The organism is Streptomyces sp. CRN 30 (assembly GCF_034105845.1).
In genome coordinates, this window is sequence record NZ_JAVRHI010000401.1 from 1 (window position 1) to 57191 (window position 57191).

49 protein-coding genes, 1 tRNA gene and 1 pseudogene (1 of these 51 running past the window's edge) are annotated in these 57191 nt (G+C 72.2%); 25 read left to right on the forward strand and 26 right to left on the reverse strand.

Annotation, left to right across the window (positions count from 1 at the left end; all coding sequences use genetic code 11):
* A partial coding sequence (locus UW392_RS44205; RefSeq protein ID WP_320780975.1) for a DNA-3-methyladenine glycosylase 2 family protein occupies positions 1–759 on the forward strand: 759 nt, incomplete at its 5' end.
* Positions 760–859: 100 nt separating this feature from the next.
* Here the strand turns inward: UW392_RS44205 and UW392_RS44210 are convergent.
* The gene (locus tag UW392_RS44210) at positions 860–1942 is read right to left on the reverse strand and encodes an NDP-sugar synthase (protein WP_320780976.1); all 1083 of its coding nucleotides are present in this window, start codon (positions 1940–1942) and stop codon (positions 860–862) included.
* A 182-nt stretch (positions 1943–2124) separates the two neighbouring features.
* Entirely contained in the window at positions 2125–3513 is a 1389-nt protein-coding gene (locus UW392_RS44215) for a peptidoglycan recognition protein (protein ID WP_320780977.1), read from the reverse strand.
* 138 nt (positions 3514–3651) lie between these two features.
* Between UW392_RS44215 and UW392_RS44220 the strand changes: the two genes are divergently transcribed.
* From UW392_RS44220 to UW392_RS44230, 3 genes are all read left to right on the forward strand, one after another.
* Positions 3652–4404 (forward strand): TIGR03089 family protein, encoded by a 753-nt coding sequence (locus UW392_RS44220; protein ID WP_320780978.1) that lies wholly within the window; start codon positions 3652–3654, stop codon positions 4402–4404.
* A gap of 474 nt (positions 4405–4878) precedes the next feature.
* The gene (locus UW392_RS44225; protein WP_320780979.1) at positions 4879–6654 is read left to right on the forward strand and encodes an LCP family protein; all 1776 of its coding nucleotides are present in this window, start codon (positions 4879–4881) and stop codon (positions 6652–6654) included.
* A 235-nt stretch (positions 6655–6889) separates the two neighbouring features.
* Positions 6890–8770 carry an LCP family protein gene (locus tag UW392_RS44230; RefSeq protein WP_414497301.1) on the forward strand — a complete coding sequence of 627 codons (1881 nt, stop codon included), beginning with the start codon at positions 6890–6892 and terminating at the stop codon, positions 8768–8770.
* A 30-nt stretch (positions 8771–8800) separates the two neighbouring features.
* Here the strand turns inward: UW392_RS44230 and UW392_RS44235 are convergent, their stop codons facing one another.
* Positions 8801–10084, reverse strand: a complete 1284-nt coding sequence (locus UW392_RS44235; RefSeq protein WP_320780980.1) for an LCP family protein — start codon at positions 10082–10084, stop codon at positions 8801–8803.
* Between the two features lie 121 nt (positions 10085–10205).
* Between UW392_RS44235 and UW392_RS44240 the strand changes: the two genes are divergently transcribed.
* The gene (locus UW392_RS44240; RefSeq protein WP_320780981.1) at positions 10206–10754 is read left to right on the forward strand and encodes an acyl-CoA thioesterase; all 549 of its coding nucleotides are present in this window, start codon (positions 10206–10208) and stop codon (positions 10752–10754) included.
* A gap of 39 nt (positions 10755–10793) precedes the next feature.
* On the opposite strand, the gene UW392_RS44245 is transcribed toward UW392_RS44240, so the two are convergent.
* Positions 10794–12281, reverse strand: coding sequence for an LCP family protein (locus UW392_RS44245; protein WP_320780982.1), 1488 nt, complete (start codon positions 12279–12281; stop codon positions 10794–10796).
* Positions 12282–12410: 129 nt separating this feature from the next.
* Between UW392_RS44245 and UW392_RS44250 the strand changes: the two genes are divergently transcribed.
* Positions 12411–13439, forward strand: a complete 1029-nt coding sequence (locus tag UW392_RS44250) for a glycosyltransferase family 2 protein (RefSeq protein WP_320780983.1) — start codon at positions 12411–12413, stop codon at positions 13437–13439.
* Between the two features lie 61 nt (positions 13440–13500).
* Here the strand turns inward: UW392_RS44250 and UW392_RS44255 are convergent, their stop codons facing one another.
* Complete coding sequence (locus tag UW392_RS44255) at positions 13501–14658, reverse strand: acyl-CoA dehydrogenase (RefSeq protein WP_320780984.1); 1158 nt, start codon at positions 14656–14658, stop codon at positions 13501–13503.
* Positions 14659–14860: 202 nt separating this feature from the next.
* Here UW392_RS44255 and UW392_RS44260 point away from each other — a divergent pair, with 202 nt between their 5' ends.
* Positions 14861–16204 carry a UDP-glucose/GDP-mannose dehydrogenase family protein gene (locus UW392_RS44260; RefSeq protein WP_320780985.1) on the forward strand — a complete coding sequence of 448 codons (1344 nt, stop codon included), beginning with the start codon at positions 14861–14863 and terminating at the stop codon, positions 16202–16204.
* 130 nt (positions 16205–16334) lie between these two features.
* On the opposite strand, the gene UW392_RS44265 is transcribed toward UW392_RS44260, so the two are convergent.
* Positions 16335–16835 (reverse strand): CGNR zinc finger domain-containing protein, encoded by a 501-nt coding sequence (locus UW392_RS44265; RefSeq protein ID WP_320780986.1) that lies wholly within the window; start codon positions 16833–16835, stop codon positions 16335–16337.
* Positions 16836–16930: 95 nt separating this feature from the next.
* Here UW392_RS44265 and UW392_RS44270 point away from each other — a divergent pair, with 95 nt between their 5' ends.
* Both UW392_RS44270 and UW392_RS44275 read left to right on the forward strand, forming a co-directional pair.
* Entirely contained in the window at positions 16931–17299 is a 369-nt protein-coding gene (locus tag UW392_RS44270) for a VOC family protein (RefSeq protein WP_320780987.1), read from the forward strand.
* Positions 17300–17312: 13 nt separating this feature from the next.
* Positions 17313–17705: a VOC family protein gene (locus tag UW392_RS44275; protein ID WP_320780988.1), complete on the forward strand. Its 393-nt coding sequence runs from the start codon at positions 17313–17315 to the stop codon at positions 17703–17705.
* Between the two features lie 52 nt (positions 17706–17757).
* Here UW392_RS44275 and UW392_RS44280 read toward each other — a convergent pair whose 3' ends face one another.
* From UW392_RS44280 to UW392_RS44290, 3 genes are read right to left on the reverse strand one after another with little or no spacing between them, the layout of a single operon-like run.
* Entirely contained in the window at positions 17758–18963 is a 1206-nt protein-coding gene (locus UW392_RS44280) for a dipeptidase (protein ID WP_320780989.1), read from the reverse strand.
* Positions 18964–18970: 7 nt separating this feature from the next.
* Positions 18971–19507, reverse strand: coding sequence for a 5-(carboxyamino)imidazole ribonucleotide mutase (purE, locus tag UW392_RS44285; protein WP_320780990.1), 537 nt, complete (start codon positions 19505–19507; stop codon positions 18971–18973).
* The gene (locus UW392_RS44290) at positions 19504–20667 is read right to left on the reverse strand and encodes a 5-(carboxyamino)imidazole ribonucleotide synthase (protein ID WP_320780991.1); all 1164 of its coding nucleotides are present in this window, start codon (positions 20665–20667) and stop codon (positions 19504–19506) included. The genes purE and UW392_RS44290 overlap by 4 nt, the downstream gene beginning before the upstream one ends.
* A 285-nt stretch (positions 20668–20952) precedes the next feature.
* On the opposite strand from UW392_RS44290, the gene UW392_RS44295 reads away from it, so the two are divergent.
* On the forward strand, positions 20953–21537 hold the full coding sequence (locus tag UW392_RS44295; RefSeq protein WP_320780992.1) for a GtrA family protein: 585 nt from the start codon (positions 20953–20955) through the stop codon (positions 21535–21537).
* 13 nt (positions 21538–21550) lie between these two features.
* Here the strand turns inward: UW392_RS44295 and UW392_RS44300 are convergent, their stop codons facing one another.
* Together UW392_RS44300 and UW392_RS44305 are read right to left on the reverse strand one after the other, a co-directional pair.
* A complete protein-coding gene (locus UW392_RS44300) occupies positions 21551–22828 on the reverse strand; it encodes an ATP-binding protein (RefSeq protein WP_320780993.1) in 1278 nt (425 codons plus the stop codon).
* A 139-nt stretch (positions 22829–22967) separates the two neighbouring features.
* A complete protein-coding gene (locus tag UW392_RS44305; RefSeq protein WP_053760328.1) occupies positions 22968–23645 on the reverse strand; it encodes a response regulator transcription factor in 678 nt (225 codons plus the stop codon).
* A gap of 645 nt (positions 23646–24290) precedes the next feature.
* Here UW392_RS44305 and UW392_RS44310 point away from each other — a divergent pair.
* Complete coding sequence (locus UW392_RS44310; protein WP_320780994.1) at positions 24291–25790, forward strand: oligopeptide:H+ symporter; 1500 nt, start codon at positions 24291–24293, stop codon at positions 25788–25790.
* Positions 25791–25892: 102 nt separating this feature from the next.
* Here UW392_RS44310 and UW392_RS44315 read toward each other — a convergent pair whose 3' ends face one another.
* Together UW392_RS44315 and UW392_RS44320 are read right to left on the reverse strand one after the other, a co-directional pair.
* Entirely contained in the window at positions 25893–26621 is a 729-nt protein-coding gene (locus tag UW392_RS44315) for an ATP-binding protein (protein WP_414497309.1), read from the reverse strand.
* 275 nt (positions 26622–26896) lie between these two features.
* The gene (locus UW392_RS44320) at positions 26897–27265 is read right to left on the reverse strand and encodes an STAS domain-containing protein (protein WP_320780996.1); all 369 of its coding nucleotides are present in this window, start codon (positions 27263–27265) and stop codon (positions 26897–26899) included.
* A 258-nt stretch (positions 27266–27523) separates the two neighbouring features.
* On the opposite strand from UW392_RS44320, the gene UW392_RS44325 reads away from it, so the two are divergent.
* A complete protein-coding gene (locus UW392_RS44325; RefSeq protein ID WP_320780997.1) occupies positions 27524–28429 on the forward strand; it encodes an RNA polymerase sigma factor SigF in 906 nt (301 codons plus the stop codon).
* A gap of 91 nt (positions 28430–28520) precedes the next feature.
* Here UW392_RS44325 and hutI read toward each other — a convergent pair whose 3' ends face one another.
* The 4 genes from hutI to hutU form a co-directional block, all read right to left on the reverse strand.
* Positions 28521–29735 carry an imidazolonepropionase gene (gene hutI / locus UW392_RS44330; RefSeq protein WP_320780998.1) on the reverse strand — a complete coding sequence of 405 codons (1215 nt, stop codon included), beginning with the start codon at positions 29733–29735 and terminating at the stop codon, positions 28521–28523.
* A 92-nt stretch (positions 29736–29827) separates the two neighbouring features.
* A complete protein-coding gene (locus UW392_RS44335; protein WP_320780999.1) occupies positions 29828–31198 on the reverse strand; it encodes a formimidoylglutamate deiminase in 1371 nt (456 codons plus the stop codon).
* Complete coding sequence (locus tag UW392_RS44340; protein ID WP_320781022.1) at positions 31195–32400, reverse strand: allantoate amidohydrolase; 1206 nt, start codon at positions 32398–32400, stop codon at positions 31195–31197. The genes UW392_RS44335 and UW392_RS44340 overlap by 4 nt, the downstream gene beginning before the upstream one ends.
* A 107-nt stretch (positions 32401–32507) precedes the next feature.
* The gene (gene hutU / locus UW392_RS44345; RefSeq protein WP_320781000.1) at positions 32508–34172 is read right to left on the reverse strand and encodes a urocanate hydratase; all 1665 of its coding nucleotides are present in this window, start codon (positions 34170–34172) and stop codon (positions 32508–32510) included.
* Positions 34173–34458: 286 nt separating this feature from the next.
* Between hutU and UW392_RS44350 the strand changes: the two genes are divergently transcribed.
* The 6 genes and pseudogenes from UW392_RS44350 to UW392_RS44375 all read left to right on the forward strand — a co-directional run bounded on the left by UW392_RS44350 (position 34459) and on the right by UW392_RS44375 (position 40160).
* On the forward strand, positions 34459–35826 hold the full coding sequence (locus tag UW392_RS44350) for a diaminopimelate decarboxylase (protein WP_320781023.1): 1368 nt from the start codon (positions 34459–34461) through the stop codon (positions 35824–35826).
* A gap of 351 nt (positions 35827–36177) precedes the next feature.
* Complete coding sequence (locus tag UW392_RS44355; RefSeq protein WP_320781001.1) at positions 36178–36576, forward strand: hypothetical protein; 399 nt, start codon at positions 36178–36180, stop codon at positions 36574–36576.
* Positions 36573–37466 carry a hypothetical protein gene (locus UW392_RS44360; RefSeq protein ID WP_320781002.1) on the forward strand — a complete coding sequence of 298 codons (894 nt, stop codon included), beginning with the start codon at positions 36573–36575 and terminating at the stop codon, positions 37464–37466. The genes UW392_RS44355 and UW392_RS44360 overlap by 4 nt, the downstream gene beginning before the upstream one ends.
* A gap of 38 nt (positions 37467–37504) precedes the next feature.
* A pseudogene (locus UW392_RS44365) lies at positions 37505–37874 on the forward strand (roadblock/LC7 domain-containing protein); the annotation flags it as partial.
* A gap of 366 nt (positions 37875–38240) precedes the next feature.
* Entirely contained in the window at positions 38241–38615 is a 375-nt protein-coding gene (locus UW392_RS44370; RefSeq protein WP_320781003.1) for a hypothetical protein, read from the forward strand.
* A 177-nt stretch (positions 38616–38792) separates the two neighbouring features.
* Positions 38793–40160 carry an APC family permease gene (locus UW392_RS44375; RefSeq protein WP_320781004.1) on the forward strand — a complete coding sequence of 456 codons (1368 nt, stop codon included), beginning with the start codon at positions 38793–38795 and terminating at the stop codon, positions 40158–40160.
* 30 nt (positions 40161–40190) lie between these two features.
* Here UW392_RS44375 and UW392_RS44380 read toward each other — a convergent pair whose 3' ends face one another.
* Positions 40191–40775: a hypothetical protein gene (locus tag UW392_RS44380; protein ID WP_320781005.1), complete on the reverse strand. Its 585-nt coding sequence runs from the start codon at positions 40773–40775 to the stop codon at positions 40191–40193.
* A 137-nt stretch (positions 40776–40912) separates the two neighbouring features.
* Positions 40913–41755, reverse strand: a complete 843-nt coding sequence (locus UW392_RS44385) for a MurR/RpiR family transcriptional regulator (RefSeq protein ID WP_320781006.1) — start codon at positions 41753–41755, stop codon at positions 40913–40915.
* 171 nt (positions 41756–41926) lie between these two features.
* Between UW392_RS44385 and UW392_RS44390 the strand changes: the two genes are divergently transcribed.
* A complete protein-coding gene (locus UW392_RS44390; RefSeq protein ID WP_320781007.1) occupies positions 41927–42361 on the forward strand; it encodes a hypothetical protein in 435 nt (144 codons plus the stop codon).
* A gap of 437 nt (positions 42362–42798) precedes the next feature.
* Here the strand turns inward: UW392_RS44390 and UW392_RS44395 are convergent, their stop codons facing one another.
* A complete protein-coding gene (locus UW392_RS44395; RefSeq protein WP_320781008.1) occupies positions 42799–44193 on the reverse strand; it encodes a cystathionine beta-synthase in 1395 nt (464 codons plus the stop codon).
* A gap of 144 nt (positions 44194–44337) precedes the next feature.
* Here UW392_RS44395 and UW392_RS44400 point away from each other — a divergent pair, with 144 nt between their 5' ends.
* From UW392_RS44400 to UW392_RS44410, 3 genes are all read left to right on the forward strand, one after another.
* A complete protein-coding gene (locus UW392_RS44400) occupies positions 44338–45372 on the forward strand; it encodes an SGNH/GDSL hydrolase family protein (RefSeq protein ID WP_320781009.1) in 1035 nt (344 codons plus the stop codon).
* Between the two features lie 186 nt (positions 45373–45558).
* Positions 45559–46779 carry an acetyl-CoA C-acetyltransferase gene (locus tag UW392_RS44405; protein ID WP_320781010.1) on the forward strand — a complete coding sequence of 407 codons (1221 nt, stop codon included), beginning with the start codon at positions 45559–45561 and terminating at the stop codon, positions 46777–46779.
* Positions 46780–47059: 280 nt separating this feature from the next.
* Complete coding sequence (locus tag UW392_RS44410) at positions 47060–47848, forward strand: hypothetical protein (RefSeq protein ID WP_320781011.1); 789 nt, start codon at positions 47060–47062, stop codon at positions 47846–47848.
* A gap of 33 nt (positions 47849–47881) precedes the next feature.
* Here UW392_RS44410 and UW392_RS44415 read toward each other — a convergent pair whose 3' ends face one another.
* Entirely contained in the window at positions 47882–48193 is a 312-nt protein-coding gene (locus UW392_RS44415; RefSeq protein ID WP_320781012.1) for a hypothetical protein, read from the reverse strand.
* Positions 48194–48294: 101 nt separating this feature from the next.
* Here UW392_RS44415 and UW392_RS44420 point away from each other — a divergent pair, with 101 nt between their 5' ends.
* Positions 48295–48525 (forward strand): DUF4287 domain-containing protein, encoded by a 231-nt coding sequence (locus UW392_RS44420; protein WP_320781013.1) that lies wholly within the window; start codon positions 48295–48297, stop codon positions 48523–48525.
* 112 nt (positions 48526–48637) lie between these two features.
* Here UW392_RS44420 and UW392_RS44425 read toward each other — a convergent pair whose 3' ends face one another.
* Positions 48638–49519 carry a Bax inhibitor-1/YccA family protein gene (locus tag UW392_RS44425; protein ID WP_320781014.1) on the reverse strand — a complete coding sequence of 294 codons (882 nt, stop codon included), beginning with the start codon at positions 49517–49519 and terminating at the stop codon, positions 48638–48640.
* A gap of 322 nt (positions 49520–49841) precedes the next feature.
* A tRNA-Leu gene (locus tag UW392_RS44430) sits at positions 49842–49924 on the reverse strand.
* 431 nt (positions 49925–50355) lie between these two features.
* Between UW392_RS44430 and UW392_RS44435 the strand changes: the two genes are divergently transcribed.
* Both UW392_RS44435 and UW392_RS44440 read left to right on the forward strand, forming a co-directional pair.
* On the forward strand, positions 50356–51126 hold the full coding sequence (locus UW392_RS44435; protein WP_320781015.1) for an ABC transporter ATP-binding protein: 771 nt from the start codon (positions 50356–50358) through the stop codon (positions 51124–51126).
* A gap of 62 nt (positions 51127–51188) precedes the next feature.
* Positions 51189–53708 carry an ABC transporter permease gene (locus tag UW392_RS44440; protein WP_320781016.1) on the forward strand — a complete coding sequence of 840 codons (2520 nt, stop codon included), beginning with the start codon at positions 51189–51191 and terminating at the stop codon, positions 53706–53708.
* 84 nt (positions 53709–53792) lie between these two features.
* On the opposite strand, the gene UW392_RS44445 is transcribed toward UW392_RS44440, so the two are convergent.
* The 3 genes from UW392_RS44445 to UW392_RS44455 form a co-directional block, all read right to left on the reverse strand.
* Positions 53793–55085: a cyclopropane-fatty-acyl-phospholipid synthase family protein gene (locus UW392_RS44445; RefSeq protein ID WP_320781017.1), complete on the reverse strand. Its 1293-nt coding sequence runs from the start codon at positions 55083–55085 to the stop codon at positions 53793–53795.
* Positions 55086–55323: 238 nt separating this feature from the next.
* Complete coding sequence (locus tag UW392_RS44450; protein WP_320781018.1) at positions 55324–56706, reverse strand: NAD(P)/FAD-dependent oxidoreductase; 1383 nt, start codon at positions 56704–56706, stop codon at positions 55324–55326.
* Positions 56707–57149: 443 nt separating this feature from the next.
* Positions 57150–57191, reverse strand: partial view of a Ppx/GppA phosphatase family protein gene (locus UW392_RS44455; protein WP_320781019.1) — the 3' end only. The gene runs 900 nt beyond the window's last position; 42 of the gene's 942 nt are visible here — the last part of the coding sequence; the start codon falls outside the window, past its right edge — the gene reads right to left on this strand; it ends in the stop codon at positions 57150–57152.

A 57191-nucleotide genomic window follows, 5' to 3' on the forward strand; every position in this document is an offset into this window, starting at 1 on the left:
CTGCGGGTCGCCCTGCGCGACGGCACGGCGGAGGCCGAGGCGTGGGGGCCGGGGGCCGGCTGGCTGCTGGAGCGGCTGCCCGCGCTGCTCGGGGCCCACGACGACCCGTCCCGCTTCGAGCCGCGGCACCGGCTGCTCGCCCACACCCGGCAACGGCGGCCGGGGCTGCGGCTGACCCGCACCGGCCTGGTGCTGGAGTCGCTGATCCCGTCGGTCCTGGAGCAGAAGGTCACGTCGCTGGAGGCGTACAGGTCCTGGCGGCTGCTCGTACAGAAATTCGGGGAGCCGGCGCCGGGGCCCGTGCCGGAGCCGATGCACGTGATGCCGGACGCCCGGACCTGGGCGCTGGTCCCGTCGTGGGAGTGGCACCGGGCCGGCGTCGACGCCAAACGGGCCTCGACGATCCTGCGGGCCGTGCGGGTCGCCGCGCGGCTCGAGGAGGCCGTGGGGATGACGCCGTCCGAGGCGCGGGCGCGGCTGGAGGTCGTGCCGGGCATCGGGCCGTGGACGTCGGCGGAGACCGTGCAGCGCAGCCACGGTGCGGCGGACGAGGTGACGACCGGTGACCTGCACCTGCCGGGCATCGTGGGCCACGCGCTGGCCGGGGACCGGGACGCCGACGACGAGGCGATGCTGGCGCTGCTCGAACCGTACGCGGGGCAGCGGCACCGGGCCGCCCGGCTGATCCTGCTGTCCGGCCGGACGCCGCCGCGGCGCGGGCCGCGGATGTCGGTCGGCACCATCTGGCAGCACACGTAGGCACGCGCGGGGCGCGGGGCGCGGGGCGCGAGGCGGCCGACCGGCCGGAGCGGCCGGTCAGCCGCGCCCGGTGGTCACCCGCGCCCGGTGGTCCCGCCGTTCACTGGTCAGAGGAGAACCGCACCGCCGCCGTCGGGATGCGTGCGTCGCACCACACCCGTACGCCGTCCCGGAGTTCGTTGTCCGCCCCGACGACCGCGCCGTCGCCGACGACGGCGCCGGTGAGGACCGAACGCCGGCCGATGCGGGCCCGGGCGCCGATCAGGGAGTCGGTGATGACCGCGCCCGGTTCGACGACCGCGCCCGCCAGGACCGTGCTGCCCGCCAGCCGGGCGCCCTCGCCGACGAACGCGCCCTCGCCGACCACCGTGCCCCCGGTCAGCTTGGCGTCGCCCGCGACCATGGCCGTGGGCAGGACCAGGCGGTCGCCGCAGCGGCCGGGCACCGCGGGCGACGGGGCGCGGCCGAGGACGAGGTCCGCGGAGCCCCGGACGAACGCCGCCGGGGTGCCGAGGTCGAGCCAGTAGGTGGAGTCGACCATGCCCTGGAGGTGGGCGCCGGCCGCCAGCAGGTCCGGGAAGGTCTCCCGTTCGACCGAGACGGGACGGCCCGCCGGGATCGTGTCGATCACCGAGCGGCGGAACACGTACGCGCCCGCGTTGATCTGGTCGGTGACGATCTCCTCGGGGGTCTGCGGCTTCTCCAGGAAGGCCGTGACCCTGCCGGTCCCGTCCGTGGGGACCAGGCCGTACGCGCGCGGGTCGGTGACCTTCGTCAGGTGCAGGGAGACGTCCGCGCCCGACGACCGGTGGGTCGCCACGAGGGCCTCGATGTCCAGGCCCGTGAGGATGTCGCCGTTGAAGATGAGGACCGGGTCGTCGGGGCCCGAGTGCAGACGCGACGCGACGTTGCGGATGGCGCCGCCGGTGCCGAGGGGCTCCTCCTCCGTGACGTACTCCAGATGGAGGCCCAGCGCGGAGCCGTCGCCGAAGTGCGGCTCGAAGACCTCGGCCAGGTAGGACGTGGCGAGCACGATGTGATCGACGCCCGCCGCCTTGGCCCGCGCCAGCTGGTGCGTGAGGAAGGGGACCCCGGCCGCCGGGACCATGGGCTTCGGCGTGTGCACCGTGAGCGGGCGCAGCCGGGTGCCTTTGCCGCCGACCAGGAGGATCGCTTCTGTCACCTGTCGTCTCTGCTTCCTGCCGGGACCGGCCGAGGTGTGTCTCGGCCGGCCAGTGTATGCAGACCGTTCGATGGGCCTTCGAAGGCAGTGCGGGGGCGGTCCGTCGATGGCTTGGTGCGGTGTGCAGTTGTCCGTGGCACGTGGAACGGGTCGCGGGTACGTCTGTCCGGTCGTACGCCGTTCTACCGGCCCTGCAGGTGCGCCGCCGTGGAGCGGGTCGTGCCGAGCTTTCCGTACAGGCGGCGACCGGGGCACTCGGTGGCGAAGCCGTCCCTATGACCGGAGATGACGTTCAGTCGTACCTTCTTACCTTTTCGGTAGAGATTGCCACCCCCGGACGTCAGATATGTCTTGCCACGCGGGTTCGCCCCGTACAGGCCGAGCTTCCAGGCGGTGAGCCTCGCGATCGCGCGGACGGCCCGGGCGGGCGGCTTGGAGCTGTCGTAACTGCCGAGCACGGCGATGCCCATGCTGTTCACGTTGAAGCCGAGCGTGTGGGCACCCATGACCGCCCTGGCCACGCCGCCCGCGCGGCCCTCGTAGATGTTCCCGCACTTGTCGACGAGGAAGTTGTAGCCGATGTCCCGCCAGCCGCTGCTCACCACGTGGTACCGGTAGATACTGCGGATGAGCGAAGGCACCTGCGAGCACCGGTACTTGTTGCCGGACGCGGTGTGGTGCACGAAGGCCGCCCGGACCCGCTTGGTGTAGCGGAAACCGCTCTCGCGCAGCTGTTCGTCCGCGCCCCAGCCGCGGCGCGTGATGATACGGGGGCGCGGGCCGATGTACGGCTTCGCTCCGGGCCGCGCGCCGACCAGCTGCTCCCTGGTCTCCTCGCGGGACAGCGGCGGGATCTCGGTGGCGCCCAGCGGCACCAGCTCGGTGTTGACCCCGGACGCGGCGGCCTCGGGCCCGAGCGCGCCGAGGCGCGAGGTGTCCTCGGACAGGGCACCCCCGGGCGGCGGCTCGGCACCGGGGGCGACGAGCTCCAGGCGCAGGCCCGCGGGGAGCGCCTCCCCGCTGCCGCCGGGAGCCGCCCCGTCACCGGCCTGCACCTGACCCCCGCGGAGCGCCCGGTCGCCGGTGGCGCCCGGGTGGCGCCGGTCCTCCGCGCGGACCCGTACCTCCACGCCGTCCGAGCGGCCCACCCAGAGCGGGGCCGTCGAGCCGCGCACCCGGCCGGAGGCGCGCTCGGCGCTGTCCGGGTCGGCCGCGTGCTCGCGGTGGTGCGTCTCGACGGCCTGCCAGCCGGACCACCGGGGCGTACCGGCGTCACGGGTACGGACCTGGACATCGCCGTGGAGTTCGGCGTCCGGGTCGTCCCAGACGACGCCGACCATCGAGAACGGCCGGACGGCCCGGCGCCGCAGGCCCTGGTCGGCGTCGGCGGGCCCGGCCGCGCGGTCGCTGCCGGGCGGGGCGAGCGGCGCGAGCGGGATCGACTGGGTGGTTCCGGGCACGGGCCCCTCGGCCACGGGGGCCCGGGGCGCGGCCGAGGCGGTGAGGACCAGCGGCAGGGACAGGGCCGCCGCGCACGTGACGCCGATCGAGGATGCCAGAAGTCGTCGCATGCCCCTGATCTTGGACATAATCGGACTTTCATGTCCATTTGGGGTCTGATGGCTCATCGGGCGGGTTCGGCCGAACCGGTGGTCACGCCGCTCCGCCCGCACCGCGCGCCGAGGACCGCCCGGCGTACCCTTGCGCGCGTGAACGCCACCGACCGCACCCCTGCCGACCTGCTGCGATCCGCGCTCGCCGCGGACCCCGCACGCCCCCTGGTGACCTTCTACGACGACGCCACGGGCGAACGCGTCGAACTGTCCGTGGCCACCTTCGCCAATTGGGTGGCCAAGACCGCGAACCTGCTCCAGGACGGGCTGTCCGCGGAGCCCGGCGACCGGGTCGCCCTGCTCCTGCCGGCGCACTGGCAGACCGCGGTGTGGCTGCTGGCGTGTTCGTCGGTGGGCGCCCTCGCGGACGTCGCGGGCGATCCCGCCGCGGCCGACATCGTGGTCAGCGGACCCGACACGCTGGACGCGGCCCGCGCCTGCTCCGGCGAGCGGGTCGCACTGGCGCTGCGCCCGCTCGGCGGCCGCTTCCCGCAGCCGCCCGAGGGGTTCGCCGACTACGCGGTCGAGGTGCCGGGCCAGGGCGACCGCTTCGTGCCGTACGCCCCGGTCGACCCCGAGGAGCCCGCGCTGATCGTCGCCGGGCGGAGGTTCAGCGGCGCCGAGGTGGTGGAGCGGGCCCGCGCCGAGGCACCGTCGCTCGGACTGGCGGGGCCCGGGTCCCGGCTGCTGTCGGGGCTGCCGTACGACACGTGGGAGGGCCTGAACGCCGGGCTCTACGCCCCGCTCGCCACCGGCGGGTCGGTGGTGCTCTGCCGCCACCTCGACCGGCTGGACGAGGACGCGCTGGCACGGCGGATCGAGACCGAGCGGGTGTGCGCGACGCGCTAGGCGGTGGATTCCGGGATGCGCGGCCGGTTCCCGGCCGCGCATCCGGCATGTACGGGCCACACACGGAATCCTCACGGAACGTGCGCAATTCCTCACCGCGCGCTGCACCCGTGCGCAGTTGTGCGAACACTTTCTCGATGAATCCGGAGTGCGGATCCGTCCCGCGGACCCGCAGAGAGGAAGAGGAAGGGGAACGAGAATGCGATCACGGCGGGTACCCCGGAACACGGTCGCCACGCACCCCCGCAGGTAAATCCCACGTCAACAGACGGAAGAAAAGCACCAAGAAATGGGCGGATTGCCCAGTTGTAGGGACGTGTAATTCGTCACCGGCGTCGCTTGCGGCCTAATCGGGCGGATAGTGTGAGCGATCCGGTGTGTCAGGCCTTCCGGTCGCGCACCACTTGCACGAGACCCGAGCGCCTTTTGGAGGGGAAAGGCGCCGCGTGGCCCCGACGGAGGAATCGGACAACCGTGGACGCGCAAGGCCGTGGGCGGGCGGACGACATCGATCCCGCAGACCAGTGGGTGCTCAACCCGGACACCGGCGAATACGAATTGCGACTGGCCCCTTCCGCTCCGCAATCGGCAGTGCCGAGACCGCGGAAAGCGGGCGGGCCCGACGCCGGGGCACGCTCCGGAGCACGACAGCCCGGGGGGGCACAGGCCGGCGGAACCCGTACCCGCTCCGCGACGGCCGCGCCGGACACCCGCGAGGCTCCCGACACGGTGCCGGGCCCCCGGCGCCGCCGGGGCGCACCCGCGGAGCCGCCACCGGGGCGCCGCCGCACCAAGCCGAAGAAGTCCAAGGGCAAGAAGGTCCTGGTCTGGACGGGTGGAACGCTGGCCTTCCTGCTGGTCGGCGGGAGCACCGCGGGCTACCTGTACTACCAGCACCTCAACGGCAACATCACGTCCGTCTCCGACGACGGCGCGGGCACCGGCGGCTTCAGCAAGGACCGCGCGATCAACGTCCTGGTGATCGGCACCGACAAGCGCACCGGCGAGGGCAACGACGGCTACGGCGACTCCGACAGCGTCGGACACGCGGACACCACGATCCTGCTGCACGTCTCCAAGGACCGCTCCAACGCGACCGCGATGAGCATCCCGCGGGACATGATCGTGGACATCCCGGACTGTCCGACCACCCAGGAGGACGGCACCACGGTGACCATCCCGGGCACGGCGCAGACCCGCTTCAACAACAGCCTCGGCCAGGACAACCGCACCCCGAGCTGCACGATGCGGACCATCACGGAGCTGACCGGGATCGAGGTCGACCACTTCATGGTGGCGGACTTCAACGCGGTCAAGACGCTGTCGACGGCCGTCGGCGGGGTGACGGTGTGCCTGGAGAAGGACATCGACGACAAGAAGTCCAAGCTCAAGCTGGCCGCGGGCGAACACTCGATCCAGGGCGAGGACGCCCTCGCGTTCGTGCGTACCCGGTACTCGGTGGGCTTCGGCAGCGACCTGAGCCGGATCGGTCTGCAGCAGCAGTTCCTCAGCTCGCTGATGCGCCAGGTGAAGTCGGACGACACGCTCACCAACCCGAAGAAGCTGCTCGCGCTCGCGGAGGCGGGCACCAAGGCGCTGACCGTCGACTCGAAGATCGGCGACATCCAGAAGCTGGCCGGGCTCGCGCAGGAGATCGGCAAGGTCAACACCAAGAACCTCACCTTCACGACCGTGCCGGTGTACGACAACCCCGACGACAAGAACACCGTGCTGATGACCGAGGGCAAGGCGCAGCAGCTGTTCCGGACCGTCCGCGGTGACGTCTCACTGACCGAGGTGAAGAAGAAGGAGGCCGAGGCGGCCAAGAAGAAGGAGGCCGCGAAGCTCGAGGGCGCGCGTGCCGACGCCGCCGACGTCCGGGTCGACATCTACAACGGCGGCGCCGAGAGCGGGGCCGCGCAGGAGACCCTCCTCTGGCTGCAGACCGAGCAGGGCGTCACCAAGTCCAGCCAGCTCGGCAACGCGTCCGCGGACGTGGCGAGGACGACCCTCGCGTACGACCCCGACCAGGCCGACCAGGCGCGCAAGCTGGCCGACCTCATGGGCCTGTCCGCGTCGGCGCTGAAGCCCGCCGAGGGCGCCAGCGAGACCAACTCCCAGGGCCTGCCCGCGATGGTGCTGACCCTGGGCAAGGACTTCGCGGGGGCCGGGGTCCCGCTCGACGGGTCCGCGGCGGCGGACCTGGACGTCGAGAAGAACACCGCGGACCAGCAGGTCTGCGCCGCCTGACGACCTCGCGGCCCCCTCGGAGCCTGTGGGCGGAGGTGTCCGGACCGGGCACGGTGGTACCCCCAGGGTGTACACGCGTGCCCGGTCCGTGCACGTGGCGCGCGTGTGCGCGCGGCGGGTCCCGAAACGTGTTCAACGTTCAACGGGGCAGGAGTACATCCCAGTCGGGGTCTCGGCCGTCCAACAGGGAGCGGGGGCGCTCCCGTTCGGCAGGCAGGGTGGGAAGGGCAGCTAGATGGTGCGCAGCGGGGTACGGGGGGACCGGAGACGGCCGGGGGTACTGGAGGCGGACGAGCCGGGACGGCACGACGACCGGGACCGCCAGGGCAGCCAGGACGACGAGGACGGCGCATCCGGCCCGGACACGCGGGACGCCACGGACACGCGGGACGCCACGGACACGGACGCAGGCGCAGGGACAAAGGCAGAAGCAGAAGAAGGAACAGAAGAAGAGACAGAGACAGCGCCAGAGACGAAGACGGGAACCGGGACAAAGAGGAAGGACGACTCCGGCACGGCGGACGACGCACCGGCTCCCGCTGCGCGGAAGGCGTCCGGCACGTCCGGCGGGGGCGGAGAGGGCGACGACGCACCCGACGGAGGCAACGGCCGTCCCCGTCGCAGACGTCGCTTCCTGCGCTGGTCCGCGATGGTTCTGGCGGTCCTGGTACTCGGCACCGCGGGTGCCGGATACCTCTACTACCAGCACCTCAACGGCAACATCCGCAAGGACGACCTGAACCTCGGCGAGCACGAGATCGCCAGGGCGACGCCGAACGCGGCCGGCCAGACCCCGCTGAACATCCTGATCATCGGCTCGGACGCGCGGGACAGCGAGGAGAACCAGAAGCTCGGCGGGGCGCGGGAGACCTTCGGCGGCACCCCCCTCGCGGACGTGCAGATGCTGCTGCACCTGTCCGCGGACCGCACCAACATGTCGGTGATCAGCATGCCCCGCGACACCCTCGTCGAGATCCCCAAGTGCACGGACCCCGACGACGGGCAGGTCTACCCGGCCTCCGACGGCCGCGTGATGACCAATCAGTCGCTCGGCCGCGGCGGGCCCGGCTGCACGGTCGCCACCTGGCAGGAGCTGACCGGCATCCGCATCGACCACTTCATGATGGTCGACTTCGCGGGCGTGGTGTCGATGGCCGACGCGATCGGCGGGGTGCCGGTGTGCGTGGACGCCAACATCCACTCCAAGGACGGCCAGGGCCACGGCTCGGGGCTGAAGCTGGAGAAGGGCACCACGTACGTCCAGGGCGAGCAGGCCCTGCAGTGGCTGCGGACGCGGTACGGCTTCGCGGACGGCAGCGACATAGCCCGCGCCAAGGCGCAGCACCAGTACATGAACGCGATGGTGCGCGAACTGCGCAGGAACGCCACCGTCACCAACCCGAACGCGCTGCGCAGACTGGCCGAGCAGGCGACCCGGGCGCTCACCGTCGACCGGGGGCTCGGCACCGTGAAGGCGCTCTACGACCTCAGCACCGAGCTGCGGAAGGTCGAGCCGGCGCGGATCACGATGACGACGATGCCCTACACCTACCTGGGCGCGCGGGTCGTCCCCAAGGAGGGCGACGCCGAGCAGCTGTTCCGGCTGGTGCGGGAGGACATCGCACTGGACGGCAAGGACGAGAAGGAGGAGGGGACGGACGGGGCGCGGGAGGCGGCGGAGAGGCTCTCCGAGGACCCGGCCGCTCCGAACGACCGGATCGGTGTGCTGGTGCGCGACGGCTCCGGCACCCCGGCGTCGGACCAGGCCGGCGGGCGGGCCGCCGTGGTGAGCGAAGCGCTGGTCGAGGAGGGCTTCACCCAGGCCACGGCCGACCGGTCGACCGTGGCGTCCGAGGCGAGGACCGTGGTGCGCTTCCCCAGCGCCGAACTGGAGGGTGACGCCCGGGCGGTCGCCCGGGCGCTCGGCATCCCGTCGAGCGCGGTGGAGCGGTCCACTGACGTCAGCGGGGTGACGCTGGTGGTGGGCGCCGACTGGCGCGAGGGGACGGCGTACGAGGTGCGGGAGAAGGACGACACCACGCCGGAGTCCGCGGACGCGCTGAACGGCGCGGACGACGGCGCCTGCATGGAGGTGGACCCGAACTTCTCGTGGTGACCGGCGGCCGTACGGGCGCCACCGCTCGGCTCAGTTCCCCGAGACCGTCACCTTCTCGTCGTTCTTGAGCTGCTCCACCAGCTGCTTCACCTTCTCGGTGTCCCACTGGAGGTTGCCGTTCGCGGTGTTGCCCGAGATCGGCATGTTCATCGAGGTGCCCTCGCCGCCGGTGACGCCCTTCATGGCCCAGAACATGCTCGCCAGGTCGAACGGGGACATGTCCTTGTCCACGATCAGGGTGTCGAGGCCCGCGCCCAGCGTCGGGTACAGCTTGAAGGGGTTCAGCACCGTGCCGGGGGTGGCCGCCTGGTTGGCCAGGGCCGCGAGGAACTTCTGCTGGTTCTTCGTACGGTCCAGGTCGCTGCCCGCGAGGGCGTACCGGGTGCGGACGAAGGCGAGGGCCTGCTCGCCGTTGAGCGTCTGCGTGCCCTCTTCGAAGTCGGCGCCGGACTTCTTGTCCTTCATGCCGCCCTCGGGGATGTCGAGCTCCACGCCGCCGACCGCGTCCACGATGTTCGCGAAGCCGGCGAAGCCGATCTCGACGTAGTGGTCGATGTGCAGGCCCGTGTTGGCCTCGACGGTGCGGACCAGCAGTTCGGGGCCGTCCTCCGCGTACGCCGCGTTCAGCTTCACCTGGCGGCCGGTGCCCTCGTAGCGCTTGCCGGACTCGGAGCCCACGAACGACGGGATGGTGACGTTGGAGTCGCGGGGCAGCGAGACGAGGGTCGGGCCCTCGGAGCCGGTGTGCAGGATCATCATCGAGTCCGTGCGCTTGCCCTCGGCGGACCCGGTGCGCAGTCTCTTCTTGTCCTCGTCGGACATGCCCGCGCGGCTGTCGGAGCCGACGATCAGGTAGTTCGTGCCCTCGCCGGCCTCCGGCCGGTCGATCACCTTGGACAGGTCGACCTCGTCGTTGAGCTTGGAGTTCGCCCAGAAGTACGTGCCGACGACCGTGACGAGCCCCACGGTCACCAGCGTGATCGCCGTCAGCTTGACGCGGCGGCGCCAGTCGGGCGCGGGACGGCCGCCGCCACCGCCGGGACCGTACCCGCCGGGGCCGCCGGGTGCTCCGGGGCCGCCCGGCGAGCCGTACACCTGACCGGTGTTGTAGCCGCTGTCGTACGGCTGCTGCGGGGCGCCGTACCCCTGGTCGTACCCCTGCTGCGGCGGCACCTGGCCCCGAGGGGGAGCCCCCGCCGGGTCGCGCCGTACCTGTCGCATCACGCGCGCGCCCTCGGGCTGTGCGTTCGCGCTGCCGCGCCCGTACCCGCCGCCGCGGTTGCTGCCGTTCCGTCCCTCGGGCCACTCGTTCATGCGGAACAGTGTGCAGGGCGCCGCTGTGTCCCGTACACGGGTCGCGGTCATTCCGGAGCGTGGCTGTTGCGAAGCTGATGCACAGCCTGGCCCCGCAGCTCCCGGGCATAAAGTGGACCGTATGACAGACCAGGCCCCAGCTCCGGAATCCGATATTCCGGGCAATCCGACCTCCGCGTCCCGTACCACCCTCAGCCACATCATGAGCCACCACGACACCAACCTCCTGGGGACGGTGCACGGCGGTGTGATCATGAAACTCGTCGACGACGCGGCCGCCGCGGTGGCCGGCCGGCACTCCGGCGGGCCTGCCGTCACCGCCTCCATGGACGAGATGGCCTTCCTGGAGCCCGTCCGGGTGGGTGACCTGGTGCATGTGAAGGCGCAGGTGAACTGGACCGGGCGGACGTCGATGGAGGTGGGCGTGCGCGTCCTGGCCGAGCGCTGGAACGAGTCGACGCCGCCCCAGCAGGTCGGTTCGGCCTACCTCGTCTTCGCCGCGGTGGACGCCGACGGCAAGCCACGCCGGGTGCCCCCGGTGATACCCGAGACCGACCGGGACCGGCGGCGCCACCAGGAGGCCCAGATCCGCCGCACCCACCGGCTGGCCCGACGACGCGCGATCATGGAGCTGCGCGAGCAGCGGGCCGCCGAGGGGTACGCGGACTGAGAGCCCGTGCGCTTGCGGAGACCGGCCGCGCGGCCCCGCCTACTGGCAGGCCACCTCGTCGCCCCGCACCACCCCGGGCTCCGGAGGCGATCCCGCGGCCCGTACCTCGCGCACCTTCCGCGCTCGCTCGAAGTCCCCGCCGGTGATCACCTTCAGCGTCGGGCCCTGGTTCGGCACGGCCCGCAGCTCGCTGCCCGGCAGGGCCGCCGCCAGCGACCGGGCCGACCGGTCCCAGCGCGGGTCGTACGCGACGACCGTGCGCGCCACCTTCCGCTCCACCGAGTTGACGGGCGACCGCGTCGTACGGAACCCGGTGGCCGCGAGCGCGGCGTCGATCCGCCGGCCGAGCCCGCTGACGGTGGTGCCGTTCTCCACCTGGACCCGGATGTGCTGCGGGGCCACCGCGACCCGCACCGGCCCGCCCCCGCGGCGCACCCTGTGCGGGGCGAGCGGCCGGTCGGCGCGCAGGGCCGCGAAGAGACCGGCCGACCTCCTCCCGTCCCACTTCAGCGTCGAGCCGATGCCCTTCACCGCGTAGCCCATCTGCCCGATGGGGACCGTGGTGAACTCGGAGGAGGCCGGCGAGAAGGTACGCATCGCCCGCCCCAGGCCCAGCAGTTCGTCCGTGCCGAACTGCTTGTCCGCGCGCACCGACCCCAGCACCGCCTGGATGACGTCCCTGAACCTCATCGGGTTCAGCAGCACCCCGGAGGACGTGGCCTGGGCGATCAGCGAGGCCATGAACCGCTGCTGGCGCCGCATCCGGCCCAGGTCGGAGGAGCCGTCCGCCTGCCGCGAGCGCACGTACTGCAACGCCTGCCCGCCGTCCAGCCGGTGCGCGCCCGCGGCCAGGTCGAGGCCGGTGACCGGGTCCCTCAGGGGCCGCGCGGTACAGATCTCCACACCCCCGAGCACGTCCACGGTCCGCATGAAGCTGATGAAGTCGATCTCCAGATAGTGGTCGATCTTGACCTTGGTCATGTGCTCGACCGTGCGCACGGTCAGCTCGGGACCGCCCTCCGCGTACGCGGCGTTCAGCTTCACCGGGTGCGCGCGGTGCCGCCGGCCGGTGGTGCCGTCGGTGTGCGGGGGCACCTCCGCGTAGGAGTCGCGCGGCAGGCTCACGACGCTGGCGCGCTCCCGGTCCGCCGAGATGTGCACGATCATCATCGTGTCCGTGCAGCGGCAGGGCGCGCCGCCGAGCCGGTACTTCTCCCGCTCCGCGGCGCCGACCCTGTCACGGCCGTCCGTGCCGACGACCAGGACGTTCATGCCGTGGCCGGCCTCGGGACGGTTCTTCATGTCGCGGAAGGGGTCGACCCGGGCGATGTCGTTGTCGAGACCGGTGAGCACCGCGTGCCCGATGCCCGCGGAGGCGAGCACCACCACCGACAGCGCGGTCACCGTCCGCATGGCCCAGCCGGTCCGGCGCCGTCCGGGCGACCGCCGGACGCCGTCGGCGCCCTTGCGGCGGGGCGCGTCATGGGGAGGCCGCGGGCGGACGGGACGGCGGGGCGGTGCGGGCACGGGGGGACACCTCCGCGGGGACGGGGCCGTGGGATCCGTGAGCACCGTAGGCCCATAGGATCTGCGGCTGATGTTCCCGGCCGGGCGGCGCGCGCCCGTGTCCCCCGTTCGCGGTAACGTGAGCGTCCTATGAACGCCATGCCCGACGTGCAGCTTCCCGCCGTGTCCGTCATCATGCCCGTCCTCAACGAGGAACGGCACCTGCGCGGCGCCGTCCGAGCGATCCTCGCCCAGAGTTACGCCGGCGAGATGGAGGTCGTGATCGCCCTCGGTCCCTCCACGGACCGTACGGACGAGATCGCCGCCGAACTGGTCCGCGAAGACCCGCGCGTGCACACGGTGCCGAACCCGACCGGCCGCACCCCCGCCGCGCTGAACGCCGCGATCAAGGCGTCCCGCCACCCCGTCGTCGTCCGCGTCGACGGCCACGGCATCCTCTCGCCGGACTACATCTCCACGGCCGTACGGCTGCTGGCGGAGACCGGCGCGCAGAACGTGGGCGGCATCATGCACGCCGAGGGTGAGAACGACTGGGAGCACGCGGTCGCCGCCGCCATGACCTCGAAGATCGGCGTGGGCAACGCGGCCTTCCACACGGGCGGTGCGGCGGGCGAGGCCGAGACGGTGTACCTGGGCGTGTTCCGGCGCGAGGCCCTGGAGCAACAGGGCGGCTACAACGAGGAGTTCATCCGCGCCCAGGACTGGGAGCTGAACTTCCGCATCCGCGAGGCGGGCGGCCTCATCTGGTTCTCGCCCGAGCTGCGCGTGTCGTACCGCCCGCGGCCGAGCGTGAAGGCACTGGCCAAGCAGTACAAGGACTACGGCCGCTGGCGCCACGTGGTCGCCCGCTACCACTCCGGCTCCATCAACCTGCGCTACCTCGCCCCGCCGACCGCGGTGTGCGCGATCGCGGCGGGCGTCGTGGTGGGCGCGGTCCTCACCCCCTGGGGCTTCGTCGTCCCCGGCGGCTACCTCGCGGCGATCGCGGCGGGCTCGCTCCCCGCGGGCAGGGGCCTCCCCCTCAAGGCCCGCCTCCAGATCCCCGTCGCCCTCGCCACCATGCACATGTCCTGGGGTTTCGGCTTCCTGACCAGCCCGAAGTCGCTGGCGAAGAGGGTCATCGCGTCGCGGCGGCCGACGGTGCAGACCCCGGCCTGAGCGTCACGCGCGTGGGGGCCCCTTCCGAGAGCGGAAGGGGCCCCCACGCGTACCGGCGTCCTTACGGCAGGTTCCGCGCCATCACGATGCGCTGGACCTGGTTCGTGCCCTCGTAGATCTGTGTGATCTTCGCATCGCGCATCATCCGCTCCACCGGATAGTCCCGCGTGTAGCCGTACCCCCCGAGGAGCTGCACCGCGTCCGTGGTGACCTCCATCGCGACGTCCGAGGCGAAGCACTTGGCGGCGGCGCCCTGGTAGGTGAGGTCGGCGTCGCCGCGTTCGGAGGCGGCGGCGGCCTGGTAGGTCAGGGCGCGGGCCGCGGAGGTCTTCATCGCCATGTCGGCGAGCATGAACTGGATGCCCTGGAAGTCGGCGATCGGCTTGCCGAACTGCTTGCGCTCCTTGACGTAGCCCTTGGCGTAGTCGAGGGCGCCCTGGGCGATGCCGAGGGCCTGCGCGGCGATCGTGATGCGGGTGTGGTCGAGGGTCTTCATGGCCGTCGCGAAGCCCGTGCCCTCGTCACCGATCATGCGGTCGGCCGGGATGCGGACGTTGTCGAGGTAGACCTCGCGGGTCGGGGAGCCCTTGATGCCGAGCTTCTTCTCGGGGGCGCCGAAGGACACGCCCTCGTCGCCCTTCTCGACGACGAAGGCGCTGATGCCCTTGGAGCGCTTGTCGGGGTCCGTCACGGCCATGACCGTGTAGTACTCGCTGACGCCCGCGTTGGTGATCCAGCGCTTCACGCCGTTGAGGACGTAGTGGTCGCCGTCGCGGACCGCCTTCGTCTTCATGCCGGCCGCGTCGGAGCCCGCGTCCGGCTCGGAGAGGCAGTACGAGAACATCGCGTCGCCCTTGGCGAGCGGGCCCAGGTACCGCTTCTTCAGCTCCTCGGAGCCGGAGAGGAGCACCGGGAGGGAGCCCAGTTTGTTCACCGCGGGGATGAGGGAGGAGGAGGCGCAGGCGCGCGCGACCTCCTCGATCACGATCACGGTGGCGAGCGCGTCCGCGCCGGCGCCGCCGTACTCCTCGGGCACGTGGACCGCGTGCAGGTCGTTCGCGACCAGTGCGTCCAGCGCCTCCTGCGGGAAGCGGGCCTCCTCGTCGACGGCCGCCGCGTACGGCGCGATCTTCGCCTCGGCGAGGGAACGGATCGCGTCGCGGAGCATGTCGTGCTCCTCGGACGGGCGGTACAGGTCGAAATCAGCCGATCCGGCCAAGGTCTCTCACACTCCCAGGACGCTGTGACACTGACGCGAGCCAAAGCTAACTACCGTTAAGTAACCCGCATCCTAGAGGGCCACCCGGACGACAGGTACGTGACTTTGGTGACAGGGTGGAATCTGCCCCATGAGGGACGTGGGCACGCCCCGGTTATGCTCAGGCACCGCACGTGCAAGCCGTTTCTCCCAGGAGCACCCCATGGCCCTCAGGATCACTGTGATCGGTACCGGCTACCTCGGCGCCACGCACGCCGCGGCCATGGCCGACCTCGGTTTCGAGGTGCTCGGGCTCGACGTCGTGCCGGAGAAGATCGAGATGCTCCGGCGGGGCGAGGTCCCCATGTACGAACCGGGCCTCGAGGAGCTGCTGCGCAAGCACGTGGCCGGGATCGAGGGGTCCACCGGACGGCTGCGGTTCACCACCGACTACGCCGAGGTGGCGGAGTTCGGCGACGTCCACTTCGTCTGCGTCAACACCCCGCAGCGGCGCGGCGAGTACGCCTGCGACATGAGCTACGTGGACGCCGCGATCAGCGCCCTCGCGCCCCGCCTGACCCGTCCCGCCCTGGTCGTCGGCAAGTCCACGGTGCCCGTCGGCTCGGCGGAGCGGCTGGCCGCCTACCTCGCCGAGCACGCGCCCGCGGGGGCCGACGCCGAGCTGGCCTGGAACCCGGAGTTCCTGCGCGAGGGCTTCGCCGTCCAGGACACGCTGCACCCGGACCGGATCGTGGTCGGCGTGCGGAGCGAGGGCGCGGAGAAGCTGCTGCGCGAGGTGTACGCGACGCCGGTCGGCGAGGGCTCGCCGTTCGTGGTGACCGACTTCCCCACCGCCGAACTGGTGAAGACCGCGGCGAACTCGTTCCTCGCCACGAAGATCTCCTTCATCAACGCCATGGCGGAGGTGTGCGAGGCCGCGGGCGGCGACGTCGCCAAACTGGCGGAGGCGATCGGGTACGACGACCGGATCGGCGCCAAGTTCCTGCGGGCCGGCATCGGCTTCGGCGGCGGCTGCCTGCCCAAGGACATCCGGGCGTTCATGGCGCGCGCCGGCGAGCTGGGCGCCGACCAGGCGCTGACCTTTCTGCGGGAGATCGACTCCATCAACATGCGCCAGCGCGGCCAGATGGTCGAACTGGCCCGGCGGGCGCTCGGCGGCGGATCGTTCCTGGGCAAGCGGGTGGCGGTGCTCGGCGCCACCTTCAAGCCCGACTCCGACGACGTACGGGACTCGCCGGCGCTCAACGTGGCCGGGCAGATCCACCTCCAGGGCGGCCAGGTCACCGTGTACGACCCGAAGGGCATGGAGAACGCCCGGCGGCTCTTCCCGACGCTCGGGTACGCCGAGTCCGCGCTGGAGGCGGTACGGGGCGCCGACATCGTGCTGCACCTGACGGAGTGGCAGGAGTTCCGCGCGCTGGATCCGGAGGAGCTGGGCGAGGTGGCGGAGCAGCGCCTGGTCCTCGACGGCCGCAACGCCCTCGACCCGGAGCTGTGGCGCCGCGCTGGGTGGACGTACCGGGCGATGGGGCGGCCGACGGCCTGAGGGCCCGTGCACCGGATCCGAGGCGGACGACGGCGCCGGTTCGGCCGAGGCTCAGTCGGCCGAACCGGCGCCGTCCTGCATTCTGCCCCACGCGGACCGTCGCGGAGGCCCGTTCGTCCTCTTCGCCCCGCTACCTGGCCCGGTACCGGCGCATCTTCGCGCGGGCCCCGCACACCTGCATAGAGCACCAGCGGCCGCGTCCGGCCGGGGAGCGGTCGTAGTACGCCCAGAGGCAGTCCGCGGCCTCGCAGGCCTTGAGCCGCAGCCAGGTGCCGGCGACGAGCGCCTCGGCGACGGCCGCGGCGACCCGGGAGGGCAGGGGCTGTCCGTCGGCGGGGGCGAGGGCCGCCGTGCCGTCCGCCTCGCCGACCGTGACCAGCAGCGGCGCCCCGGCCAGCAGCTCGCCCAGCGGGGTCACCGCGCGGTGCGGCGGGTGGCCGGCGTGGGCGAGCAGGACCGCGCGCAGCGACTCGCGCAGTTCGCGGGCGCCCGCCAGGTCGTCCGCCGTCAGCCCGAAGCGCGCCCGCCCCTCCGCCGTGTCGAGCGAGTCGGCACCCGTCTCGATGTCCAGCGTGTTCACCAGGGACTGGACCAGGGCCAGTCCTCCCGGCGCGGGCGCTCGCTCACTCATGCTTGCGACGTTACCCCTTCTACGGGAGCATGCAGTAACCGTTACTGGTTACCCGTGCCTTCAGGTAACCGTTCGCAGACGTCGAGGAGGATGTCATGGCTGTCGCCGAACTGGGTGTGGTCGTCCTGGACTGTCCCGACCCCATCGCGCTGAGCCGGTTCTACCGGGCGGTGCTGGGCGGAACGATCGAGAGGGACGACGAGGGCACCGACTGGGTCGACCTGGAGCTGCCCGGCGGGCAGGCGCTGGCGTTCCAGTCGGCGCCGGGGTATGTACCGCCCGAGTGGCCGGACGCCGACCGCTCCCAGCAGTTCCACCTGGACCTGAACGTCCCGGACCTCGACGCGGCCGAGGAGGCCGTGCTGCGGCTCGGGGCGAAGCCGCTGGACACCGAGGACCGCTCACGGAGCTTCCGGGTTTACGCCGACCCCGCTGGGCACCCGTTCTGCCTCTGTGCCTGCTGAGCCGGGAGGTTCCATGACAGCCGTGGCACGTCTCCGCAATGTCGTCGTCGACTGCCCCGATCCCCGCGCACTGGCCGACTTCTACGCACGGGTCGGCGGCGGCACGCCCCGGGCGGAGGACGACGACTGGGTCGTCCTGCGGGTTCCCGACGGGCCACGGCTCGCCTTCCAGCGCTCCCCCGGGTACACACCGCCGCAGTGGCCCCGGGCGGACCTCAACTCCCAGCAGTTCCACCTGGACTTCGACGCCGGGAGCACCTGGGAGGAGATGGACGCGGCGCACGCGAAGGTGCTGGCGCTGGGGGCCAGGGCGCTGGACCTGGAGGACGACGTCAAGAAGGACTTCCGGGTCTACGCCGATCCCGCGGGGCACCCGTTCTGCCTGTGCCGGATCGAGTCGGCGTAGCCGGTCCGGCGCCGCGCGGGGGTACCCGGAGCCCGGGTACCCCCGCGGCGGGTCAGCCGTCCAGCTGCTCGATGGTGGCGTTCGACGGGGTCGTACGGGACCGCAGGTCCCGCGCCACCTCCTCGGCGGCGCCCAGCACCCGTACCGCGTTCCGCCAGGTCAGCTTGGCGAGGTCGGTGTCCGACCAGCCGCGGTCCAGCAGTTCGGCGATCAGGTTCGGGTAGCCGGAGACATCGCCGAGGCCGTCCGGGAGGAAGGCCGTGCCGTCGTAGTCGCCGCCGATGCCGAGGTGGTCGACACCGGCGACCTCGCGCATGTGGTCGAGGTGGTCGGCGACGGTGGAGACCGTGGCGACGGGGCGCGGGTGGGTCTCCTCGAAGGCCTGGTGGACCTTCATGGCCGCGGCGGTGGTGTCGAGGTGGTGGAAGCCGTGGGCGCGCATGTTGTCGTCGGCGTCCTTGGTCCAGTCCACCGCCGCCTGGAGGACGAACTTCGGCACGAACGTCACCATGGCCACGCCCCCGTTGGCGGGCAGCCGCTCCAGCACGTCGTCCGGGATGTTGCGCGGATGGTCGCACACGGCGCGCGCGGAGGAGTGCGAGAAGATGACCGGCGCGACGGACGCGTCGAGCGCGTCGCGCATGGTGGTGGCGGCCACGTGGGAGAGGTCGACCAGCATGCCGAGCCGGTTCATCTCCTTGACGACCTCGCGGCCGAAGGCCGACAGGCCGCCCACGCCCGGCTCGTCGGTCGCCGAGTCCGCCCACGCGTTGTTGTCGTTGTGGGTGAGCGTCATGTAGCGCACGCCCAGCTCGTACAGCTGCCGCAGGGTGGCGAGAGAGTTGTCGATGGAGTGGCCGCCCTCGGCGCCCATCAGGGAGGCGATACGGCCCTCGGCGCGTGCGGCCTCCATGTCGGCGGCGGTCAGCGCGGCCCGCAGCTCCCCGGGGTGGAGGTCGATCAGCTGCCGTACGCAGTCGATCTGTTCGAGGGTCGAGGTGACCGCGCCCGGCAGGTCCGAGCGGACGTACACGGACCAGTACTGCGCGCCGACGCCGCCCGCGCGCAGCCGCGCCAGGTCGGTGTGGAGGTGGGCGCTCTGGTCGGTGGCGATGTCGCGGGCGGCCAGGTCGTAGCGGACCTGCTCGCGCAGGGCCCAGGGCAGGTCGTTGTGGCCGTCGACGACGGGGAAGTCCGCGAGCAGCTTCCGGGCGCGGTCGAGCGAGGCCGGGGAGGGAGCTTCGGAGGAGGTGGTCACGTGCGCGTCATTTCCCCTGTCCGAAGCCGAAGCCGCCGCCGGCGTTCTCCACCTTGGCGCGCAGCCGCTTGCCCTTCTCGGTGGCCTGGTCGTTCAGCTCCTGCTGGAACTCGCGCATCCGGGCGAGGAGGTCCTCGTCGTGGGCGGCGAGCATCCGGGCGGCCAGCAGGCCGGCGTTGCGGGCGCCGCCGACGGAGACCGTGGCGACGGGGACCCCGGCCGGCATCTGCACGATCGACAGCAGCGAGTCCATGCCGTCCAGGTACTTCAGCGGGACGGGCACGCCGATGACGGGCAGCGGGGTCACGGAGGCGAGCATGCCGGGCAGGTGGGCGGCGCCGCCCGCCCCCGCGATGATCGCCTTGAGACCGCGTCCGGCGGCCTCCTCGCCGTACGCGATCATCTCGCGCGGCATGCGGTGCGCGGAGACGACGCCGACCTCGTACGCGATCCCGAACTCGTCGAGGGCCTGCGCGGCCGCCTCCATGACGGGCCAGTCGGAGTCCGATCCCATGACGATGCCGACGACGGGGGTTGAGCTCATTCGGTGATGGTCCCTCTCAGGTAGTCGGCCGCGTGACGGGCGCGCTCCAGCACGTCGTCCAGGTCGTCGCCGTAGGTGTTCACGTGACCGACCTTGCGGCCGGGCTTCACGTCCTTGCCGTACATGTGGATCTTGAGCTGGGGGTCGCGGGCCATGCAGTGCAGGTACGCGGAGTACATGTCCGGGTAGTCGCCGCCCAGGACGTTGGCCATGACCGTCCACTTCGCGCGCGGGCGCGGGTCGCCGAGCGGGAGGTCCAGCACGGCGCGGACGTGGTTGGCGAACTGGGACGTGATCGCGCCGTCCATGGTCCAGTGGCCGGAGTTGTGGGGGCGCATGGCCAGCTCGTTGACGAGGAGGCGCCCGTCGCGGGTCTCGAAGAGCTCCACGGCGAGGTGACCGATCACGCCCAGCTCCTTGGCGATGCCCAGGGCCATCTCCTCGGCGGCGAGGGCGAGCTCCGGGTCGAGGTCCGGCGCCGGGGCGATCACCGTGTCGCACACGCCGTCCACCTGGCGGGACTCCACGACCGGGTACGCGACCGCCTGCCCGTGCGGCGAGCGCACCACGTTGGCGGCGAGTTCGCGGACGAAGTCGACCTTCTCCTCGGCGAGGACGGGGACGCCCGCGCGGAACGGCTCGGCGGCCTCCGCGACGGACCGTACGACCCACACGCCCTTGCCGTCGTAGCCACCGCGCACGGTCTTCAGGACGACGGGGAATCCTCCCCCGCCACCGCCCCCCGGCGGGTCGCCCTCCGCCGCGAACGCGGCCACGTCCTCGGGATCGGTCACGATGCGGTGGCGTGGACACGGCACGCCGATCGCTTCCAGCCGCGTGCGCATCACGCCCTTGTCCTGGGCGTGCCGCAGCGCGTCCGGCCCGGGGCGGACGGGCACGCCGTCCGCCTCCAGGGCACGCAGATGCTCACCGGGCACATGCTCGTGATCAAAAGTGATCACGTCACAGCCCTGGGCGAACGCGCGCAGCGTCTCCAGGTCGCGGTAGTCGCCGATGACGACATCGCTCACGACCTGCGCCGCGGAATCCTGGGGGGTGTCACTGAGAAGCCTGAACCTGATGCCCAACGGGATGCCCGCCTCGTGTGTCATACGAGCGAGCTGGCCACCGCCGACCATACCGACTACCGGGAACGTCACACCCCCAGGGTATCGGCCATCGGGAGGGGCTCCCGGACGGCCGGTTCGCACACCTTCGACAGCGCCTGTGACCCCGTACACAGGATTCTCGCGGGGCCGCTGGTTAGCATGACGGGGTCGACGGGCCGTTGACGGATCGACGACGGACCGGCGACCGTGACTCCGAACACCGAACCGACGCGTTCGGATCCCGACCGACGCGTTCGGTTTCCCACCGACGCACGGGTTCCGACCGACGCACGCGGATTCCGACCGAAGCAATCGACCGACGGGGGCCGGCACACGATGGGCAGTACCACCTCGGAGCCTCCGACGAGAGCGGCTCGCGGTGCCGTGCGCCTGCGGATCGAGCGGATCGCGCGCGAGGTGGCCAAGTTCGGCGCGGTCGGCGGGGCGGGGCTGCTCGTCAATCTCGCCGTCTTCAACCTGGTGCGGCACACCACCGACCTCCAGGTGGTGCGCGCCAGCGTGATAGCGACGGTCGTCGCCATCGTGTTCAACTACGTCGGCTTCCGCTACTTCACCTACCGCGACCGTGACAAGAGCGGCCGGACCAAGGAGCTGACGCTCTTCCTGCTGTTCAGTGCGGTCGGCCTGGTCATCGAGAACGGCGTGCTGTACGCGGCGACCTACGGGTTCGGCTGGGACGGACCGCTGCAGAGCAACGTCTTCAAGTTCCTCGGCATCGGCATCGCGACCCTGTTCCGTTTCTGGTCGTACCGCACCTGGGTCTTCCGCACGCTTCCGGCCAGGGAGGCGGTGGCGAGCGCCGAATCGTTCCTGGAAACGGGCGCTCCCCCGTCGCCCGCGCTCTCGACGGGTACGGCGGCGGGTACGACGGCCCCTCGCGGGCGCACCCGCAGGGGCTGAGCGCCCGCCGGGCTCACCGGACCGTGTGCTGCTCCCCGGCGGTGCCCTGTGACGGCTTCACCGGCGTACGGGACAGGAAGAGGCCGAACACCGGCGGCTGCAGCTGGAGCATCTCCAGGCGCCCTCCGTCGGCCTCGGCGAGGTCGCGGGCGACCGCCAGCCCGATGCCCGTGGAGTTGTGGCCGCTGATGGCGCGTTCGAAGATCCGCGCGCCCAGCTCGGGAGGGATGCCGGACCCTTCGTCGGTGACCTCGATGACCGCCTGGTTGCCGGTGACACGGGTGCGCAGCGCCACGGTGCCGCCGCCGTGCATGAGGGAGTTCTCGATGAGCGCGGCCAGCACCTGGGCGACCGCGCCCGGGGTGCCGACGGCCCGCAGGTGCCGCTTGCCGGAACTGACGATCGCGCGGCCCGCGCTGCGGTAGGCCGGGCGCCACTCCGCCAGCTGCTGGTTGATCACCTCGTCGAGGTCGAAGGAGACGGCCGAGCCGGTGCGCGGATCGCGCGAGTTGGTCAGCAGCCGCTCCACCACGTCGGTCAGCCGCTCCACCTGGCTCAGCGCGATGGCGGCCTCCTCCTTCACCGTGTCCGGGTCGTCGGTGAGGGTGATCTCCTCCAGCCGCATGGAGAGCGCGGTCAGCGGCGTGCGGAGCTGGTGGGAGGCGTCGGCGGCCAGGCGCCGCTCGGCGGTGAGCATCCGGGCGATGCGCTCGGCGGAGGAGTCGAGGACGTCGGCGACCCGGTCCAGCTCGGGGACGCCGTACCGCCGGTGGCGCGGCCGCGGATCACCCGAGCCGAGGCGCTCCGCGGTCTCCGCGAGGTCGGTGAGCGGGGAGGCGAGGCGGTTGGCCTGCCGTACGGCGAGCAGGACGGCGGCGATGACCGCGAGCAGGGCGACCGCGGCGATGATCAGCAGAGTGCGGCCGACCTCCCGGGTCACGGACGAGCGCGGTTCCTCGATCGTGACCGTCTCGCCCTCCTCGCCCCGGGCCGCGGAGTGGATGACGTCGCCGGTGGGGCGCTCACCGATCTCGATCGGTGCCCGGCCCGGGATCTCGATGCGCGCGTACCGGTCCTCGTCCACCTGCTCCCGCAGCACGCCCGCGCTGATCCGCTCGTCGCCGAGGATGCGGCTGTCCACGATGCTGGCCAGGCGCACCGCCTCGGAGTCGACGCGCTCCTGGGCGGTGCTGCTGATGGTCCGGGTCTCGACGATGACGAGGGAGACGCCGAAGACGGCGATCACGACGAGGACCACGGCAAGCGTGGACTGGATGAGACGGCGACGCACGGGGCCCTCCGGACGAGTGGCTTACGAGACCCAGTGTGCCCGCACCACCCCGCTCCCCGGAGCCGGGCACACCCCGACAGGGGCGCGGGGACCTGCGCGACCAGCCCCGCACGCGCCCCCTCCCGGAACTCGGAAGGAATCAGCTCTTCTCGAAGCGGAAGCCGACTCCCCGCACCGTGGCGATGTAGCGCGGGTTCGCCGCGTCGTCCCCGAGCTTCTTGCGCAGCCACGAGATGTGCATGTCGAGCGTCTTGGTGGAGGACCACCACGTGGTGTCCCAGACCTCGCGCATCAGCTGGTCCCGGGTGACGACCCGTCCGGCGTCCCGCACGAGCACCCGCAGCAGGTCGAACTCCTTCGCCGTGAGCTGCAGCTCCTCGTCGCCCATCCAGGCCCGGTGCGACTCGACGTCGATCCGCACACCGTGCGTGGCCGGCGGCTGCTGGGGCTCGGCGGCACCGCGCCGCAGCAGGGCCCGGACCCGGGCGAGCAGCTCGGCCAGCCGGAACGGCTTGGTGACGTAGTCGTCGGCGCCCGCGTCGAGGCCGACGACGGTGTCCACCTCGTCGGCGCGGGCGGTGAGGATGAGGATCGGGACGGTGTGCCCCTCGGCGCGGAGCCGGCGCGCCACCTCCAGGCCGTCCATGCCGGGGAGCCCCAGGTCCAGGACGACCAGGTCGACGCCGCCCTGCAGCCCGGCGTCCAGCGCGGTCGGGCCGTCCTCGCGGACCTCGACCTCGTAGCCCTCCCGGCGCAGCGCGCGGGCCAGCGGCTCCGAGATGGACGCGTCGTCCTCGGCGAGCAGTACTCGGGTCATGGAGTGATGGTAGTCCGCCTGCGACAACACCAGGAGGGTGATCGACGAGCGCGATGCGCCGCTTCGGCAGCACGTCCCCCTCCCACGCGCGCGGGGCGGTGGACACGCTCCCACGCGCGCGTGCTCACGGCGGATTCACGCCGACTGCGACTTTCGGCCATTCCGGCATGATGGCCCGGCATGACGGTCAGTTACGTACACCTAGGGTTCCTGAGAGAGCACCCTGGGTACAACCTTCGAAACAGCGATCTTCGCTGGACTCAAACCTGTGATCCATCTCTCAAGCCCTTCCGTACCCGTCGGCAATGTGACGTATGGTGATTGAACGCCTGTAGCACCGCGGGGACCTTTGGCGCTTTCTTGACGCTGAAGGTCTCTTTTGTGTGCGGGTCAACGTGCGAGTTGGCCTCGAAAGGAATGACCTGTGGCCGGGCCTCTGACGCAATGACGCGCGGAGAGGCGTGGATCCCGGTGGTCGCCGCCCTCGCTCCGTGATCCGGAGCGGACTCCCCGTGGGCGTGGGGTGGGCGGGTCGATCCAGCCGGTGCCGGCCGCCCCCCACCGGGCGCGCACCCGCCCTCGGGCCCTCGGACGAGGGCGAGGACCGGACCCCCACCCGCGCGCCCTGACCAGCAAGGAACGACCATGGCGTCCAGCCTGACGAAGGAACCGGTTCCCCCGGGCACACCCGGCGGCTCCGAGAAGACCTTCTTCGGCCACCCCCGCGGCCTGGCCACTCTGTTCATGACCGAGATGTGGGAGCGCTTCTCCTACTACGGCATGAGGGCCCTGCTGCCGCTGTACCTGGTGGCACCGGGCGGCCTGAACATGAACGCGGCCACCGCGACCGCGATCTACTCGGTGTACCTGTCGCTCGTGTACCTGCTCACCCTCCCCGGTGGCTGGTTCGCGGACCGCGTGCTCGGCCCCCGCAAGACGGTGGCGTACGCCGGACTGATCATCATGCTCGGCCACCTCACCCTGGCCCTGCCCGGCTCCGGCACCTTCTTCGCCGGCCTCGGTCTGGTCGCGATCGGCTCGGGTCTGCTGAAGGCCAACATCTCCACGATGGTCGGCCACCTCTACAAGGGCACGAACGACCCGCGCCGCGACGGCGGCTTCACCGTCTTCTACATCGGTATCAACGTCGGCGCCTTCGCCGCGCCGCTGATCATCGGCACCGTCGGCGAGAAGGTCAACTGGCACCTCGGCTTCGCTCTCGCCGCGCTCGGCATGGCGCTGGGCCTCGCCCAGTTCCTGCTGGGCCGCCGTCACCTGAGCACCGAGTCCGACGTCGTACCGACGCCGCTGTCGCCCGCCGAGCGGAACGCGACCCTGCGCCAGTCGGCCCTGTGGGCGGTCGTCGCCGCGGTCTTCTACGGAATCGTCGTGGGCACCGGCCACTACACGCTCAACTGGCTGCTGGTCCCGATCACCGTGCTCGGTCTGATCATCCCCGTCCTGGTCATCGCGCGCATCAAGCGCGACAAGGAACTGGACGCCACCGAGCAGTCGAAGATGTCCGCGTACATCTGGTTCTTCGTGGCCGCGGCCGTCTTCTGGATGATCTACGACCAGGGCGGCTCGACCTTGTCGATCTTCGCCGAGTCCTCCGCGGACAACAGCGTCTTCGGCTGGGAGTTCCCGGTCTCCTGGTACCAGTCGGTCAACCCGGTCCTGATCATGGCGCTCGCCCCGGTCTTCGCCTGGGCGTGGCTCGCGTTGAACCGGCGCGGCAAGGAACCGAGCACGATCGTCAAGTTCTCCTCCTCACTGGTCCTCGTCGGCGCCTCCTTCTTCCTCTTCCTGGCCCCGCTGTCGATCGCCGAGGGCGGTCACAAGGCGGCCGCGCTGTGGCTGGTGGCCATCTACTTCACGCAGACCGTCGGTGAGCTGATGCTCTCCCCCGTCGGTCTGTCCGTCACCACGAAGATGGCTCCGGCCAAGTACGCCTCCCAGATGATGGGTGTCTGGTTCCTGGCGGTGACGGCGGGCGACGCCACGACGGGCCTGCTGTCCATCGCGGGCGTCGACCTGAACACCAAGGGCGTGGTGGCCCTCGAGGCCACGCTCGCGGTCGTCGCCGGATTCGCGGTGTGGATGTACCGCGGCAAGGTCAAGAAGATGATGGGCGACGTGCACTGAGGCGCCCCGCTCAAGGCCGAAGGGCCGCCGCACCATTCGGTGCGGCGGCCCTTCGCCGTCGGGTCATGAGGACAGGCGCACGGAGGAACAGTGCGGCCGGGATCAGGCCGGTGCGCCCACTTCCGCCCAGACCGTCTTGCCCACGGGCCCGGGCGCCCGTACGACGCCCCAGTCCAGGCAGAGCCGCTGCACGATGAACATCCCGTGGCCGCCCGGACGGCCGGCGCGGTGCGGGGTGCGCGGTGCGGGCTCTCCCGCGCCCCGGTCGGTGACCTCGATCCGCAGGACCTTGTTGTCGCAGGAGATCACGAGCTCGTCCGGGCCCTCGGCGTGCAGACAGGCGTTGGTGACGAGCTCGGAGACGACCAGCAGGACGTCCTCCGCGGCGGCACGCCGGTCGGCGGTGGCCGCGGGCAGCCAGCCCCAGGCGTGCAGCGCCTGGCGGGTGAAGTCGCGGGCGAGCGGCACGACACCGCTCTCGTCGTCGAAACCCAGTCGGCGGACCTGCCGCGGGGCGCGCGCGGGCGCGCTCCCGGCGTCGGCGGCCGCGGTCCGGTCATTCGTCTGCGGGCCTGCGGAGGCGCCCTCCGCAGGCGCGTCCTCCGCGCGTGCCTCGCCCGTCGGCGCGGGAACCCCGCGTACGGTCGCGCGCGCGCCCACCACGGGCGCGCTCGTGCGCGCCGTCACACCGTGCGCTCGTCCGGCGGGCGCGGGTGCACCCCCCGCGATCAAGCCCTCCGCGGGAGGACCCTCACCGGGCACCCCGGAAGCGCCGCCGGCGCCCGGTTCCGGGCCGCGGTCGCCCGGCGAGTAAGGCCGGGTGGTGCTCATCAGCGCTTCACCTCACCGATTCACCCATTCACGTTTCAGAAGTCAGTACGCGGATCAAGGGATCCCCCCGTGATCCCACGGCGCGCCCGCCGCGCCCTCGCCGACATGTTCAGGATGTCTTCTGCCCGACCGGTTCGTCGGGACACCCACTTGTTCCGTGGGGAAACCGTGACGGACGCAACGCACCACCCGCACACGACGGAGCGGTACGCCCCGTCGAACGTCGTCCGGGCGCCCCCACCGGTCGGGCCCATGCACGGTCCGGCCGCCCGGCCCTAGTCGCCCAGCGCCGCTTCGAGCGTCTCGTGGACGGTGAAGACGGCATCGGCCCCGGTGATCTCGAAGACCCTGGCCACCACCGGCTGCATGCCCACGAGGTGGACCCCGCCGCCGGCGGCCTCCGCCTTCAGCCGCGCGCTCAGCAGGACGTTCAGCCCCGTCGAGTCGCAGAACTCCAGGCGCGAGCAGTCCACGACCAGACGTGCGAACCCCTTGTCGAGGCAGCCGTCGAGCGGCTCACGCAACAGATCGGCCGTGTGGTGGTCCAACTCGCCCGCGGGGATCACGACGGCGCTGGCGCCCTCTTCCCGCACTTCGACCAGTAGTCGGCCCGACTGTGCGCTGCCGACCGTCCCGCGGTCCATGCCGTCTCTCTCCCGACCATCGTGGCTGATGACTCGCCACCATCGTGGCTCATGACTCGCCCTCGAACACTACGCCTTCCGCACGCACTCCGACACCCGAACAATCACACGCAAACGGACATTTCATAACGAAGCGCACTTGCGGCAGTCTCAGGTAAGCGGGTAGGGCTAGTAAAGACACCCGACTACACGGCCGGCTACGGAGGCGCCGCACACCGCAGTGCACGTATTGGCATCGGCGGCCATATGCCGAGAACGATGGAGGACATCATGTCACCCCGGCTCGACGAATCGCATACCCAGAGGGCGACGTCGGCACTCATCCCGGAAGACGTCCGCGACGAATTCGATCTCGCCGCGCTCGAAGGACTTCCGGAGATCCCCCCGTACGACGAGGTGGGGCCGCTGGACGCGCGGGCCCTGTCCAAGACACTCTTCGAGCGGCTGGAGTCCCTCGAGGAGGGCACGTACGAATACGCGTACGTACGCAACACCCTGGTCGAGCTGAACCTCGCACTCGTGAAGTTCGCCGCCTCCCGCTTCCGCTCCCGCAGCGAGCCGATGGAGGACATCATCCAGGTCGGCACGATCGGCCTGATCAAGGCGATCGACCGCTTCGAGCTGAGCCGCGGCGTCGAGTTCCCCACCTTCGCGATGCCCACGATCATCGGCGAGGTCAAGCGCTTCTTCCGTGACACCAGCTGGTCGGTACGCGTCCCGCGCAGGCTGCAGGAGCTGCGCCTGGACCTGGCGAAGGCCGGCGACGAACTGGCCCAGCAGCTCGACCGCGCGCCGACGGTGCGGGAGCTGGCCGAGCGCCTCGGCATCTCCAACGAGGAGGTCGTCGAGGGCATGGCGGCCTCGAACGCCTACACGGCGAGCTCCCTCGACGCCCAGCCCGAGGAGGACGACTCCGAGGGCGCGCTGGCGGACCGGATCGGATACGAGGACCACGGGCTCGAGGGCATCGAGTACATCGAGTCGCTGAAGCCGCTGATCGCCAAGCTCCCGTCACGCGACCGCAAGATCCTCTCGCTGCGCTTCGTCGCCAACATGACCCAGTCGGAGATCGGTGAGGAGCTGGGCATCTCCCAGATGCACGTCTCCCGGCTGCTCTCCCGCACTCTCGTGCGCCTGCGCAGGGGGCTGACGGTCGAGGAGTGACCCACGCCGACGGCCGGGTACGGGACACGCCTGTTCGTCCCGGTGCCCGGCCGGCGCCTTTTCCGGCTCCGCCCCCACTGCGGCGGCGCCGTCAGACGACGCGCACGCCCCTGCGCCAGACACCGGCGACCAGGGGCACCCCCGGCCGGTAGGCCAGGTGCACATGGCTCGGGGCGTCGAGGAGCACCAGGTCGGCGTACGCGCCCGGGACCAGGCGGCCGATATCGGTGCGCCGGAGGGCCGCCGCCCCGCCCGCCGTGACCGACCACACCGCCTCATCAGGTGTCATGCCCATGTCCCGTACGGCCAGCGCGACGCAGAACGGTACCGAGGACGTGAACGACGACCCCGGATTGCAGTCGGTGGCCAGGGCGACCGTCGCCCCCGCGTCGAGCAGCCGGCGGGCGTCGGGCCACTGGGCCCGGGTGGAGAACTCGACGCCGGGCAGCAGTGTGGCGACGGTACGGCTGTTCGCCAGCGCGTCCACGTCCGCGTCGGTCAGGTGGGTGCAGTGGTCCGCGCTCGCCGCGTCCAGTTCGACGGCGAGCCGCACACCGGGGCCGTACGAGAGCTGGTTGGCGTGCACGCGCGGGTGCAGACCCCGCTCCCGGCCCGCGGTGAGGACGGCCCGCGCCTGGTCGCCGTCGAAGGCGCCCTCCTCACAGAACACGTCGATCCAGCGGGCGTACGGGGCGCAGGCGTCGAGCATCGGCCCGGTGACGAGGGCGACGTACGCCGCCGGGTCGCCGGCGTGCTCGGGAGGCGTGACGTGGGCGCCGAGGTACGTCACCTCCTCGGTGTGCCGGGCGGCCAGGCGCAGCGCCCGGGCCTCGTCCTCGACGGTGAGCCCGTAGCCGGACTTGGTCTCCAGCGTGGTCGTGCCCTGGCGGAGGGCCTCGGTGAGGTGGCGGGTGAGGGTGCGTTCGAGGTCCTCGTCGCGTGCGGCGCGGGTGGCGGCCACGGTGGTGCGGATGCCGCCCGCCGTGTAGCTCCGGCCGGACATGCGGGCGCTGAACTCCTCGGTGCGGTCGCCGGCGAAGAGCAGGTGGGAGTGGGAGTCCACGAAGCCCGGGAGCACCGCCCGGCCTCCGGCGTCGACCCGGTTGTCAGTGGCGGGTGCTTTGCTTCTTCCACCGGTCCAGACGACGCGGTCGCCTTCCATGACGACGGCCGCGTCCTGGATCACGCCCACGGGGGATCTGTCACTGAGGGAGGGGTCGTTGGTGACCAGAGCGGCGATGTTGGTGATGACGGTGCTGGCGCTGCTGGCCGCGTCTGCGGGCTGGGCGGTGCTGGGGCTGCTCATGGCGTCCTCGGTGGCCTGGGCTGCGGTGCGGGCGGGACAGGGCGGTGTGCCGGCGGGGGACCGGGAGAGCTCTTCGGAGCGGCGGGAGGCGGTCAGCCGCGCAGGCTCGCGACGGCGGTCTCCAGCGCCCGTGGCACGTCCGGCACGAGGACGTGCGCCCCGTCCCGCACGACGTGCCGACCGCCCACGACCGTATGGCGCACATCCGCTGCCGACGCGGCGAATACAGCCGTCTCCGCGCCGAGACGTGGCAGCGGTCCCGCCGTTCTGACCGAGTCGAGCCGAAGCGTCGTGAAGTCGGCGAGCGCGCCGGTCTCCAGGGTGCCGGCCGCCTCCCAGCCGAGCGCCGCGTGGCCGTCGGCCGTGGCCGCCCGCAGGAGGGCCGCCGCCGTCCAGTGACCGCGGGTGCGGGTGCGCAGGCGCTCGTTCATCTCCATGGCGCGTGCCTCCTCCAGGAGGTCGATGACGGCGTGGCTGTCGGAACCGAGGGACAGCGGGGACCCGGCGCGCTGCAGCGCGCCGGCCGGGCCGACGCCGTCGGCGAGGTCCCGCTCGGTGGTCGGGCACATGCAGGTGCCGGTGGAGGCGGCGCCGACCAGCGCGACGTCCTCCTCGGTGAGGTGGGTGCCGTGGACGGCGGTCGTGCGGGGCCCGAGGACACCGTGGTCGGCGAGCAGCCGGGCGGGGGTGCGGCCGTGGGCCTCCCGGCAGGCTTCGTTCTCGGCCGGCTGCTCCGACAGGTGCACGTGCAGCGGGGCCCGCCGCTCCTCGGCCCACCGGGCCACGGTGGCCAACTGGTCGGCGGGTACGGCCCGTACGGAGTGCACGGCGGCACCGATCCGTGCGTGATCGCGTTCCTTGAGAAGTGAAGAGCGTGTCGCCCAGACTTCCGCGGTGCCGTCGGAGAAGCGGAGCTGGTGGCCGGTGGGCGGCCGGCCGAAGCCGGCGGAGAGGTAGGCGGTGTCCAGGAGGGTGATCCGGATGCCGGCCTCGGCGGCGGCTGCGACGAGGGCCTCGCCCATGGCGTTGGGGTCGGCGTAGGGGACGCCGCCGGGGGCGTGGTGCACGTAGTGGAACTCACCGACGCAGGTGACGCCCGCGAGGGCCATCTCGGCGTAGGTGGCGCGGGCGAGCGCGTGGTAGGTGTCCGGGGTCAGCCGGCCGGCCACCGCGTACATCGCGTCGCGCCAGGTCCAGAAGGTGCCGGAGCCGATTTGGACGGTGCCGCGCAGAGCCCGGTGGAAGGCGTGGGAGTGGGTGTTCGCCAGTCCGGGGAGGGTCAGGCCGCGCAGGATCTCGGCACCGGGCGGGGGGCCGCCGGTGCCGCCCGCACCGTCCCTGCGGTCCTCGGCGTCCGTGGTGCGCAGGGCGGTGATGCGCCCGTCGGCGGTCTCGACGGTCACGCCGGGTTCGACGTGGGTGCCGAGCCAGGCGTGTTCGAGCCAGTAGGTCGTCCGCGTCACCTGCGGGCCAGTCCTTCCAGTACGTCGGCGAGGGCGGTCACCCCGGCCACGCAGTCGTCCTCGGCGGCGTGCTCGGCCGGGGAGTGCGAGACGCCCGTGGGGTTGCGCACGAACAGCATGGCGGCCGGGACGGTCCCCGAGAGGATCCCCGCGTCGTGTCCGGCGCCGGTACCGAGGACGGGCACGCGGGGCCCGGCCGCCCCGCCGCCCAGGATGCGGGCGATCTCGTTCCGCAGCGCGTGGTCGAACTCGACGACGGGCGTGCACGACTCGCGGACCACGTCGAGCCGGACGCCCTGTTCCTCGGCGTAGGCGCGCGCGGCCTCCTCGATGCCGGTGACGACCGTGTCGAGGGTGGCCGGGTCGGCGGCGCGGGAGTCGAGCCAGCCGCGGACGAGGGAGGGCACGGCGTTCACCCCGTTCGGCTCGACGGAGATCCTGCCGAAGGTGGCGACGGCGCCGGCGAGGCGGGCCCGGCGCCGGGCCGCGAGCACGGTCTCCGCGTACGGCAGCATGGGGTCCCGCCGGTCCGCGAGCCGGGTCGTGCCGGCGTGGTTGGCCTCGCCCCGGAAGTCGAACCGCCACCGCCCGTGCGGCCAGATGGCACTGGCGACGCCCACCCGGTCGCCCGTCAGGTCGAGCGCGCGCCCCTGCTCGACGTGGAGTTCGACGAAGGCCCCGATCCGGCCGAGCCGCTCCGGGTCCGGTCCGACGGCCTCGGGGTCGTACCCGGCGGCCTCCATGGCCCGCGGCAGGGTGATCCCGTCGGCGTCGGTCAGCCGGTGCGCCTGTTCCGCGGTGAGCCGTCCGGCACTGAGCCTGGACCCCACACAGGCCAGCCCGAACCGGGCGCCCTCCTCGTCCCCGAAGTTGACGATGCCCAGGGGCTTGGCCAACCGGGCGTCCCGCGCGCGCAGTTCGTCGAGCGCGGCGAACGCCGACACCACTCCCAGGGGCCCGTCGAAGGCGCCGCCGTCGGGCACGGAGTCGAGGTGCGAGCCGGTGACCACGGCGTCCCCCCGGGCGGGGTCCCCGAGCCAGGCCCACTGGTTGCCGTTCCGGTCGACCTCGAGGGCGAGGCCGCGCCGCCCGGCCTGCTCCGCGAACCAGGCCCGGCACTCGGCGTCGGCCCCGGTCCAGGCGAAGCGGCGGTAGCCGCCGCTGCCGGGGTGGCGTCCGACGGGGTGGAGGTCGCGCCACATGGTGGGGAAGTCGGGCGGGGCCACGCCGGACCGGGCGGTCCGTGCGGGCCGGTCCGCCCCCGCGGTCACCGCCCGGCGGTCGCCGTCCCGGTCCTCCGGCTCGGGCCTCACGCCTCGTCCCCCTCACGCATGGGCACCCGCACGCCCCGCTCGGCGGCGACCTCCTCGGCGCGCTCGTACCCGGCGTCCACGTGGCGGACGACTCCCGTGCCGGGGTCGTTGGTCAGCACCCGGCGGAGTTTCTCGCCGCCGAGCCTGGTGCCGTCGGCGACGGTGACCTGCCCGGCGTGCAGGGACCGCCCCATGCCCACGCCGCCGCCGTGGTGGACCGAGACCCAGGACGCGCCCGAGGCCACGTTGACCATGGCGTTCAGCAGCGGCCAGTCGGCGATCGCGTCGGAGCCGTCGCGCATGGCCTCGGTCTCCCGGTACGGCGAGGCGACGGAGCCGCAGTCGAGGTGGTCCCGCCCGATGGCCAGCGGGGCCGCCAGCTCACCGCTCGCGACCATGTCGTTGAAGCGCTCACCGGCCCGGTCCCGCTCCCCGTAGCCGAGCCAGCAGATGCGGGCGGGCAGCCCCTGGAAGCGCACCCGCTCCCCGGCCAGCCGGATCCAGCGGGCCAGGGACTCGTTCTCCGGGAACAGGTCCAGGACCGCCCGGTCGGTGGCGGCGATGTCCGCGGCCTCGCCCGAGAGTGCCGCCCAGCGGAAGGGGCCCTTGCCCTCGCAGAACAGCGGCCGGATGTACGCGGGCACGAACCCGGGGAAGGCGAACGCCCGCTCGTACCCGGCGAGTCGCGCCTCGCCACGGATCGAGTTGCCGTAGTCGAAGACCTCGGCACCGGCGTCCAGGAAGCCGACCATGGCCTCGACGTGCCGGGCCATGGACTCGCGGGCGCGGGTGGTGAACCCGGCGGGGTCCTTCGCGGCGTACGCGGCCATGTCGTCCCGGTCGACGCCGAGCGGCAGGTACGACAGCGGGTCGTGGGCCGAGGTCTGGTCGGTGACGACGTCGACGGGCGCGCCCTCGGCGAGCATCCGCGGCAGCAGCTCCGCCGCGTTGCCGAGGAGGCCGATGGAGAGCGGCCGGCGGGCGTCGCGCGCCTCGACGGCCAGCCGCAGGGCGTGTTCGAGGGAGTCGGCGCGCACGTCGAGGTACCGGTGCTCGATGCGGCGTTCGATCGCGCGCGGGTCGCAGTCGACGCAGAGGGCGACGCCGTCGTTCATGGTCACGGCGAGCGGCTGGGCCCCGCCCATGCCGCCGAGCCCGGCCGTGAGCGTGATCGTCCCGGCGAGGGACCCGCCGAACCGCTCGGCGGCGACCGCGGCGAAGGTCTCGTAGGTGCCCTGGAGGATGCCCTGGGTGCCGATGTAGATCCATGACCCCGCGGTCATCTGGCCGTACATGGTGAGCCCGAGGTGTTCGAGGCGGCGGAACTCCTCCCAGTTCGCCCAGTCGCCCACCAGGTTGGAGTTGGCGAGGAGCACACGCGGAGCCCACTCGTGGGTCTGCATCACCCCGACGGGGCGGCCGGACTGGACGAGCATCGTCTCGTCCTGCCTCAGGGTCCGCAGCGTGCGCACCATCGCGTCGAAGGAGCGCCAGTCCCGGGCCGCCCTCCCGGTCCCGCCGTAGACGACGAGCCGGTCGGGATGCTCGGCGACCTCGGGGTCGAGGTTGTTCTGCAGCATGCGCAGGGCGGCTTCCTGCGGCCACCCCAGGGTGCTCAGTTCCGTGCCGCGCGCGGCTCGTACGGGGCGGGGTCCGGACACGGTCGGCCTCCTGGCGGAACGGGCGGGTCGGACGGGACGGGTCGGACGGGACGAACGGACGCGACGGCGGGCGGGCGGCTCGGGCAGGTGGGAAGGGACGCACGCGTGGGCGGCCGGACGGTGCGCCTGTTGCGCCGGCCATTCACAGACTGTGTACCTGAATAGGGATAGTCAATACGGCCGTACACCCGTACGGGGGCATCCCGGATGTTTGGCCGGCCCCACCGGGCACAGAATCCCGGCGGTGGGCACGGTGGGCACGGTGGGCACGACGACGGGGGCCGAGATGAACGACACGGGGACCGGCGCTACGGGCCACAGCGAAGGGGAGCGCGCGGCCCGGCGGGACGAGGCGGTGCGTGCCGCGGTGGAGCGGGGCCTGCTGGGGCCGGACGCGCCCATCGTGGGACTGCTGGACGTCACCGGCATCCGGGAGTCGGCGGCGGCGCTGAAAGCGGCCTTCGACGCGGTGACGGCGCCCGGCACACCCGTGCTGCACGCCTTCGCCGTCAAGGCCACCCCGCTCGTGCCCGTGCTGCGCCTGCTGCGTGCGGCGGGCATCGGCGCCGAGGTCGCGAGCCCCGGTGAACTGGCGCTCGCCCGGGCGGCCGGCATCACCCCGGACCGCACGGTGCTCGACTCGCCCGCCAAGACGCCGGCGGAACTGCGGGAGGCGCTGGCCCTCGGCATCGCGGTCAACGCGGACAACCCGCAGGAACTGGAGCGCCTCGACGCCCTGGTCCGCTCCGCGCCCACCCGCTCCCCGCTCGGCATCCGGGTCAACCCCCAGGTCGGCGGCGGCTCCATCGGTGCGACGTCCACCGCCACGGCCACCTCCAAGTTCGGTGTCGCCCTGCGCGACGAGGGCGCCCGGGAGTGGGTGGTCAGGGCGTACGCGGACCGGCCCTGGCTCACCCGGCTGCACGCCCACACCGGCTCCCAGGGCATCCCGCTCACCCTGATGGCACGGGGCGTGGAGGAGACGTACGCCCTGGCCGAGGAGGTCAACCGGCGCGTCGGCCGCCGGCAGGTCGACACCATCGACATCGGCGGCGGCCTGCCGGTCAACTTCGCCTCCGAGGAGAGCACCCCGACCTTCGACCGGTACGCGCGCCTGCTGGCCGAGGCGGTCCCGGGGCTCTTCTCCGGACGGTACGGACTGGTCACCGAGTTCGGCCGGTCGCTCCTGGCCAAGCACGGCACCGTGGTCGCCCGCGTCGAGTACGCCAAGCGGTCGGGCGGCCGTCCCATCGCGGTGACCCACGCGGGTGTCCAGGTCGCCACCCGCACGGTCTACGCGCCCGGCTCATGGCCGCTGCGCATCGCCGCGTACGACGCGGAGGGGCGCCGCAAGTCCGGTCCCGCCGTCGTCCAGGACGTCGCCGGACCCGCCTGCTTCTCGGGCGACCTCCTCGCCGAGGGCCGTGCCCTGCCCCTCCTGGAGCAGGGCGACTACGCGGCCGCCCTGGACACCGGCGCCTACTACTTCGCCCACCACTACGCGTACAACTCCCTGCAGCGACCCGGTATCCACGGCTTCGCACCCGCCGGGCCGGAGGGCATCCGCTTCTCTCCGGTACGGACCCCCCAGACCGTGGACGAGATCGTCGGGGAATCGGGCGGGGAGCACGCCCGGGCCCTGCTGGACCTGTAGCGCGGGCCCTGCGGCGCGGGCGCGGGCCGGGAGCCGGTTCGGTCCGCCGGCGCTCCCGCGCGTGTCCTCACCGACCGGCGCGCGCGACATCCCGCGCTTCGAACGACCGTTTCTCGTCCCCCGATTGACGAGCGGCCCCCCTGCCGCCCGCAGGCGCCTCGCCCCCCGCGTCCCAGGTCGGCGCAGCACCGTTCACGTCCGCCCCCGGTCCCGGCGGAAGACGAACAGCCGACCCACATTAGTCAGTTCGCACGCGTTCGACCGGGAAATGCCCGGAACTCTCACCCTCACCGCGCACGGTACGTAGTTTCGGCGTCACTCAGCCGTACCCGAGGCGGGAGGGGAGCCACGGTGCCCGGAATAGACGAGTGCCTGCTGGAAGCCATGAGGCTGCCCGGAGCCCTGGGCGCCGCGGTGGTCGACTGGACCAGCGGACTGGCCCTGGGCACGGTCGGGGACGCGCCGGGCGGCGACCACGAGACGACCGCCGCAGAGGCGGCGGAGCTGGCGCGGCTCGCGGCCGAGCACCGGGCCTTCGCACCGGAGGAGGAGGCCGGCTGGGACGGGCAGGACCCGCCCGTCGAGGACCTGATCGTCAGCAACCGCGACACGTACCACCTCCTGCGCTTCGTCCGGACGACCTTCGACAGCAGCGTCTTCCTGCACCTGTGGCTCGCCCGGGCCGACGGCAACCTCGCCCTGGCCCGCATCCGGCTCGGCGAGATGGCGGGACGGCTGGTGCTGGGATGACCGTGATCAGCACACCGCCGCCCCCGCTCCCGCTGCGGTCCAGGTCCGCCGACCGCGGTGCCCCCGCGCCTCCCGCCACCCCCAGCCTCTCCCCGATGCTCCACCGCCTCGCCGCGGAACGGGCCACCGGCGTCCTGCTGCGCGAACACGGCACGCTCTACCTCGCCGACGGCCGGATCGTGCACGCCGACAGCCCGCAGAGCCCCGGCCTCGAATCCCTGCTCATCACGAGTGGCTCCCTGCACACCGACGCCTGGCGGGAGGCCGTCGCACAGGCCGGCGCGCGGCGGCGGGTCGGCCGGTTCCTGGTCGACAGCGGCCGGGTCACCGAGGGCGCGCTGGAGCTCTGCCATGTGGCCGCGGTCTTCGACGCGGCGTACTTCGTACTCGGCCCGTCCGGCGCCCCGGCCCGCTTCCGGTACGGGGCCGCGCACTGGCTCGGTCCCGTACGTCCGGTGCCGGTGGCCGCGCTGGAGCGCGAGACACTGCGCCGCCGGGAACTGCTGCACCGCATCTGGCCCGACGCGGCGACGGACGACGCGCCACTGCACCGCGCCGGGAGCCCCGCCGAGCCACCGGTACCGGCCCGCCAGTCGGCCGTCCTGGACCAGGTGGACGGTGCTCGCACGGCCTCCGACATCTCCCGCGTCCTCGGCCGTCCGGCGTTCCACACCCTGGTCGACCTGCGCAGGCTGGCCGCCGCCGGAATCGTGCGGGCGGCACCACCGGTGACCGCCGGGGCCGACGGTTCCGGCAGCCCTGACGCTCCCGACGGCCCCGCCCCCTCCGACAGTTCCGGCGACCCCGTGTCCGCACTGCTCACCCAGCCTTCGGCGGACCCCGGCATCGCCCTGCTGCGCCGGCTCCGAGACGCCCTGGAGGCCCTGTGATCCGCGCGCTTCGACAGCGTGCCGAGAGGAGACTGCTGATGGCGGCGGAGGCCGAGGTCCTCGACGAGCTGCACCGGTTGCGCGCCCGCGTGCCCCAGCTGACCGGCGCGCTCGCGGCCAGCGTGGACGGCCTGGTGCTGGCCCAGGACACGCCCGGGGTGGAACCGGAGGGCGTCGCCGCGCTCACGGCCTCGGTGCTGGGCGTGGCCGTACGGATGACGGACGCCACCGGGCGGGGCGGCTTCCGCGAGCTGCTCGTGCGGGGATCGGACGGCTATGTGGCGACGTACGCGGCCGGCGCCTCCGCCGTGCTGACGCTGCTGGCCGAGGACCGGGTCAACGTGGGCCGGCTGCACCTGGAGGGCCGCCGTGCCGGTACCCGCATCGGCGAGCTGGTCGACGCCGCGGCGGCCCGTGTCGGCCCGCCCGCGCGCACCACCGTGGCCGGGGCGAAGGCCGGCGCCGCGACCAGGACCGGGATGCCGACGAGGCCGACGAGGCCGACCGCGCCGAAGGACGACGACCCGGCTCCCGCCGCATCCCCCGCCGCATCCCCGGCCGTCCCCGACCTCGCTGCCTCACCGACCGTCCCCGACCCCGCCGCCGCGGCGGCACCCGCCGACCGGACCGCCGCCCCGAAGACCGGCACGAAGTCCGCCACCCCGCGGACCAGGGCCGCGCGCTCCACGACGCGCGCGGCCCCGAGCACACCCACCCCGTCCACCACAACCAGCACACCCACCGCAAGCGAGAGTTGAGAGGACGTACCTCGCCATGGCCAACACCGAAACCGCGCTGAAAGAAGCACTCGCCTCCATCGAGGGCGCGACCGGCGTCGCGCTGGTCGACTACACCAGCGGCATGGCGCTGGGCACGATCGGCGGCAGCAAGGGCTTCGACCTGAACGTCGCGGCAGCCGGCAACACCGACGTCGTCCGCGCGAAGTTGCGCACGATGGAACACCTCGGCCTGAAGGGGGAGATCGAGGACATCCTGATCACCCTGAGCGACGCGTACCACCTGATCCGCCTGCTCACCGGCCGGGGCGGCAACGGCCTCTTCCTCTACCTGGTCCTCGACCAGAAGCGGGCCAACCTCGCCATGGCCCGGCACCAGCTGAAGAGGATCGAGGCGGAACTCGAGGTCTGAGTCACGATGGGCGGCGCGTCCAGCCGGGCAGCGCCGCCCACCGCCTGTGTGCGCCGTACCGCGCGCCCAGGACCCCGTCGATCCCCGGTCGATCTCCGGGAATCGGCACCGCAGGTATCCGCGTCCCTCCACCGGGCAGAACTGACCCGGACGGTTCACCGACCGCGGGAGGTCCGCTTGTCGACCACCGAAAAGACCACGGGAGCGCCGCAGCCCGCCGAGGAGCCCGGCCTCGCACGTGTCCTCGGCCCCGGACTGCTGATCCTCTTCGTGATCGGCGACATCCTCGGGACCGGCATCTACGCGACGACCGGCAAGGTGGCCGGGAAGGTGGGCGGTGCGCTGTGGCTGCCGTTCGTCATCGGCTTCGTCGTGGCGATCCTGACGGCGGCGTCGTACGTGGAGCTGGTCGGCAAGTACCCCAAGGCGGCGGGGGCGGCCCTCTACACCCAGAAGGCCTTCAGGGTGCCCTTCCTGACGTTCATCGTCGCGTTCATGGTGATGTGCTCGGGCCTGTCGTCCGCGAGTGCCGCGGCCCGCGCCTTCAGCGGCGACTACCTCGGGGAACTGACCGGCGGCTCGCTGCCGCCCACACTCGTCGCCATCGCGTTCGTCGTCCTGCTGGCCGCGCTGAACCTGCGCGGTGTCGCGGAGTCGGTCAAGACGAACGTGATCCTGACGATCGTCGAGCTCACCGGCCTGCTGATCATCCTCACGATCGGCGCGTGGGCGGTGCTGAGCGGTGACGGAGAGCCGTCCCGCCTCACCGAGTTCGAGGCGAGCGGCACCGGATACGCGCTGGTCACGAGCGTACTGGGCGCCACGGCCCTCGGTTTCTTCGCCTTCGTGGGCTTCGAGGACTCGGTGAACATGGCAGAGGAGACGAAGGACCCGGGCCGGACCTTCCCCCGGGCGATCTTCATCGGGGTGGCGGTCACGGGCACGATCTACGTCCTGGTGGCGCTGGTCTCCTCGCTCCTGGTGGACCACCGGACCCTGGCGGGCTCCAGCGGACCGCTCCTGGAGGTCGTCAAGGTCGGCGGGGTGGACTTCCCGCCCGGACTGTTCGCCCTGATCGCCCTCTTCGCGGTGACCAACTCGGCCCTCATCAACATCATGATGGCCTCCCGGCTCTGCTACGGCATGGCCAACGAGCGCATCCTGCCGCGCGTGATGGGACGGGTCCTGCCGCGCCGCCGCACCCCGGTCGCGGGCATCGTCTTCGTGACGCTGCTGGCCATCGGCCTGGTGTCGACCGGCGAGATCGAGGGGCTCGGTGACACGACGGCGTTCCTGCTCCTGTGCGTCTTCGCCGTGGTCAACATCGCGGTCCTGGTGCTGCGCCGTGACCGCGTCGACCACGCGCACTTCCGCACCCCGACGGTCCTCCCGGTCCTGGGCGCCGTCACGGCCCTGGTCCTGGCCAGTCCGCTGGCCGACCGCCCGGCCGACGTCTACGTCCGCGCCGCCGTCCTCGTCACCATCGGCATCGCCCTGTGGGCCGTGAACAAGCTGGTGCTCCGCCGGACGGACGACGAGCCCTGACGGCCCGCCGGCACCTGTCCCGGCGGGCCGTCAGCGCGCGGCGGCCGCGACGCGGCGCCCGCCTCCGGGTGCCGCGTCGCCCGCGGCCACTCCGGTGGCCCGGTACGCCTTCACCCGCTTCCCGACGGGAGCGCCGCCCCACCGTGAGAGCCAGTCGACCCGCACCCACAGCAGTACGTCCTCCGACCGCTCCAGGCGCCCGATCCACGCGGCCCTGAGCCGCAGCCCGGCACCGGCCCCGGCGAGCAGCAGCCCGCCGGCCGCCGGCGCGGCGAACCCGATGCCCAGCGCGGCAAGGAAGGCGAGCAGCAGCCACCAGCGGTGTCCGCGCCGCCAGTTCCGTACGGTCACCCGCCGGTCCTGGAGCACGTCGTGCTTGCCGGCCCGGACGGTCGCCCGCGCCAGCTCCCGGTACCGCCCCCGCCGCACACCGGCCACCACGGACGCCACGACGAGGAAGAGCGCGGCCCCGGCCAGGACCCCGATCCGCCGCCCGGTCAGTCCCGGCACCAGCACGCTGATCCCGGCCGCGACCACCCCGAGCCACCACAGGGGCGCGGCCCCCGCCCTCACGACCACGGCAACCCGCGCCAGCCCCTGTCCTCCGCGCGCCACGTTCCGCCTCCTCGGCTCCTCGGCCTGTACGCCTCGTCCTCTGCGCCGGGCAGGCTAGCCAGCGAACCTGAGACGTGTCTGAGAAGCGGATGTACGAGGGGCCGGCGCCGCACGGGAAGGCCTCACCTCACTCCGCTTCACTCCACGAACAGCCCCCTCGCGGCCGCCCGCGCGTCGAACTCCTCCAGTCGCGCCTGTGCCTGCGGCAGGCCGTCGCACATCGCCTCCAGCAGTACCCGGCCCAGCAGCATGGGCGCGCACGCGGTGTCGAAGGCGAGTCCGGTGCCGACGGCGGCCGGCAGCAGCAGGTCCGACACCGCGGCCACCGGGGCGAAGGCCGAGTCGGCCACCGTGACCACGGTCAGCCCGGCCGCCCTCGCGTACCCGAGCGCCTCGGCGGTCTCCCGCGGATGCCGGGGCAGCGCGAAGCACAACAGGGCGCTCGCGCCGGCGGTCACCGCCGCGTCGATCCGGTCGTACAGCATCGAGCCGCTCTCGTTCAGCAGCCGGACGTCCGGATGGACCTTGGCGGCGAAGTACGCGAAGCCGTGCGCCTGGGCGGCGGCCGCGCGGAGCCCGAGCACCGGCAGGGGGCGCGAGGCGGCCAGGAGGTGCCCGGCCCGCTCCACCGGCGCGGGGTCGGCGAGGACCTGTGCGAGGTGCCGCAGGTTCTCGATCTCGGACTCGACGGCCTGCTGGTACTCGTTGTACGGCGCCGTGTCCGGGGCCGGCCCGGCGGGCGTGACCTCCCGCAGGTGCCGGCGCAGCGCCGGGTAACCGTCGAAGCCGAGGGCGACCGCGAACCGGGTCACGGACGGCTGGCTGACCCCGGCGAGTTCGGCGAGTTCCACGCTCGACAGGAACGGCACGTCCGCGGCCCGCCGCACCATGCTGTGCGCGATGCGCCGCTGGGTCGGCGTCAGCCGGTGCCCTTCGAAGAGCGCCTGCAGCCGCGCGGCCGGGCTGTCGGTCCCGCTCATGACGTGCTTTCCCCCCGTGGTCGGTGACCCATGGCCGGTAACCGGCGGTACGGCCCACGCGCGCCAGTGTATTCAGCCGCCGATGACCCTGCATGGCCCTATGCAGGAGTCCGTGGACACGGGGGCTAGCCCCAGTGCCCCGAGGCCGAGCCCCCGCCTACCGTGAACGGCATGACCGCTACCGGAGCCCACGACGCCGAGCTCAAGAAGGAACTCTCCGCCACCCTGCAGGCCCGCAGGGAGCTGGGCGAGGAGTACGACTCGGCGCTGGTCGACTCGTTCCTGGAGAAGGTCGAGCAGCGCCTCGACGGCACGGTGGACCGCCGGGTGCGGCGCCGGCTCGCCGAGCTGCAGATGTCGGAGGCGCGCGGCACCCGCTCGCCGAGGTCGTCCACCGACTCCTGGGGTGAGCGCTTCGGCTTCGGGGTCGTCTCGCTGGTCCTCGCGATACCGCTGTCCGGCATAGGCGGCGGCACGGGAGACCTGCCGGGCCTCCTGGTCACCTGGGCCGGCATCGTCGGCGTCAACGTGGCCTGGGCCCTGCGCACCAGCCCCCGCCGGGGCCGCCCCGGGAGCAAGCCGGACGACTCCGACTGGGAGGGCTAGGCGCGGGGAAAGCAGGCCCGGGGAAGCAGGCGCCGAGAAGTATGCGCGGGGACCGCCGCACCCCCGTTACCGGGGGGCGGGACGACGGCGGTCCCCGCGAGGGGACGCGGAGCCGGGTCAGGGCCCGGCCGGGCGCGTCCTGGCGTCCAGGAGGTCCGGGAGCCGCTCCGGAGGTCCTTTACGCCGTTCTCGGTGCCGGCCGGAACGGGAACCTTCCCCGGCGCTCAACGCCTGGGCGGTGTCCCCGCCGTCCTGCCGACACCCACCAATGTGCCGGACCCGTGTTAAGCCGGTGCTGCGTGGACGTGACGCGCTCGTACCACTTGTGCGAAGTTCGCACCGGTGGCGCGGAGCGAAGGTCGCACCCGTGGCGATGCGGAGATCGCGCCGGTGGCGCGGACCCGCACCGCCCGGCGGCGCCGCAGTCCGCCCGATCCCTACTGCTTCGCGCCCCCCTGGGCCAGGAAGGCCAGCAGGTCCTGCCTGCTCACCACGCCGGTCGGCTTGCCCTCGACCAGCACGATCGCCGCGTCCGCGGCCCCCAGTACGGTCATCAGGTCCCCGAGCGGTTCGCCGGAGCCCACCTGCGGCAGCGGCGCCGACATGTGCTTCTCCAGCGGGTCCTGGAGCGAGGCACGCTGGGCGAACAGCGCGTCCAGCAGCTCCCGCTCCACGACCGAACCGACGACCTCGGCGGCCATCACGTCCGGGTGTCCGGCGCCCGGCTTCACGATCGGCATCTGCGAGACGCCGTACTCGCGCAGTACGTCGATCGCCTGACCCACCGTCTCGTCGGGGTGCATGTGGACGAGCGAGGGGATGGAGCCGCCCTCCTTGTCGTGCAGTACGTCGCCGACGCGCGCGCTCGGCCCCTCGTCCTCCAGGAAGCCGTAGTCCGCCATCCACTCGTCGTTGAAGATCTTGCTGAGGTATCCGCGCCCGCTGTCCGGCAGCAGCACGACCACCACGTCGTCGGGGCCGAGCCGCTCCGCGACCCGCAGCGCGGCCACGACGGCCATGCCGCAGGAGCCGCCCACCAGCAGGCCCTCCTCCTTGGCCAGGCGCCGGGTCATCTGGAAGGAGTCCTTGTCGGACACGCCCACGATCTCGTCGGCGACGGTCCGGTCGTACGCGGTCGGCCAGAAGTCCTCGCCGACGCCCTCCACCAGGTACGGCCGCCCGGACCCGCCGGAGTACACCGAGCCCTCCGGGTCGGCGCCGATGACCTGGACCTTCCCGTCACTGGCGTCCTTGAGGTACCGGCCGGTGCCCGAGATGGTCCCGCCGGTGCCCACGCCCGCGACGAAGTGGGTGATCCTCCCCTCCGTCTGCTCCCACAGCTCGGGGCCGGTGGAGTGGTAGTGCGAGAGGGGGTTGTGCGGGTTGGAGTACTGGTCCGGCTTCCAGGCGCCGGGCGTCTCGCGCACCAGCCGGTCGGATACGTTGTAGTACGAGTCGGGGTGCTCCGGGGCCACGGCGGTGGGGCAGACCACGACCTCCGCACCGTAGGCCCGCAGCACGTTGATCTTGTCGGTGCTCACCTTGTCGGGGCACACGAAGATGCACTTGTACCCCTTCTGCTGGGCCACGATCGCCAGGCCCACACCGGTGTTCCCGCTGGTCGGCTCGACGATCGTGCCGCCCGGCTGCAGTTCGCCGCTCTGCTCGGCCGCCTCGATCATGCGCACGGCGATGCGGTCCTTCACGGAGCCGCCGGGGTTGAAGTACTCGACCTTCGCGAGGACGGTCGCCTGGATGCCCGCGGTCACGTTGTTGAGCCTCACCAGCGGGGTGTTGCCGACGAGGCCGATCATCGAGTCGTGGAAATGCACCGTTGTCTCCGGAGCTGCATAAGGGGTGGTCTCGGGTCCCGCCAGCCTATGCCCCCCTTGTGCGCGGACGCCCCGTCACGATTGGCCGACGGCCCTCGCGGGGCAAGGAGTGGTTGTACGGCTACGGAGAGGTGGCGGCGACCCATGACGAGGATGTCGAGGGCTCGAGCGGCCCGGCGCATCGCTGCGGGCGCGGCATACGGAGGCGGCGGTATCGGTCTGCTGGGCGCGGCGGCGGCCGGCCTGCTGGTGGCGGAGGTGCAGCTGGCCAAGCGGCACGTGGGCAACGGCGCGAGCCCGCGTCCACCGAGCGCGGAGGGCGTGTACGGACGGGCGTACGACGACCCGGGCGCCCCTCCGCTGCGGCTGACCATGCTCGGTGACTCCACGGCGGCCGGGCAGGGCGTGCACCGCGCGCGCCAGACGCCCGGCGCGCTGCTGGCCTCGGGGCTCGCGGCGGTGGCGGAGCGCCCGGTGCTCCTGCGCAACGTGGCCCTCCCGGGCGCCCAGTCGGACGACCTGGACCGCCAGGTGTCCCTGGTCCTCGCCGATCCGGAGCTGGTCCCGGACATCTGCGTCATCATGATCGGCGCCAATGACGTCACCCACCGGCTGCCGCCCACCCGCTCGGTCCGCCACCTCTCGGCGGCCGTCCGCAGGCTGCGCACCGCGGGCGCGGAAGTGGTCGTGGGCACCTGTCCCGACCTGGGCACGATCGAGCCGGTGCAGCAGCCCCTGCGCTGGCTGGCCCGCCGGGCGTCCCGGCAACTGGCGGCGGCGCAGACCATCGGCACCGTGGAGCAGGGCGGCCGGACCGTTTCGCTGGGCGACCTGCTGGGCCCGGAGTTCGAGGCGAACCCGCGCGAGCTGTTCGGGCCGGACAACTACCACCCGTCGGCCGAGGGGTACGCCACGGCGGCCATGGCGGTCCTGCCCTCGATCTGCGCGGCCCTCGGCCTCTGGCCTGCCGAGGAGGAGCGCCCGGACCTCTCCCGCCGCGAGGGCTTCCTGCCGGTGGCGCGGGCCGCCGCGGAGGCCGCGTCCGAGGCGGGTACGGAGGTCGCGGCGGCCATGCCCACGGGGCCGCGCGGCCCGTGGGCCCTGCTCAAGCGCCGCCGGCGCCGTCGCGTCCGGGCCTGTGACCCGGCCCCGCCGACGGCCGCCGACCGGACCGGCTGATGCGCCGGCGACCGGCTGCGGGACGAGGCAGGAAGGCGGTACGCGGCGGCCCGACGGAAAAGCAAGCGCTTAGGAAAGTGCGGCCCGTGTCACACCCCCGCACCCGTGACCCCGACCATACGTACGGGTAACTTCGCCCACAGTCCCGCCGCACCGCCGTATCCGTCCAACGTCAATGGAGCCGTGATGCCCGAAGCCGTCATCGTCTCAGCCGCCCGCTCCCCCATCGGCCGCGCGTTCAAGGGCTCCCTGAAGGATCTGCGCCCGGACGACCTGACCGCCACGATCATCCAGGCGGCCCTGGCCAAGGTGCCGGAACTGGACCCGCGGGACATCGACGACCTGATGCTCGGCTGCGGCCTGCCCGGCGGCGAGCAGGGCCACAACCTGGGCCGGATCGTCGCCGTGCAGATGGGCCTGGACCACCTGCCGGGCTGTACGGTCACCCGTTACTGCTCCTCGTCGCTGCAGACGTCGCGCATGGCGCTGCACGCCATCAAGGCGGGCGAGGGCGACGTGTTCGTCTCGGCGGGCGTGGAGATGGTCAGCCGCAGCGTGAAGGGAACCTCCGACGGCCTGCCCGACACGCACAACCCGCTCTTCGCCGACGCCGAGGCCCGTACGGCCGCCGTGGCCGAGACCGAGGGTGCCGACTGGCACGACCCGCGCGAGGACGGCCTGCTGCCCGACCCGTACATCGCGATGGGCCAGACCGCCGAGAACCTGGCCCGGCTGAAGGGCGTCACCCGCGAGGAGATGGACGAGTTCGGCGTCCGCTCGCAGAACCTGGCCGAGCAGGCCATCGAGAAGGGCTTCTGGGAGCGGGAGATCACCCCCGTCACGCTGCCCGACGGCACGGTCGTCACCAAGGACGACGGTCCGCGTCCCGGTGTGACCCTGGAGGGCGTCGCGGGTCTGCGGCCCGTCTTCCGTCCCGACGGCCGCGTCACCGCCGGCAACTGCTGCCCGCTGAACGACGGCGCCGCCGCCCTCGTGATCATGTCCGACACGAAGGCGCGCGAGCTGGGCCTCACACCGCTCGCCCGGATCGTCTCCACCGGCGTCTCGGGGCTGTCCCCCGAGATCATGGGCTACGGCCCGGTCGAGGCCAGCCGGCAGGCGCTGCGGCGGGCGGGGCTGACCATCGACGACATCGACCTGGTCGAGATCAACGAGGCGTTCGCCGCGCAGGTGATCCCCTCCTACCGCGACCTGGGCATCGACCTCGACAAGCTGAACGTCAACGGCGGCGCCATCGCCGTGGGTCACCCCTTCGGCATGACCGGCGCGCGGATCACCGGCACGCTGATCAATTCCCTCCAGTTCCACGACAAGCAGTTCGGCCTGGAGACGATGTGCGTCGGCGGCGGGCAGGGCATGGCGATGGTCGTCGAGCGGCTCAGCTGATCCCTGGGTGATCCCCGCCGGACCGAACGTGATCCTTCGGCCCGGGACCCTGACACGACCGGGGTTCCGGGCCGTTCCGTGATCCAATCTCCCCCAGGATGTGACCTTCGTCCCTCGGCGGCGGGAGATACGCAGGCCAGAGCCGTTTCACCGGAAAACGCCACCCCGGAAATCCTGTCCGTTTCGTGACGTTACGCACTGACAGCTGGTTAGTCCGCCCTTCAAGCTGATGTAGGAAGTCGAGGGTCGACTTTGAACCGGGAGTACGTCAGTGAGCGCCATGCCGATTGCTCTGCTGCTCACCGCTGCCGCCGCGGCGGCAGTGGGCGTCGCCGTCCTGCGCACCCAGTGGACGCTGGGCCGCCAGGTCGCGGCCCTGCGCACCGAGCTCGCCGAGAGCCGCCTCGAAGCCGCACACGAGCGCGCCATGATCCCCGCCGCCCGCACGGCCGCCGACACGGACGGGATACGGGCCGCCGTGGCCGAGGCGCTCGCCGAGGAGCGGGAGCGCGAACTGGCGGAGGCCCGGGCGTTCTGGGCCGCCCAGGACGCGCGCGACGTCCCCGACGCGCCGTCCCTGCTGGGCCTGCCCGACAGTGAGCTCTATCTGCCGCGCCAGGCGGACTTCGCGGGCCTGGACCACGCGCAGCCGGTGACCGAGCCGGGCGCCGAGGACGACGAGTTCCCCGGGGACTCCGCGGAGCTGGCCGCGGCCCGCCGCCGGCACCCCTCCCACCCGGACTTCGTGCCCGTGCCGTCCCCGGTCGTCAGCGACCACGAGCGCACGGTGATCTGCCTCGAGGAGCTCGCCCAGTCCCGCACCGAGCTGGCGGACGTCCGTCCCGGCCCGCTGGGCACCCTGGACGTGTACGTGTTCGCCGACGGCACGACCCTGTGCATGACCCCCGGCCACCGGGAGACCGCCGAACGCCTGGCCACCGCCCTGCGCGCCGGCCAGGGCCCGGTCCTGCTGGGCGGCTCGGGTGTCTCGGGCGCGTACACGCTGACGTTCCGGTGCGGCGAGGAGAACGTCTACATCCTGGCCGACCGCGTCATCGCGTCGCTGTAGTCGCTGTAGTCGCCGCAGGAGCCCGCGCGCCGGTCACACCCCGGCGCGCTTCTGCGCCTCCTCCACGAGCGCCACCGCGACCGCTAGTTCGCCCTCGTCCGTCAGGGCCAGGGCCAGGTCGTGTCCGGCGACGGTGATCTGGTCGGCGGCGGCGAACATGCCGGCGTCGGGCATCTCCCGGTACTCCGCTCCCGGCTCCTCCAACTGCTGCGCACGCCGTGCCAACTCCCTGGCCAGGCCCAGCGCCTCGGCCGCCGCGCCCCGTTGCAGCCGGCTCTGCGGGGCGGCTCTGAGCCGGTCGGCGAAGTGGTCCACGGCTCGGGTCAGCGGCGTCGTATCAAGCACCCCGCGAGATTACGCGCCACCACGGGACTGTTGCCAACACGTCGCCGCTCGGGCACGGTGACGTCAAGGACCGGCTTACATCCCAGCGTCCGGAGGCGCCGATGTCCCAAGTCTTCTCCGCAGAGACCCATCGCAACCTGCTCGCCCGCATCCCCCACTGCACCGGTCGTGAGGTCTCCGACTGGTTGCGCACCGTCGACGAGGGTCCGGCCCTCTTCCGCTTCGAGGAGAAGGTCAGCTGGCTCCGGCACGAGCACAACCTCGCGTACGGCCACGCGAAGGCGCTCGTCCACGAGTACGACCTGCGGAGGGCCGCGCGCAACCTGCGGTGAGCGCGTCTCCCACCACGGTCGAGCACCCATACGGAGGAAGGGCCCCGGGAGCCTGGCTCCCGGGGCCCTTCCTCGTTCACCGCCGCGTGGCGGTGCCCGTCTCCTGGACGGACTAGTCGTCGCCTTGGAAGATGGCGACCAGCCGCAGCATCTCGATGTAGATCCAGACGAGGCTCATGGTCAGACCGAAGGCGGCCAGCCAGGACTCCTCCTTCGGGGCGCCGTAGGCGACACCGTCCTCGATCTGCTTGAAGTCGAGGGTCAGGAAGAAGGCACCGAGCAGGATCGCCAGGATGCCGACGACCGCGCCGAGCGGGCCCATGCTCCGCAGCCCGCCGTCCTCGGCGACACCGAAGACGACCAGCAGCAGGTTGACCGCCATGACGGCCACGAACGCGAGGGCGATGGTGATGCCGATGCGTGCGTACCGCGCGGTGACACGGATCCAGCCCGCCTTGTAGACGAGCAGCGTCGCGCCGGCGACCGCCATCGTGCCGAGCACCGCCTGGAACGGGGCGCCCGACCAGCGCGTGTTGAACATCTCGCTGATCACACCGAGGAAGACGCCCTCGAAGGCGGCGTACCCCAGGATCAGCGCGGGCGAGGCCTTGCGCTTGAAGCTCTGGACGAGGCCGAGGACCATCGCGATCAGCGCGGAACCCGCGGCCAGCGCGTAGCTCGTCGGCGACACCGGCAGCAGCGTCCACGCCAGGACGGCGCCGACGACGACGGTGCCGAGCGTCATGGCCGTGCGCATGACGACGTCGTCCATCGTCATCCGGCCGGCGGACACCGGGGCCTGCGGCGGGGCGCCGTACTGCTGGTCCTGCTGGGCGTAAGGGTTCGTCGCGTACGGGTTGCCGCCCTGCTGCGCGTACGGGCCTGCCTGCGTGCCGACAGTTGCTCCCCCGGCCTGCGGCGCGGTGTTGAAGCCCGCGTAGCCGTTGTCGCGGCTGAACCCCCGTCGCGAGAAGACCGGGTTGCTGCTCCTCATTTCACTCCTCCACGGCCACCCTGCGTGGCCTTGGCTCAAGAGTAATAGATAGGCAAAGGATTGACCCTAGTGCTTGGGGAGGATCTTTCCCTCGTCGTGACGTGGAACACGCTACGCGTCTGCGTGATTCCCCACCGGGCTCTCGATCATCCATGACCGACCCGGTACCGGTCCGGTACCGTCCGGAGACCATCCGCCCGGTCACTGTCGGTGACGATCCGGCGACCGGCCGGGGCATGGCCGCGGAGCGGCTCCGAGGGGTCCGGGTGCAGGAGCGGCGCCCACCCGTCGTGCGACAGGTCGAGCGCCGTGCGATCGGAGATGCCCGGAACCGGACTCGAACCGGTACGCCCGCGAGGGGCAGCGAGGTTTAAGCTCGCCGTGTCTGCATTCCACCATCCGGGCAGGCCATGGGCTCCGCATCGAGCAACGACCCTATCGGGACGCCATCCCCCGAACAGCGGAGTAGCGGGCCGATGTTGTCTTATTTTATTGACGTCTGAGGGTGCATCAGCACTCGGTGCGCGCCATCCGCACTCGCCAGCAGCGTTCCGCGGAGCCGAGCCGCCCGTGTGCGGAATGACGGGAATTCACCGTCCGCGCGAGCGGCCTCCACAAGATCCCACCCAGGGCCCGGCACCCGGCCGCCGCCGGCCCCGCCGCCGTACGCCGGCCGCCCGCCGTCGGGGGCGCCCGTCATCCCCAGGTATGACACGGCCACGGTCCGTCCGACTCGAGAAGGCCCCCCGAACCGGAACAGCGGGTGACTACAGGACGCCCGTCGGCCCGGACGATGGAAGACGTCCCCGCAGCCGTCCCGACAGGAGCACCTCCCCGTGACCACCACATCCATCGCCGGCCGGTCCACCGCCGTGGCCGCCCGCGCCACGGACCTCTCCAAGGTCTACGGACAGGGCGAGACCCAGGTGATCGCCCTGGACCGGGTCAGCGTCGACTTCGGGCAGGCGGAGCTCACCGCGATCATGGGTCCGTCGGGCTCGGGCAAGTCCACGCTGATGCACTGCGTGGCCGGCCTGGACTCCTTCTCCTCCGGCTCCGTGCGCATCGGCGACACGGAGCTCGGCTCCCTGAAGGACAAGCAGCTCACCAAGCTCCGCCGGGACAAGATCGGCTTCATCTTCCAGGCGTTCAACCTGCTGCCCACCCTGACCGCCCTGGAGAACATCACGCTCCCCATGGACATCGCGGGCCGCAAGCCGGACCGGCAGTGGCTGGACACCGTGATCGGCATGGTCGGTCTGTCCGACCGGCTCCGCCACCGCCCCGCGCAGCTCTCCGGCGGCCAGCAGCAGCGCGTCGCCGTGGCCCGCGCCCTCGCCTCCAAGCCGGAGATCGTCTTCGGTGACGAGCCCACGGGCAACCTCGACTCCCGTTCCGGTGCGGAGGTCCTGGGCTTCCTGCGCAACTCCGTGCGCGAGCTCGGCCAGACCGTCGTCATGGTGACCCACGACCCGGTCGCCGCCGCGTACGCCGACCGCGTGGTCTTCCTCGCCGACGGCCGCATCGTCGACGAACTGCGCGACCCCACGGCCGACTCGGTCCTGGACCGCATGAAGCGCTTCGACGCCAAGGGCCGTACGAGCTAGGGCGCCGGCCCGCCCCCTCTCTCGCATCCCACGCCCCCGACCCCACCGGACTGAGATTCCCCATGTTCCGTACCGCCCTGCGCAACGTGCTCGCGCACAAGGCCAGGCTGCTCATGACCGTGCTCGCCGTCATGCTCGGCGTGGCGTTCGTCTCCGGCACCCTGGTCTTCACGAACACCATCTCCGCCGCCTTCGAGAAGAGCTCCGCCAAGGGCTTCGACGAGGTCGACGTCTCCGTCACGCCGTCCTGGACGGAGGACGGGGAGGAGCACGAGCTCACCCCGGCCGTCCTCGAGCGGGCCGGACGGGCCGAGGGGGCCGCCGCCGCCATCGGCAGCGTCTCCGGCTTCACCGCCCTCGCCGACCAGGACGGCGACCCGGTCGGCGACGGCTGGCAGGTGCAGGGCGCCAACTACTGGGGCACCGACGACCCCCGCTACCCGATGACCGAGGGGCGCGCGCCCCGGGGCGCCGGCGAGGTCGCCATCGACTCCGAGACGGCCGCCCGGACGGGGTACGGGATCGGCGACACGGTGCGCATGTCCGTCGACGGGCCGGTGCTCACCCCGACCGTCTCCGGCGTCTTCACCACCGACGACGGCAACGTCGCGGCCGGCGGCAGCCTCACCCTGTTCGACACGGAGACCGCACAGCGGATCTTCGGCAAGGCGGGCACGTACGACGAGATCACCGTGCGGGCGGAGGACGGCGTCAGCCAGACCGCCCTCATGGCCGCGCTCGAGTCGGCCCTGCCGAAGGACACCGTCGAGATGACGACGGGCCAGGAGCTCGCCGACGAGCAGGCGCGCAGGATCACCTCGTCCATGGACGCCCTGAAGCAGACCCTGCTGGTCGCCGCCGGCATCTCGCTCTTCGTCGGCACGTTCCTCATCGCCAACACCTTCACCATGCTGGTCGCCCAGCGCACCAAGGAGCTGGCGCTGATGCGGGCCGTCGGCGCCTCGCGCCGCCAGGTCACCCGGTCCGTCCTGTTCGAGGCGTTCGTCGTCGGCATGATCGCCGCGGTCACCGGTCTGGCCGTCGGCATCGGTATCGGTGCGGGCCTGCGCTCCCTCATGGGCTCGATCGGCGCCAACTTCCCCGAGGGGCCGCTCGTCGTCTCCCCGAGCACCGTCGTGGCGGCGCTCGCCGTCGGCGTCCTCATCACCATGCTGGCCGCGTGGCTGCCCGGCCGCCGGGCCGCGAGGATCCCGCCGGTCGCCGCGATGAACAGCCTGCACGCCAAGGCGACCACCAAGTCGCTGGTGCTGCGGAACACGCTCGGCTCCCTCCTCACGGGCGCGGGCGTCGCCGTCGTGCTGTTCGCGACGACGATGGACGACGCCACGGGCGCCCAGGCGCCCATGGGTCTCGGCGCGGCGCTGATCGTCATCGGTGTCTTCGTCCTCACCCCGCTGCTGTCCCGCCCGCTGATCGCGTCCGCGGCGCCGGTGCTGCGCGTCTTCGGGGTCTCCGGGAAGCTGGCCCGCCAGAACGCGGTCCGCAACCCGCGCCGTACGGCGGCCACCGCCTCCGCCCTGATGATCGGGCTCACCCTCATCACGGGCCTGACGGTGGCGGCGGTCAGCGTGCAGACGGCGATCGGCAAGATGGCCTCGGACTCGCTGAAGGCCGACTACGTGGTGTCGATGGCGAACGGCTCCTACCTCTCCCCGGAGGTCGCGGACCAGCTCGCCGGGGCCGAGGGCGTCACCGCCAGCAGCCCGCTGCGCAACTCCTACTCGACCGTCGGCGACGACGAGTTCGAGAACCTGACCGGTGTCGACGGCGCCGCGTTCGGGGAGCTGGCCGACTTCCCGGTCGAGGACGGCGCCTTCAGGATCGACGGCACCCAGGTCGTCGTCGACCAGGACACCGCCGGGAAGCACGGCTGGGAGGCCGGTTCCCGCTTCACCGCTACCTACGAGGACGAGGAGAAGCAGGAGCTGACCGTCGCCGGCGTCTACCAGGGCAACGAGATGTTCCGCGGCATCATGCTCGACCTCGCGACCCTGGCCCCGCACCAGGACGACCCGGGCGACATGCAGGTCATGGTCAAGATGTCCGGCGGGGCGTCCGACACGGCGAAGGACACCCTGGAGAAGGCGCTCGGCGAGAGCCCGGCCATCGCGGTGCAGGACAAGCAGGACATCTCCGACGAGATAGCCCAGATGGTCACCCTGATGCTGAACATCCTGTACGGCCTGCTCGCCATGGCGGTGATCGTGGCGGTCCTCGGTGTCGTCAACACCCTGGCCATGTCGGTGTTCGAGCGCTCGCAGGAGATCGGCATGCTCCGCGCGATCGGCCTGGACCGCAAGGGGATCAAGCGGATGGTCCGCCTGGAGTCCCTGGTCATCTCCCTCTTCGGCGCGGCGCTGGGCATCGGCCTGGGCGTGTTCTTCGGCTGGGCCGTGGGCGAGCTGGTACGGAGCCAGATGGCGACGTACGAGCTGGTGCTGCCGTGGGGGCGGATCGGGATCTTCGTCCTGCTGGCCGCGACGGTCGGCGTGATGGCTGCCCTGTGGCCGGCCCGGCGCGCGGCCCGGCTGAACATGCTGACGGCCATCAAGTCGGAGTAGCGGCGCACCCGTTCCCCGGACGACGCGAGGGGCCCCGTTCCACAGCGGAACGGGGCCCCTGCCGCGCCGGTGGCGCCCGGACCGTCAGGCGGGCCAGGTACGCATCCGGAGCGGCGTGCGGGATTCACCGGATTCGGGGGTGCGGACGGCCAGTGTCTGGTTGACGCCGATCCGGTTGCGCTCGAAGGACAGCGCGCAGGCCGCCATGTACAGGCGCCAGACCCGAGCGCGGCCGGGACCGGCGAGCCGCGCCGCGCGCTCCCGGTCGGCCTCCAGGTTGGCCACCCAGTGGCGCAGGGTCAGCGCGTAGTGCTCGCGGAGCGACTCCACGTCGCGCACCTCGAACCCGGCGCGTTCCAGCTGGGTGACCGTGGTGCCGAGGGGCGCCAGCTCGCCGTCCGGGAAGACGTACGCGTCGATGAACTCGTCGACGTGGTACGCCGCCTCGTCCCGTCGCGGGCGGCGCGCGATCTGCTGGTTGAGCAGCCGCCCGCCGGGCCGCAGCAGGTCGTGCAGGTGCCGCGCGTACTCCAGGTACGGCCGGTCGCCGACGTGTTCGGCCATGCCGATGGAGGAGACCGCGTCGTACGGCCCGTCCGTGACGTCCCGGTAGTCCTGCACCCGGATCTCCACCCGGTCGGTGAGCCCCTCGTCGGCGACGCGCTTGCGGGCGAGACCGGCCTGCTCCTGGGAGAGCGTGACGCCGACGACGCGCACGCCGTACCCGCGGGCCGCGTGCAGGGCCAGGGAGCCCCAGCCGCAGCCGACGTCGAGGAGGCGCTGGTCGGGTGCCAGGGCGAGTTTGCGGCAGACCAGGTCGAGCTTGTCGTGCTGGGCCGCCTCCAGGGTGGCGTCCGGTGCGTCCCAGTAGGCGCAGGAGTAGACCATGGACGGGCCGAGCACGATCTCGTAGAACTCGTTGCCGACGTCGTAGTGGTGGCTGATGGCCCGTTTGTCGCTGCGCCTGGTGTGCAGGTGGCGGCGGTTGCGGACCTCCTCGCGGGGCGGGGCGGGCGGCAGCGGGGGCCCGGCGAGCCGGACCAGTTCCCGCACCCCGGCACGCACATCGGGGTCGCGCAGCGCTTCCGTCACGCCCCGGCCTCCTTCCGCGCGCTCCCAGAGCAGCCCGGCGAGCGTCTCCAGGGCGGCGTACAGATCGCCCTCGATGTCCAGGTCCCCGGCGACCCAGGCCCGGGCGAGACCCAGTTCGCCCGGTTTCCACAACAGCCGGCGCACCGCCCGGCGGTTGCGTACGACCAGCGTCGGCGCATCGGGCGGTCCTGCCTGCGAACCGTCCCAGGCACGGATGCGCAGCGGGAGCGGGGCTCCCAGCAACTGTTCGGCGAGTCGGTTCAGCCGCGACGCGGCGTCGGCCATGGCGCACACCTCCGTAGGTGGGTGTCCCCTGCTCGGACAAGGGGAGCCCGGGAAGGGATCCCGAGGTGTCCAATACCACGTGAACACCTACGAAGCGACCACACCTCGCTTCTCGGGCACGATGTCCGGCCACCCTGTCCCACCGTCACGCCGGTACGCCGAAGGGACCGCCCGCACCACGGATGGCGGACGGCCCCTTCGGGTCGAACAAGGTCGAACGGTTGAGGTGACCCGGAGGTCAGGAGGCCTTGGCCTTCTCCTCGGGCTTGCTCGCGGCCGGTGCCGGAGCGGGCTTGGCGGCCTCGTAGAACTCCTCGCGGGGGTTCTCGATGGCGCCGAGCGAGACGACCTCGCGCTTGAGGAACATGCCGAGCGTCCAGTCGGCGAAGACGCGGATCTTGCGGTTGAAGGTCGGCATGGCCATACCGTGGTAGCCACGGTGCATGTACCAGGCGAGACGGCCCTTGAGCTTGATCTTCATTTTGCCCATGACGATCATCGCGACGCCCTTGTGGACACCGAGACCGGCCACCGCGCCCTTGTTGGAGTGGCTGTACTCCTTCTGCGGGAAGCCCCGCATGCCGGAGACCACGTTGTCGCCGAGGACCTTGGCCTGGCGCAGCGCGTGCTGGGCGTTCGGCGGGCACCAGGCGTTCTCCACGCCGGCCTTGCGGGCGGCGAGGTCCGGGACCTGGGCGTTGTCGCCGGCGGCCCAGATGTAGTCGGTGCCCTGGACCTGCAGGGTGGCGGCGGTGTCCACGTGGCCGCGCGGGCCGAGCGGGAGACCGAAACGCGCGAGGGCCGGGTTCGGCTTGACGCCGGCGGTCCACACGATCGTGTTCGAGTCGACCTCGAGCCCGTTCTTCAGCACGACGTGACCGTCGACGCAGGAGTCCATGGAGGTGGAGAGGTAGACCTCGACCCCGCGGCTCTCCAGGTGCTCCTTGCCGTACAGGCCGAGCTTGGGGCCGACCTCGGGGAGGATCTTGTCGGCGGCGTCGACGAGGACGAACCGCATGTCCTCGCGGGAGACGCTGGAGTAGTACTTGGCCGCGTCCCGGACCATGTCCTCGACCTCGCCGATGGTCTCGGCGCCGGCGAAGCCACCACCGATGAAGACGAAGGTGAGCGCCTTGCGGCGGATCTCCTCGTCGGTCGTGGAGTCGGCCTTGTCGAGCTGCTCCAGCACGTGGTTGCGCAGGCCGATGGCCTCCTCGACGCCCTTCATGCCGATGCCCTGCTCGGCCAGACCGGGGATCGGGAAGGTGCGGGAGACCGCGCCCATCGCGATGACCAGGTAGTCGAAGGGCAGCTCGTACGCCTCGCCGACGAGCGGCGCGACGGTGGCGACCTTGCGGTCCTGGTCGATGGTGGTGACCCGGCCGGTGAGGACCTCCGCCTTGGGCAGCACGCGTCGCAGCGGGACGACGACGTGGCGCGGGGAGATGCTGCCGGCGGCGGTTTCGGGGAGGAAGGGCTGGTAGGTCATGTACGACCGGGGGTCGACGACCGTGACGGTCGCCTCGCCGTAGCGCATCTTCTTGAGGATGCGCCGAGCTGCGTACAGGCCTACGTACCCACCGCCTACTACGAGGATCCTGGGACGCTCCGTGGTGCTCATGCCATCGAGTATCCACCCGTCCGCCGAGGGGTGCTCGTGCGCCCCTTCACAAGCTCGGACAGGGCCTCTGCTACACTGCGCGGCTCACGTGACGCAGGTCATGCGGCGGCGGGGGAACCACGGCGCCGGGACGACCGTTGTCAATGCCGCGTGAACAGCCCCGACGGCCTCCGAAGGGCCTGGACCACGCGTCCGCGGCCCGACCGCCGAGGAGTCGGCGACCTGGACACGCAAGGGGCCGTTCGGCCCTGGAGGCACCCCGCAGAGCCCCTTGAGGGGTGGTTCTTCGTCGAACCGGCTCCTTTTCCTTGTGAAGAACTTCACGAAGTTTTCCGACGGAGCGTCGGGAGGGGCTCCCGAAGGCCCCTCGCCCACGCTCATACGGTAGCGGAGCCGCTCAGGCGAGGTAACCCGTCGGTAGCGAGCTTCTCCTCGCGGCCCCCCTACGCGATCGACCAGGCGATGCCGTCGAGGATGTCGTGCTC

Coding starts and splice junctions, on each gene's coding strand:
- UW392_RS44275 (WP_320780988.1), top strand. CDS start 17,313: ATGACAGCCGTGGCACGTCTCCGCAATGTCGTCGTCGACTGCCCCGAT.
- UW392_RS44350 (WP_320781023.1), top strand. CDS start 34,459: ATGAACGACACGGGGACCGGCGCTACGGGCCACAGCGAAGGGGAGCGC.
- UW392_RS44310 (WP_320780994.1), top strand. CDS start 24,291: ATGGCGTCCAGCCTGACGAAGGAACCGGTTCCCCCGGGCACACCCGGC.
- UW392_RS44230 (WP_414497301.1), top strand. CDS start 6,890: ATGGTGCGCAGCGGGGTACGGGGGGACCGGAGACGGCCGGGGGTACTG.
- UW392_RS44360 (WP_320781002.1), top strand. CDS start 36,573: ATGACCGTGATCAGCACACCGCCGCCCCCGCTCCCGCTGCGGTCCAGG.
- UW392_RS44340 (WP_320781022.1), bottom strand. CDS start 32,400: ATGTGGCGCGACCTCCACCCCGTCGGACGCCACCCCGGCAGCGGCGGC.
- purE (WP_320780990.1), bottom strand. CDS start 19,507: ATGAGCTCAACCCCCGTCGTCGGCATCGTCATGGGATCGGACTCCGAC.
- UW392_RS44425 (WP_320781014.1), bottom strand. CDS start 49,519: ATGAGGAGCAGCAACCCGGTCTTCTCGCGACGGGGGTTCAGCCGCGAC.
- UW392_RS44320 (WP_320780996.1), bottom strand. CDS start 27,265: ATGGACCGCGGGACGGTCGGCAGCGCACAGTCGGGCCGACTACTGGTC.
- UW392_RS44450 (WP_320781018.1), bottom strand. CDS start 56,706: ATGAGCACCACGGAGCGTCCCAGGATCCTCGTAGTAGGCGGTGGGTAC.
- UW392_RS44445 (WP_320781017.1), bottom strand. CDS start 55,085: ATGGCCGACGCCGCGTCGCGGCTGAACCGACTCGCCGAACAGTTGCTG.
- UW392_RS44400 (WP_320781009.1), top strand. CDS start 44,338: ATGACGAGGATGTCGAGGGCTCGAGCGGCCCGGCGCATCGCTGCGGGC.
- UW392_RS44325 (WP_320780997.1), top strand. CDS start 27,524: ATGGAGGACATCATGTCACCCCGGCTCGACGAATCGCATACCCAGAGG.
- UW392_RS44410 (WP_320781011.1), top strand. CDS start 47,060: ATGCCGATTGCTCTGCTGCTCACCGCTGCCGCCGCGGCGGCAGTGGGC.
- UW392_RS44235 (WP_320780980.1), bottom strand. CDS start 10,084: ATGAACGAGTGGCCCGAGGGACGGAACGGCAGCAACCGCGGCGGCGGG.
- UW392_RS44315 (WP_414497309.1), bottom strand. CDS start 26,621: ATGAGCACCACCCGGCCTTACTCGCCGGGCGACCGCGGCCCGGAACCG.
- UW392_RS44405 (WP_320781010.1), top strand. CDS start 45,559: ATGCCCGAAGCCGTCATCGTCTCAGCCGCCCGCTCCCCCATCGGCCGC.
- UW392_RS44240 (WP_320780981.1), top strand. CDS start 10,206: ATGACAGACCAGGCCCCAGCTCCGGAATCCGATATTCCGGGCAATCCG.
- UW392_RS44295 (WP_320780992.1), top strand. CDS start 20,953: ATGGGCAGTACCACCTCGGAGCCTCCGACGAGAGCGGCTCGCGGTGCC.
- hutI (WP_320780998.1), bottom strand. CDS start 29,735: ATGAGCAGCCCCAGCACCGCCCAGCCCGCAGACGCGGCCAGCAGCGCC.
- UW392_RS44215 (WP_320780977.1), bottom strand. CDS start 3,513: ATGCGACGACTTCTGGCATCCTCGATCGGCGTCACGTGCGCGGCGGCC.
- UW392_RS44370 (WP_320781003.1), top strand. CDS start 38,241: ATGGCCAACACCGAAACCGCGCTGAAAGAAGCACTCGCCTCCATCGAG.
- UW392_RS44270 (WP_320780987.1), top strand. CDS start 16,931: ATGGCTGTCGCCGAACTGGGTGTGGTCGTCCTGGACTGTCCCGACCCC.
- UW392_RS44420 (WP_320781013.1), top strand. CDS start 48,295: ATGTCCCAAGTCTTCTCCGCAGAGACCCATCGCAACCTGCTCGCCCGC.
- UW392_RS44265 (WP_320780986.1), bottom strand. CDS start 16,835: ATGAGTGAGCGAGCGCCCGCGCCGGGAGGACTGGCCCTGGTCCAGTCC.
- UW392_RS44260 (WP_320780985.1), top strand. CDS start 14,861: ATGGCCCTCAGGATCACTGTGATCGGTACCGGCTACCTCGGCGCCACG.
- UW392_RS44305 (WP_053760328.1), bottom strand. CDS start 23,645: ATGACCCGAGTACTGCTCGCCGAGGACGACGCGTCCATCTCGGAGCCG.
- UW392_RS44440 (WP_320781016.1), top strand. CDS start 51,189: ATGTTCCGTACCGCCCTGCGCAACGTGCTCGCGCACAAGGCCAGGCTG.
- UW392_RS44385 (WP_320781006.1), bottom strand. CDS start 41,755: ATGAGCGGGACCGACAGCCCGGCCGCGCGGCTGCAGGCGCTCTTCGAA.
- UW392_RS44390 (WP_320781007.1), top strand. CDS start 41,927: ATGACCGCTACCGGAGCCCACGACGCCGAGCTCAAGAAGGAACTCTCC.
- UW392_RS44250 (WP_320780983.1), top strand. CDS start 12,411: ATGAACGCCATGCCCGACGTGCAGCTTCCCGCCGTGTCCGTCATCATG.